Source organism: Streptomyces swartbergensis (genome assembly GCF_002148965.1).
In the GTDB taxonomy this organism is placed as follows: Bacteria; Actinomycetota; Actinomycetes; order Streptomycetales; family Streptomycetaceae; genus Streptomyces; species Streptomyces swartbergensis.
This window is the reverse complement of the sequence record NZ_NGFN01000009.1, coordinates 1-57,671: the sequence shown is the minus strand read 5'-3', so window position 1 is coordinate 57,671 and position 57,671 is coordinate 1. Positions and strand designations below refer to the sequence as shown.

The 57,671-nt window shown below is 68.8% G+C and carries 42 protein-coding genes and 6 pseudogenes (1 of these 48 running past the window's edge); 23 read left to right on the top strand and 25 right to left on the bottom strand.

Annotated features, from left to right (window positions below; translation table 11 throughout):
- From CA983_RS03230 to CA983_RS03210, 5 genes and pseudogenes are all read left to right on the top strand, one after another.
- On the top strand, nt 1-699 hold the 3' portion of the coding sequence (locus tag CA983_RS03230) for a GDSL-type esterase/lipase family protein (RefSeq protein WP_086599342.1). Its footprint begins 381 nt before the window's first position; the window shows 699 of its 1,080 coding nt (coding positions 382-1,080); its start codon lies off the left edge, out of view; it ends in the stop codon at nt 697-699.
- Nucleotides 700-729: 30 nt separating this feature from the next.
- Complete coding sequence (locus CA983_RS03225; RefSeq protein ID WP_086599341.1) at nt 730-1,782, top strand: glycoside hydrolase family 5 protein; 1,053 nt, start codon at nt 730-732, stop codon at nt 1,780-1,782.
- 101 nt (nt 1,783-1,883) lie between these two features.
- Nucleotides 1,884-3,251, top strand: coding sequence for a poly(ethylene terephthalate) hydrolase family protein (locus CA983_RS03220; RefSeq protein ID WP_086599340.1), 1,368 nt, complete (start codon nt 1,884-1,886; stop codon nt 3,249-3,251).
- Nucleotides 3,252-3,815: 564 nt separating this feature from the next.
- Nucleotides 3,816-4,130 carry a hypothetical protein gene (locus CA983_RS46110; RefSeq protein WP_158101825.1) on the top strand — a complete coding sequence of 105 codons (315 nt, stop codon included), beginning with the start codon at nt 3,816-3,818 and terminating at the stop codon, nt 4,128-4,130.
- A 533-nt stretch (nt 4,131-4,663) separates the two neighbouring features.
- Nucleotides 4,664-5,269 (top strand): annotated as a pseudogene (locus CA983_RS03210) (transposase family protein); the annotation flags it as partial.
- A gap of 43 nt (nt 5,270-5,312) precedes the next feature.
- Here the strand turns inward: CA983_RS03210 and CA983_RS03205 are convergent.
- Nucleotides 5,313-6,518: an IS256 family transposase gene (locus CA983_RS03205; RefSeq protein WP_244206610.1), complete on the bottom strand. Its 1,206-nt coding sequence runs from the start codon at nt 6,516-6,518 to the stop codon at nt 5,313-5,315.
- A gap of 209 nt (nt 6,519-6,727) precedes the next feature.
- Nucleotides 6,728-7,165, bottom strand: a complete 438-nt coding sequence (locus CA983_RS03200; protein ID WP_208636870.1) for a winged helix-turn-helix transcriptional regulator — start codon at nt 7,163-7,165, stop codon at nt 6,728-6,730.
- A gap of 140 nt (nt 7,166-7,305) precedes the next feature.
- Here CA983_RS03200 and CA983_RS03195 point away from each other — a divergent pair, with 140 nt between their 5' ends.
- The 4 genes and pseudogenes from CA983_RS03195 to CA983_RS03180 all read left to right on the top strand — a co-directional run bounded on the left by CA983_RS03195 (nt 7,306) and on the right by CA983_RS03180 (nt 11,471).
- Nucleotides 7,306-8,178 (top strand): aldo/keto reductase family oxidoreductase, encoded by an 873-nt coding sequence (locus CA983_RS03195; RefSeq protein WP_086599338.1) that lies wholly within the window; start codon nt 7,306-7,308, stop codon nt 8,176-8,178.
- 285 nt (nt 8,179-8,463) lie between these two features.
- Nucleotides 8,464-9,707, top strand: a pseudogene (locus tag CA983_RS03190) (ISL3 family transposase).
- 31 nt (nt 9,708-9,738) lie between these two features.
- On the top strand, nt 9,739-11,055 hold the full coding sequence (locus CA983_RS03185) for a hypothetical protein (protein WP_086599337.1): 1,317 nt from the start codon (nt 9,739-9,741) through the stop codon (nt 11,053-11,055).
- Entirely contained in the window at nt 11,052-11,471 is a 420-nt protein-coding gene (locus tag CA983_RS03180; RefSeq protein ID WP_086599336.1) for a hypothetical protein, read from the top strand. The genes CA983_RS03185 and CA983_RS03180 overlap by 4 nt, the downstream gene beginning before the upstream one ends.
- A gap of 225 nt (nt 11,472-11,696) precedes the next feature.
- Here the strand turns inward: CA983_RS03180 and CA983_RS47570 are convergent.
- From CA983_RS47570 to CA983_RS03165, 3 genes and pseudogenes are all read right to left on the bottom strand, one after another.
- Nucleotides 11,697-11,850 (bottom strand): annotated as a pseudogene (locus CA983_RS47570) (cation transporter); the annotation flags it as partial.
- 8 nt (nt 11,851-11,858) lie between these two features.
- Nucleotides 11,859-12,731, bottom strand: a complete 873-nt coding sequence (locus tag CA983_RS03170) for a class I SAM-dependent methyltransferase (protein ID WP_086599335.1) — start codon at nt 12,729-12,731, stop codon at nt 11,859-11,861.
- A gap of 127 nt (nt 12,732-12,858) precedes the next feature.
- Nucleotides 12,859-13,446 (bottom strand): helix-turn-helix domain-containing protein, encoded by a 588-nt coding sequence (locus CA983_RS03165; RefSeq protein ID WP_425276410.1) that lies wholly within the window; start codon nt 13,444-13,446, stop codon nt 12,859-12,861.
- A gap of 94 nt (nt 13,447-13,540) precedes the next feature.
- Between CA983_RS03165 and CA983_RS03160 the strand changes: the two genes are divergently transcribed.
- From CA983_RS03160 to CA983_RS45725, 5 genes and pseudogenes are all read left to right on the top strand, one after another.
- Nucleotides 13,541-14,554, top strand: coding sequence for an NAD(P)/FAD-dependent oxidoreductase (locus CA983_RS03160; protein WP_086599334.1), 1,014 nt, complete (start codon nt 13,541-13,543; stop codon nt 14,552-14,554).
- Between the two features lie 137 nt (nt 14,555-14,691).
- Nucleotides 14,692-16,284 carry an MFS transporter gene (locus tag CA983_RS03155; RefSeq protein WP_086599333.1) on the top strand — a complete coding sequence of 531 codons (1,593 nt, stop codon included), beginning with the start codon at nt 14,692-14,694 and terminating at the stop codon, nt 16,282-16,284.
- A gap of 61 nt (nt 16,285-16,345) precedes the next feature.
- Nucleotides 16,346-16,495 (top strand): annotated as a pseudogene (locus CA983_RS47565) (flavoprotein); the annotation flags it as partial.
- Nucleotides 16,496-17,272 carry an SPDY domain-containing protein gene (locus CA983_RS03150; protein WP_341866635.1) on the top strand — a complete coding sequence of 259 codons (777 nt, stop codon included), beginning with the start codon at nt 16,496-16,498 and terminating at the stop codon, nt 17,270-17,272.
- A gap of 781 nt (nt 17,273-18,053) precedes the next feature.
- Nucleotides 18,054-19,283: a hypothetical protein gene (locus CA983_RS45725; protein WP_143645442.1), complete on the top strand. Its 1,230-nt coding sequence runs from the start codon at nt 18,054-18,056 to the stop codon at nt 19,281-19,283.
- Nucleotides 19,284-19,361: 78 nt separating this feature from the next.
- Here CA983_RS45725 and CA983_RS03135 read toward each other — a convergent pair whose 3' ends face one another.
- The 10 genes from CA983_RS03135 to iolG all read right to left on the bottom strand — a co-directional run bounded on the left by CA983_RS03135 (nt 19,362) and on the right by iolG (nt 32,810).
- Entirely contained in the window at nt 19,362-21,674 is a 2,313-nt protein-coding gene (locus CA983_RS03135; RefSeq protein ID WP_086599330.1) for a hypothetical protein, read from the bottom strand.
- Between the two features lie 385 nt (nt 21,675-22,059).
- Complete coding sequence (locus tag CA983_RS03130) at nt 22,060-22,992, bottom strand: alpha/beta hydrolase (RefSeq protein WP_244206605.1); 933 nt, start codon at nt 22,990-22,992, stop codon at nt 22,060-22,062.
- Nucleotides 22,989-23,963 (bottom strand): aldo/keto reductase, encoded by a 975-nt coding sequence (locus CA983_RS03125; RefSeq protein WP_086599329.1) that lies wholly within the window; start codon nt 23,961-23,963, stop codon nt 22,989-22,991. Before CA983_RS03125 ends, CA983_RS03130 begins: the two co-directional genes overlap by 4 nt.
- Nucleotides 23,964-24,000: 37 nt before the next feature.
- Nucleotides 24,001-26,274 (bottom strand): cytochrome P450/oxidoreductase, encoded by a 2,274-nt coding sequence (locus tag CA983_RS49795; RefSeq protein ID WP_107500190.1) that lies wholly within the window; start codon nt 26,272-26,274, stop codon nt 24,001-24,003.
- A gap of 47 nt (nt 26,275-26,321) precedes the next feature.
- Nucleotides 26,322-26,678 carry a universal stress protein gene (locus CA983_RS03115; RefSeq protein ID WP_086599327.1) on the bottom strand — a complete coding sequence of 119 codons (357 nt, stop codon included), beginning with the start codon at nt 26,676-26,678 and terminating at the stop codon, nt 26,322-26,324.
- 153 nt (nt 26,679-26,831) lie between these two features.
- Nucleotides 26,832-28,262: a sugar porter family MFS transporter gene (locus tag CA983_RS03110; protein WP_086599326.1), complete on the bottom strand. Its 1,431-nt coding sequence runs from the start codon at nt 28,260-28,262 to the stop codon at nt 26,832-26,834.
- A gap of 335 nt (nt 28,263-28,597) precedes the next feature.
- Nucleotides 28,598-29,524 carry a sugar phosphate isomerase/epimerase family protein gene (locus tag CA983_RS03105; RefSeq protein WP_086599325.1) on the bottom strand — a complete coding sequence of 309 codons (927 nt, stop codon included), beginning with the start codon at nt 29,522-29,524 and terminating at the stop codon, nt 28,598-28,600.
- A 4-nt stretch (nt 29,525-29,528) separates the two neighbouring features.
- The gene (locus tag CA983_RS03100) at nt 29,529-30,722 is read right to left on the bottom strand and encodes a Gfo/Idh/MocA family protein (protein ID WP_086599324.1); all 1,194 of its coding nucleotides are present in this window, start codon (nt 30,720-30,722) and stop codon (nt 29,529-29,531) included.
- Nucleotides 30,723-30,741: 19 nt separating this feature from the next.
- The gene (locus CA983_RS03095) at nt 30,742-31,800 is read right to left on the bottom strand and encodes a Gfo/Idh/MocA family protein (RefSeq protein WP_208636869.1); all 1,059 of its coding nucleotides are present in this window, start codon (nt 31,798-31,800) and stop codon (nt 30,742-30,744) included.
- On the bottom strand, nt 31,797-32,810 hold the full coding sequence (gene iolG / locus CA983_RS03090) for an inositol 2-dehydrogenase (protein ID WP_086599323.1): 1,014 nt from the start codon (nt 32,808-32,810) through the stop codon (nt 31,797-31,799). The genes CA983_RS03095 and iolG overlap by 4 nt, the downstream gene beginning before the upstream one ends.
- Nucleotides 32,811-33,041: 231 nt before the next feature.
- Here iolG and CA983_RS03085 point away from each other — a divergent pair, with 231 nt between their 5' ends.
- Together CA983_RS03085 and CA983_RS03080 are read left to right on the top strand one after the other, a co-directional pair.
- Complete coding sequence (locus CA983_RS03085; protein WP_244206602.1) at nt 33,042-34,013, top strand: LacI family DNA-binding transcriptional regulator; 972 nt, start codon at nt 33,042-33,044, stop codon at nt 34,011-34,013.
- 383 nt (nt 34,014-34,396) lie between these two features.
- Nucleotides 34,397-34,825, top strand: a pseudogene (locus CA983_RS03080) (tyrosine-type recombinase/integrase); the annotation flags it as partial.
- A gap of 99 nt (nt 34,826-34,924) precedes the next feature.
- On the opposite strand, the pseudogene CA983_RS03075 reads toward CA983_RS03080, so the two are convergent.
- From CA983_RS03075 to CA983_RS03060, 4 genes and pseudogenes are all read right to left on the bottom strand, one after another.
- Nucleotides 34,925-35,780: pseudogene (locus CA983_RS03075) on the bottom strand (sugar phosphate isomerase/epimerase family protein).
- A 120-nt stretch (nt 35,781-35,900) separates the two neighbouring features.
- The gene (gene budC, locus CA983_RS03070; RefSeq protein WP_208636868.1) at nt 35,901-36,701 is read right to left on the bottom strand and encodes a meso-2,3-butanediol dehydrogenase; all 801 of its coding nucleotides are present in this window, start codon (nt 36,699-36,701) and stop codon (nt 35,901-35,903) included.
- Nucleotides 36,698-37,720 (bottom strand): sugar phosphate isomerase/epimerase family protein, encoded by a 1,023-nt coding sequence (locus CA983_RS03065; protein WP_086599321.1) that lies wholly within the window; start codon nt 37,718-37,720, stop codon nt 36,698-36,700. The genes budC and CA983_RS03065 overlap by 4 nt, the downstream gene beginning before the upstream one ends.
- A gap of 76 nt (nt 37,721-37,796) precedes the next feature.
- The gene (locus CA983_RS03060) at nt 37,797-38,978 is read right to left on the bottom strand and encodes a Gfo/Idh/MocA family protein (RefSeq protein WP_086599320.1); all 1,182 of its coding nucleotides are present in this window, start codon (nt 38,976-38,978) and stop codon (nt 37,797-37,799) included.
- A 186-nt stretch (nt 38,979-39,164) separates the two neighbouring features.
- Here CA983_RS03060 and CA983_RS03055 point away from each other — a divergent pair, with 186 nt between their 5' ends.
- The 4 genes from CA983_RS03055 to CA983_RS03040 all read left to right on the top strand — a co-directional run bounded on the left by CA983_RS03055 (nt 39,165) and on the right by CA983_RS03040 (nt 43,694).
- Nucleotides 39,165-40,202, top strand: a complete 1,038-nt coding sequence (locus CA983_RS03055) for a LacI family DNA-binding transcriptional regulator (RefSeq protein ID WP_086599319.1) — start codon at nt 39,165-39,167, stop codon at nt 40,200-40,202.
- 446 nt (nt 40,203-40,648) lie between these two features.
- Nucleotides 40,649-41,734: a sugar ABC transporter substrate-binding protein gene (locus tag CA983_RS03050; protein WP_086599318.1), complete on the top strand. Its 1,086-nt coding sequence runs from the start codon at nt 40,649-40,651 to the stop codon at nt 41,732-41,734.
- Nucleotides 41,735-41,829: 95 nt separating this feature from the next.
- Nucleotides 41,830-42,894 carry an ABC transporter permease gene (locus CA983_RS03045; RefSeq protein ID WP_086599317.1) on the top strand — a complete coding sequence of 355 codons (1,065 nt, stop codon included), beginning with the start codon at nt 41,830-41,832 and terminating at the stop codon, nt 42,892-42,894.
- A gap of 2 nt (nt 42,895-42,896) precedes the next feature.
- Nucleotides 42,897-43,694, top strand: a complete 798-nt coding sequence (locus tag CA983_RS03040) for an ATP-binding cassette domain-containing protein (RefSeq protein WP_086599316.1) — start codon at nt 42,897-42,899, stop codon at nt 43,692-43,694.
- A 467-nt stretch (nt 43,695-44,161) separates the two neighbouring features.
- Here the strand turns inward: CA983_RS03040 and CA983_RS03035 are convergent, their stop codons facing one another.
- Genes CA983_RS03035 through iolC form a run of 6 tightly spaced genes read right to left on the bottom strand, consistent with a single transcriptional unit; the run spans nt 44,162 to nt 51,325 of the window.
- Nucleotides 44,162-45,178 carry a Gfo/Idh/MocA family protein gene (locus CA983_RS03035; RefSeq protein WP_086599315.1) on the bottom strand — a complete coding sequence of 339 codons (1,017 nt, stop codon included), beginning with the start codon at nt 45,176-45,178 and terminating at the stop codon, nt 44,162-44,164.
- A 48-nt stretch (nt 45,179-45,226) separates the two neighbouring features.
- The gene (locus CA983_RS03030; protein ID WP_086599314.1) at nt 45,227-46,723 is read right to left on the bottom strand and encodes a CoA-acylating methylmalonate-semialdehyde dehydrogenase; all 1,497 of its coding nucleotides are present in this window, start codon (nt 46,721-46,723) and stop codon (nt 45,227-45,229) included.
- A gap of 13 nt (nt 46,724-46,736) precedes the next feature.
- Nucleotides 46,737-48,620: a 3D-(3,5/4)-trihydroxycyclohexane-1,2-dione acylhydrolase (decyclizing) gene (gene iolD / locus CA983_RS03025; RefSeq protein WP_086599313.1), complete on the bottom strand. Its 1,884-nt coding sequence runs from the start codon at nt 48,618-48,620 to the stop codon at nt 46,737-46,739.
- Nucleotides 48,617-49,498 carry a 5-deoxy-glucuronate isomerase gene (gene iolB / locus CA983_RS03020; RefSeq protein ID WP_086599312.1) on the bottom strand — a complete coding sequence of 294 codons (882 nt, stop codon included), beginning with the start codon at nt 49,496-49,498 and terminating at the stop codon, nt 48,617-48,619. The genes iolD and iolB overlap by 4 nt, the downstream gene beginning before the upstream one ends.
- The gene (locus CA983_RS03015) at nt 49,495-50,367 is read right to left on the bottom strand and encodes a Cgl0159 family (beta/alpha)8-fold protein (RefSeq protein ID WP_086599311.1); all 873 of its coding nucleotides are present in this window, start codon (nt 50,365-50,367) and stop codon (nt 49,495-49,497) included. Before CA983_RS03015 ends, iolB begins: the two co-directional genes overlap by 4 nt.
- The gene (gene iolC, locus CA983_RS03010) at nt 50,357-51,325 is read right to left on the bottom strand and encodes a 5-dehydro-2-deoxygluconokinase (protein WP_086599310.1); all 969 of its coding nucleotides are present in this window, start codon (nt 51,323-51,325) and stop codon (nt 50,357-50,359) included. Before iolC ends, CA983_RS03015 begins: the two co-directional genes overlap by 11 nt.
- Before the next feature lie 445 nt (nt 51,326-51,770).
- Here iolC and CA983_RS03005 point away from each other — a divergent pair, with 445 nt between their 5' ends.
- From CA983_RS03005 to CA983_RS02990, 3 genes are all read left to right on the top strand, one after another.
- Nucleotides 51,771-52,793: a pPIWI_RE_Y domain-containing protein gene (locus CA983_RS03005; RefSeq protein WP_143645440.1), complete on the top strand. Its 1,023-nt coding sequence runs from the start codon at nt 51,771-51,773 to the stop codon at nt 52,791-52,793.
- A 1,845-nt stretch (nt 52,794-54,638) separates the two neighbouring features.
- A complete protein-coding gene (locus CA983_RS02995) occupies nt 54,639-55,823 on the top strand; it encodes an ROK family transcriptional regulator (protein WP_158101824.1) in 1,185 nt (394 codons plus the stop codon).
- Nucleotides 55,824-55,924: 101 nt separating this feature from the next.
- Nucleotides 55,925-57,658 carry a glycoside hydrolase family 13 protein gene (locus CA983_RS02990; protein ID WP_086599306.1) on the top strand — a complete coding sequence of 578 codons (1,734 nt, stop codon included), beginning with the start codon at nt 55,925-55,927 and terminating at the stop codon, nt 57,656-57,658.
- Nucleotides 57,659-57,671 lie beyond the last annotated feature (13 nt).

The following is a 57,671-nucleotide window of genomic DNA, read 5'->3' as shown; positions in this document are numbered from 1 at the left end:
TGGAGCAGCATCTCCCCCGACACCATCCTCGCCGCATACACCAAGCTGGTGCGGCAGATGCGGGCGTCGAATCCGGACACGAAGATCCTCGTCGCCCAGCTGATACCGATGAACCCGTCCGGCTGCACCGGCTGCGCCCAGCGCGCGGTCGCCCTCAACGCACGCATCCCCGAGTGGGCCCGGGCAACCAGTACGAGCCGCTCCCCGGTGACCGTCGTCGACCAGTGGACCGGATTCAACACCGCCACCGACACCTACGACGGCGTGCACCCCTCCGCCCCCGGCAACGAGAAGATCGCCGCCCGCTGGTACCCCGCCCTCACCGCCGCCCTCGACAAAGGCGTACCGGGCGGGCCGGGCACCCCGGGCGGCGACTCCGCCTGCACCGCCTCCTTCCGGGCCGTCTCCTCCTGGCAGAGCGGTTACCAGGGCGAGGTGACCGTGACCAACGCGTCCACGTCCTTCGTCAACGGTTGGACCGCGACCGTGGTACCGGCCGCGGGCGCCCGCCTCACCCAGGTCTGGAACGGCAGCCTCGGCACGACCGCCGGCGGCAGGACCACCGTCGGCAACGCGTCCTGGAACGGCACGCTCGCACCGGGCGCCGGCACCACGTTCGGCTTCACCGCCGACACACCGGCGACGGCCGGCAGCCCCTCGGCCACCGTCCGTTGCACGGCACGAGCCGCCCTCTCCTGAACACTCCGTCTCCGTCGAATGGGAGCACCCATGAAATCCCCCACCCGCGCCGCGCCACGCATGGCCGCGGTCATGGCCGCCCTCCTTGGCCTGCTCGTCCCCCTGCTCGGTCTCGGTACACCGGCGCACGCCGCGCCCACCGGCTTCCGCGTCCAGAACGGCCGACTGCTGGAAGCGAACGGGAACGACTTCGTCATGCGCGGCGTCAACCACGCCCACACCTGGTATCCGACCCGGATCAGCTCCATCGCCAACATCAAGGCCAAGCGCGCCAACACCGTCCGCGTCGTCCTCGCCAACGGTGACCGCTGGACCCGCAACGACACCGCCGACGTGGCGAACGTCGTCTCCCAGTGCAAACGCAACCGGCTCATCTGCGTCCTGGAGGTCCACGACACCACGGGCTACGGCGACCAGAGCGGAGCGACCACCCTCTCCCGCGCCGCCGACTACTGGATCAGCATCAAGAGCGCCCTGGCCGGCCAGGAGAGCTACGTCATCGTCAACATCGGCAACGAGCCGTACGGCAACAACAACGCCTCGAGGTGGACCGCCGACACCAAGGGAGCCATCCAGAAGCTGCGCAACGCCGGGCTCAACCACACCCTCATGGTGGACGCCCCCAACTGGGGCCAGGACTGGTCCTTCACCATGCGGGACAACGCCGCGTCGGTCTTCGCCGCCGACCGGGACCGCAACACCGTCTTCTCGGTGCACATGTACGGCGTCTACAACACGGCCGCGAAGGTCAACGACTACCTGAACCGCTTCGTCGCCGCGAAACTCCCCATCGTCGTAGGGGAGTTCGGCTTCAACCACTCCGACGGCAACCCCGACGAGGACGCCATCATGGCCGCGGCCCAGCGTCTCGGCATCGGCTACCTCGGCTGGTCCTGGAGCGGCAACAGCAGCGATGTGCAGTACCTGGACCTGGTGACCGGCTTCGACCCCAACCGGCTCACCAGCTGGGGCCAGCGCCTCTTCAACGGCGCGAACGGCATCGCCGCCACCTCCAAGGAAGCCAGGGTCTACTCCGGTGCCGCGCGCGGCACTTCCCCGACCGCTGCCCAAGCCGACCGTTGATCCGTCCCGGCAGGCAAGGGCCAGTCATGCGCACGCCGTCCCTTGACTCACCCGCCGATCGCACTCCCCTGGCCACGACCCATGTATGGAGGAACAGGACGATGCACCCCAGCGTCACCGATGTCCCGGTGTCCGAGGACATCCGGGCCACCAGGACAGGACTTCGACGGACCGGCAGAACGGTCAGGTTGCGGGCAGCCGTGGTCGCGGCCGTGACCGGCCTGATCACCGCACTGGTCGCGATCCAGCCCGCGTCGGCCCGGCCGGCGTCCGCCCAGGACAACCCGTACGAGCGGGGCCCCGACCCCACCGTGAGCAGCGTCGCGGCCCAGCGAGGGACGTTCGCCACCGCGGAGGTCACCGTGCCGCCCGGCAACGGCTTCAACGGCGGCAAGATCTATTACCCGACCGACACCAGCAAGGGCACCTGGGGCGCCGTCGCGGCCGTGCCCGGCTACACCGCCAAGTGGGCCGCCGAGGGCGCCTGGATGGGGCCCTGGCTCGCCTCCTTCGGGTTCGTCGTCATCGGCATCGACACCAACAGCCCCAACGACTACGACACCGCCCGCGGCACCCAACTGCTCGCCGCACTGGACTACCTCACCCAGAAGAGCCCGGTGCGCGACCGAGTCGACCCCAACCGGCTGGGAGTGATCGGACACTCCATGGGCGGCGGCGGCGCCATCAGCGCGGCCGAACGGCGACCGTCACTGAAGGCCGCTTTGCCGCTGGCGCCCTTCTCCCCCTCGCAGAACCTGTCCTCCCTCCGGGTCCCGACAATGATCATGGGAGCCCGGGACGACGGCACGGTCACCCCGTCCTACCTCAACGGCCTCTACGCCGGCATGCCCGCCGCCACGCCGAGCGCCTACATCGAACTCACCAGCGGCGGCCACGGCTTCCCCACCTGGGGCAACTCCAACGTGACGCGCCGCACGATCCCCTGGCTCAAGATCTTCCTCGACAACGACACCCGGTACACCCAGCTCCTGTGCCCGTCGCCGGCGGACCGCACCGGCGTCTCCCGGTCCCAGGTCAAGTGCGCGTACGTGCCCGGCGGCGGTACGACCCCGCCCCCGCCAAGCAGCGGCCAGATCGTCGGCGCCGCCTCCGCCCGCTGCCTGGACGTACCCAACTCCTCCCAGACCAACGGCACCCAGCTCCAGCTGTGGGACTGCCTGGACCAAACCAGCCAGAAGTGGGCCCGCACCGACGCCGGGGAACTGCGCGTCTACGGCAACAAGTGCCTGGACGCCGAAGCCTCGGGCACCTCTGCCGGCACCCGGGCCATCATCTGGGACTGTCACGGCGGGCAGAACCAGCGCTGGAACGTCAACGCCAACGGCACCATCACCAGCGCCCGGTCCGGCCTGTGCCTGGACGCGAACAACGCAGGCACCGCCAATGGAACCCAGGCCATCCTGTGGACCTGCAACGGAGGCTCCAACCAGCGGTGGACCCTGCGATAGCGGCAAGCTGAACCCGGTTCACGAAAGAGCCGGACCGAAGTGCCGGGCGACGCTCGGCACTTCGGCCCTTTCGGACGTCTTCTCCTCACCCGCCAGACGCAGTACGGCGAGTTTCTGCTCCCGCTGAGCCGCGCCCAGGCGGTCCCTGGCGGTCCCTGGCGGTGAGGACCTTTCGCCCCGGACCGGAGAACCCGGCGACGGGGGTCGGTCGGTGCCCGCCCTATGACGACGACCAGTTCGTCCGGCGAGGCGAGACCGGCGCTGCCGTTCGTATCTGGTTGCGGCCCGACGACGTAACGGTGACAAGTTGCGACCAGGCCACCCACGCCACGCGCAGTTCCGCACTCGCCGTCCCCGGCCGGGGCCGAAGACCACCGTGAGCGCCCCGGGCTGCCCGGGCCATATCGCCGGTGGCACTCGGTGTCGAGTCGATTCCGAACGCCAGGAGCACCTGTCGACAGCAGACCTTCCGGAGTGGGAGCCGGTACCGGTGAACATTGACGGTGCCCCCGCCAAGGGCCGCTTCGCGGAAGTGGATTCCCTCAGCGAGGGCACCGTCGGTGTGTGCACGACGTGACCGTCGAGGTCGAGCGTCAGCCGGTTCGCACCAGCTCGAAGTCGTCGACGTTCACCGAGTTGCCCGGATTCGCGTCGGAGGACACGCCGACCTGGACCGACCCGTTGGTCACGGTGATGCCGGAATTGCTGACCTTCGTCCAGTTGCCGATCGACTGGTTGATCGCACGGTCCATTTCACCCGCGCCGAAGTTCTTGGCGAAGATGTTCGCCGACTTCTACCCTCCGCCGCTTTTCACCCAGGCCGACAATGTGTACGTCCCGTTCGGCACAGTGATGTTCTGGTACATGCTCGCCTTGTAAGCGGAGGAATAGGACTGCGAAATCGCCCAGCGTCCGGTGTGTGTCCGCCCAGCTGGTTGCTGTTCGGATCGCTGCTGACATTCGACGAGTTCGTCCAGCCGGCCAGCTTCTGCTGGGCAACCCGGTCGGCCTCGACGCTTGGGTTCAGGACGTAGTTGTTGCCGCTTCCGACGGACCACGTGCCTGCGGCGGCATCCACGTTCCAGTGGTTCCCAGCAGGAGCAGTCAGCGAGATGCTTTCACCAGTAATCACTTCCAGGGTCTGCCGCAGAGCGCAGCACCGGTGATCGAGTTCATCCAGAGCGGGTCGACAAGAAGACACCCCGTACATGTACTTCCGTATGCATCCGACACCTGAATGTCCACTACAGGCCGGCGTCGGACCACACCTAACGCCCGGAATACCCGGATCTTCCGCATGGACAGCAGACAGGGACGACAATACGCGGGCCCGAATTCGACCCGGATTCGACCCGAGCAGTTTGTTTAAGGGTTGTCCCGTAACTGCTGGTCACGGGTGAGATGATCTTGCCGTGTCTGGTGTGATCACGGCGTCGGAGCCCTCCTGGACAGCCCCGTTCACCGGGCTGAGCCCGCGCCAGTTCGGCAAGCTGATCACTGCTCTGCGGCGTGAGGGTGCGGACCCGGTGCGCAAGGGCCGTCCCTGGAGCCTGCCGCTGGAGGACCGCGTGCTCCTGGTCGCCGCTTACTGGCGGACGAACCTGACCTTGCGCCAACTGGCCCCGCTGTTCGGGGTGTCCAAGTCGGCCGCCGATCGCATCATCGACCACCTCGGGCCTGCGCTCGCGCTCCAGCAGCGCAAGCGGTTCCGCAAGGACACCGTGCTGATCGTGGTCGGCACCCTGGTCCCCACCGGCGACCACACCATCGCCGAGCAGTCCAAGAACTACCGCTACTCCACCAACCACCAGGTCGTGATCGACGCCGACACCCGGCTCGTCGTCGCGATCGGCCGACCAGTCGCCGGCAACCGCAACGACTGCAAGGCGTGGGAGCTGTCCGGCGCGAAAGACGCCGTCGGTAAGACCACGGTCATCGCAGATGGCGGCTACCGGGGTACCGACCTGGTCATCCCGCACCGCCGCGAGAAAGGCCACAGCGAACTCCCGGACTGGAGGAGGGGGTGTGTCAATTTAACGGCTGATCTTGGTTGTTGAGTGGTCAGTTGTTGCTCGGGGTCAGGCGGCCTTCGAAGGCGATCTGGAACGCGTTCAGGGGTGCTTTCCAGCGCATGGTCCACCTCTTGCGGCCCTTCCCGGTCGGGTCCAGGCTCATCAGCGCCATGTAGACGCACTTGAGGGCGGCGGCCTCGTTGGGGAAGTGTCCGCGGGCGCGGACGGCCTTGCGTATGCGGGCGTTCACGCTCTCGATCGCGTTTGTGCTGCAGATGACCTTGCGGATCTCGACGTCGAAGGAGAGGAAGGGCACGAACTCGGCCCAGGCGTCCGACCACAGCTTCACGATCGCCGGATACTTCCGTCCCCAGGACTCCTGGAACTCCAGGAACCGCTCCGTCGCCGCGTCCTCGCTGGGCGCGGTATAGACGGGCTTGAGGGCCTTGGCGACCTTGTCCCAGTCCTGGCGGGCTGCGTAACGGAACGAATTTCGCAGCAGGTGAACCACGCACGTTTGGACGATCGTGCGAGGCCAGACGGTCTCCACGGCCTCGGGCAGGCCCTTGAGCCCGTCGCAGACCAGCATCAGCACATCGTCCAGGCCACGGTTCTTCAGCTCGGTGAACACGTGCAGCCAGTACTTCGCGCCCTCGCCGCCGTCGCCGGCCCAGATCCCGAGGATGTCGCGGGTGCCGTCCACGGTCACCGCCATCACCACGTAAATGGGACGGTTCGCCACCTGCCCATCGCGGATCTTCACGTTGATGGCGTCCACGAACAGCACCGGGTAGACGCGATCGAGGGGGCGGTTCTGCCATTCGGCCATGCCCTCCATGACCTTGTCCGTGATGGTGGAGATGGTCTGCTTGGACACCTCGGCGCCGTATACCTCGGCCAGGTGCGCGGAGATCTCCCCGTGCGTGAGGCCCTTCGCCGACAGGGACAGCACCATCTCGTCCACCCCGGTCAGGCGCCGCTGCCGCTTCTTGACGAGCTGCGGCTCGAAGGTGCCGGCGGTGTCCCGGGGTACCTTCACCCCGACCGGCCTGACGTCGGTCAGCACGGTCTTCGCACGCGTGCCGTTACGGCTGTTGCCGTTGTTCTTCCCTGCCGGGTCGTACTTCTCATAGCCGACGTGGTCAGTGATCTCGCCCTCCAGGGCAGACTCCAGCACCCGCTTGGTCAGCTGCTGCAACAGCCCGCCCTCGCCGGTCAGCTGGAGTCCCTCGCTACGGGCCCGGTCCACGAGCATCGCGATCAACTGCTCGTCCGTCGTCGCATTCGACGGCGTCGCAGCGTCGTTCAGTTCAACGGGCTCGGACCCCACGGCGGTCTCGGTCATCTGGCGTCTCCTTGATCATCAGATCCGCCGTTGATTAGACACTCCCCTTCATGGACCGAATCGGGCTCTTCGCAGTTGAGGGTGTGAGCTCCGCGAATATAGAGCTGTTGGACGTTCGATCAGGACGTGTGAGCGTCGCAGTTCTCGCGGTTTGCGAGGACCTCGGCCATGTGTGTCTGCGCCCAGTTTCTGAGCCCGCGCGTCATGTGGTGGAGCGAGACGCCGAGGTCGGTCAGCTCGTAGGAGACGGTGACGGGGACGGTTGGCGTCACGGTGCGGGTGAGTAGACCATCGTGTTCCAGCGACCGTAGCGTCTGGGTCAGCATCTTCTGGCTGACCCCGGCCAGAAGGCGAGCAATCTCGGAGTAACGCATCGCCTTCGGAGCGTCTGCGTGTGCTGCACAGGGGGGTTCAGGGTTGTGGTCACCGCCCAGCGCACACAGGATCAGGACGACCCACTTGTCCGAGATTCGGTCGAGCAGTTGCTGGCTGGGGCATTCTGCGAGGAAGGCGTTGTACTCCACCTTGGCCTGAGCCCTCTTCTGGGCCGCCTTCATCGTCGTCACTGATCGCACCTCTCACCGATGGGTGGGTTACGCACTCCAAAGTGCCTACTTCCTGACAGGAAGTTTCTCTCCAATGCTGATGCAGGGAGGCAGCAGGCGCCACCCTCAAGTGCACGACGAAAGGCAACTCGATGAGCACACGCTCCCTCTCTCTTCCCGGCGGCACCTGGACTCTGGGTGACCTGACCGTCACCCGGTTCGGCTACGGTGCCATGCAACTGGCCGGCCCGTGGGTGATGGGGCCGCCGGCCGATCGCGAGGGTGCCCTAGCCGTTCTGCGTGAAGCGGTCGACCTCGGTGTCGCCCACATCGACACCAGCGACGCCTACGGCCCGCGGGTCACCAACGAGTTGATCCGCGAGGCACTGCACCCCTATCCCGAGTCGCTGCACATCGTGACCAAGGTGGGCGCGACCCGCGACGAACAGGGTGGCTGGCCCACGGCCCGGCGACCCGAAGATCTGCGCCGCCAGGTCCACGACAACCTCAAGTCCCTCCGGCTCGACGTACTCGACCTGGTCAACCTCCGACTCGGCAACGCCGAAGGTCCCCAGCCCGGCTCGCTCGCCGAGTCGTTCGAGACGCTCGTCGAACTCCAGCAGCAGGGCCTGATCCGCCACCTCGGGGTCAGCAACGCCACCGAGGAGCAGGTCACCGAGGCGCAGAGCATCGCGCCGATCGTGTGCGTGCAGAATATGTACAACCTCGCCCACCGCCACGACGACAAGCTCATCGACCGGCTCGCCACCGACGGCGTCGCGTACGTGCCCTTCTTCCCCCTCGGGGGCTTTACCCCGCTTCAGTCCTCGGCGCTCTCGGCGGTCGCCGCTCGATTGGTGACGACACCGATGTCCGTCGCACTGGCCTGGCTGCTGCAGCGATCACCGAACATCCTGCTCATCCCCGGCACGTCATCGACGGCGCACCTGCGCGAGAACATCGCCGGCGCGGGACGCTCCCTCTCTCATGAGGATTTGACCGAGCTGGACGACATCGGCCGCTGAGTGCCCAGAGCTGAATGGCTCACAGGCCACCACCGGAGCCACCGTTCAAGTCTCGGCCCCGGACACTTTCGTGCGACCGGGGCCGAAGCAGGACGATTCGCCCTCACCTGGTTGACTTCAGATCATCAACCGTCAGGAACTTGTGTACACCGTCGGTGGCAGCTCACCCCGCGTCGGTGGCCGGGTAGGCGTCGAGGTCTCCCGAGGGGTTCCTACACCAAGCCCATCCGGAAGACCTCGACGTTGCACGACGCTACCCCTGAGGCCGGCTTCGCCCGCGCCGACATGACTACGTTCTGCCGCCTTGACGAGCTCGGGCTCGAAGTCACCGGCCAGCAACTCACCCCGTATCGTGCGGTTCTGGCGTGCCGGGTCGTCGAGTCCGATCAGTGGTGCCACCGCTGCGGTTGCGAAGGCACACCGCGTGACACCGTGACCCGGCGGCTGGTGCACGAGCCACTCGGCTGGCGGCCCACGATCCTTCACGTCACGATCCGACGCTACCGCTGCATCGACTGTGCGCACGTGTGGCGGCAAGACACCACCAAGCCGGCTGAGCCGCGGGCGAAGCTCTCGCGCCGCGGGCTGCGATGGGCGCTTGAAGCCATCGTCTGCCAGCACCTCACTGTCGCCCGTGTCGCCGAAGGGCTCGGAGTCGCCTGGAACAACGCCAACGACGCCGTCCTGGCCGAGGGAAAGCGCGTCCTCATCGACGACACCGGCCGGTTCGACGACGTCACCGCTATCAGTGTCGACGAGCACGTGTGGCGACACACCAGGCGTGGCGACAAGTACGTCACCGTGATCATTGACCTGACCGGCAACCGCGACGGCACCGGCCCTGCCCGGCTGCTCGACATGGTCGAAGGCCGCTCCAAGCAGGCTCTCAAGACCTGGCTCGCCGAACGAGAAGAGTCCTGGCGTAATCGCGTCGAGGTCGTCGCGATGGACGGTTTCACCGGGTTCAAGACCGCAGCCAACGAGGAATTGCCCGACGCGGTCGCGGTCATGGACCCTTTCCACGTCGTGCGTCTGGCTGGCGACGCACTCGACCGATGCCGCCGACGTGTCCAGCTGGCCATCCACGGGCACCGCGGACGCAAGAGCTACCCGCTCTATACCGCACGGCGAACCCTCCACACCGGCGCTGACCTGCTCACCGACAAGCAGAAGGACCGACTGACGGCGCTGTTTGGGGGGTCTACCAGCGGATGATCGCCGCCTACCGAGAACCCGATCGGAGTAAGGGCCGAGAGCTGATGGTGAAGTTGATCGAGTCGGTCAGCCAGGGCGTCCCGAGCGCGTTGAGCGAGATCATCACGCTCGGCCGGACACTGAAGAAGCGAGCCACCGACGTGCTGGCCTACTTCGAACGCCCCGGCACGTCCAACGGGCCGACCGAGGCCATCAACGGACGGCTCGAACACCTCCGCGGCTCCGCCCTCGGATTCCGCAACCTCACCAACTACATCGCCAGATCCCTGCTGGAAACCGGCGGCTTCAGGCCACGCCTACACCCTGGATTGTGAAGAGCCCCGAATCGACGCCGGCCAACTACCGATGGCGACCACACAGTGGCTGGGCAGAACCACTATCGCGGGCGTGTATATCGCCGCGCTTACCGGCGCCTCCCTCAACCAGGTCTACAACGCCACCCGTGATCACGGCTGGCGGCAGGGCGCCCTGGACAGGCCCGGCCGGTGCCCGCTCCGTGTCCCGGCCACCGGCAAACTCGATGGCACCCCCTGGAGGGAGGCCGTCGACTACACCGAAGCAGGCTTCGTGATGCGCCAGTTGGGCACGGCGTGCTTCATCGTCATCGCCTATCTGACCGGGATGCGTCCCGGCGAGGCGGCCGGGCTGCGCAGCGGCTGCTGCCCCGACCCTGAGCCGGACAGCGCAGGGCGGAAAGGGCGGCACTTGATCACAAGCACCGTGTACAAGACCGCCCGCGACGAAGACGGCAACCACCGCTCCGAGGGCGAAGTCCGCGATGTTCCCTGGGTGGCCATCGCCCCCGTCGTGAACGCCATCCGTGTCCTGGAACGCATGGTCCCCGAAGGCCAGCTGCTATTCGACCACCACGCCCACGACCTGCGCGGCACCCGGACCGGCACCGGATCCCTCACCGTGCACACCCTGGGCATCCGGGTGGAGGACTTCATCACCTGGGCCAACCATGAGGCAGCCGCCCGCGGGCTGGCCGGTGAGTTCATCCCGCCGGATCCGCACGGGAAGATCGGTACCGAACGGTTCCGCAGGAGCCTGGCCTGGCACATCGCCCGCCGTCCCGGGGGCCTGGTCGCGCTCGCGATTCAGTACGGCCATCTGCGGACTTCCGTATCGGCCGGATACGCCGCGCGCAGCCGGGACGGCATCCACGACCTCCTCGCCGTCGAGACGGCCCGCGCCACCATCGACACCGTCGCCGACCTGAATGCCGCTCTCGAGGACGGCCTCCACATCTCCGGGCCCGCCGCCCGCCGGGCCATCAAGGCCGCCGCCACCGCGCCCCAGTACACCGGCACCGTCATCACCGCCCGGCAGGCCCGACAGATCCTCGCCAACCCCCACCTGGCCATCTACGACAATCCCCACACGCTGCTGATGTGCGTCTACAAGCGCGACAAGGCCCTGTGCCACCGCGGCCTCAAGGACACCCCCAGCCTCGACCAGTGCGTCCCCGCCTGGGCGAACATCGCCCGCACCGACCAGCACGCCGCCGGCCTCCGTCTCCGCGCCACCGCGCTTGACCAGCAGGCAGGCCATGTCCCCGGCCCGCTGGGCGAGCGACTGCGCGACAACGCCACCCGGCTGCGCGACCTCGCCGACGCCCACCACCGCACCCGCGCCACCCTGCAGGACGGCACCGCATGAGCCCCGCGCCCGACGAACGCCGTATCCGCGCGGCCATAGGCCGCATCCTGCAGGGGACCCTGCAGCACTCCAACGGCGCGCTGACGATCGTCGCCCTGGCCCAGGAAGCCGGCGCACCTCGCAACGCGCTCACCCAGCGCCACCTGGATCTCAAGAATGACTTCTACGCGCAGGTCAGGGCGCGCGGACAGATGCCGGGATCCGAGATCCGCCTGCGCCAGCAGATCGTCAAACTGAAGGAGCTCCGCGCCAAGGACGCCATCGAGCTGGCCCAGCTGCGGACCGACGTCGAGCACCTCGTCCGCGCTGTCAACCAACTGACCGCGCACAACCGACAGCTGCTCCACGCGCTGTCCCAGCCCAACCTCCCGGTCCGGGCGCTGCCGACCCAGCCGCACCTGGGCCGAAGCCACTGAGTCGCCGCCCGATGTCCGGTGCAGATGGAGGCTTCGTCGCAACGTGCGGCTGACCAGCGGAAAGCGTGTCTTCACCGCACACGTCGAGCTTGTGAAGATCTACCTTGCAGTTCCTGCGAACGTACCCGGCCAGCGGCTGTTCCGCGCCTGACCACCGGATCTGCGGGTAGTCCCGATGGAAGGGCCGTGGACGGCGGAGGTCATCCGTGGCTGGGTGGCTCGTCACGCGGCGAGGGCGAAGAACGACGTCGCGATGATCCGCAGTGTGGTTCTTCTCCCGTGCCTCTCGGACGGCGTGCTCGGCCGCAGAGAACTGCCAGGCGACCGCGGCGGCAGAGGAGACCTCTATGACGGAATCCAGGCCGAAGCCGATCAGGGAGTTCGGGGTCAGGTGCGGCGGGCGGCCCAGACGGTGCGCTCGGTGCGTACCGTCAGGTCGTCGCGGCGCAGGAGGCTGTGCGGGCTGCTGGTGTCGAGGAGCTGGTCGAGCGCGGCGAGATCCTCGGGGGAGAGTCTTTCGGTGATGACGCTGCGGATGCGCTGCAGGACGCCGAGGGCGTAGCGGCCGATCGCTTCGCTGCGCGAGCCTTCGATGTTCACGGCGATGGTGCGTTCGCCCTCGACTGTGAAGCCGGCGGCGGTCAGCATCGGGCCCCAGTCGGCGCCGCGGTGGGGCATGTGCTCGGCTTGGAGGCGGTCGGCTGCGGCGTGAACGCGCTCTTCCAGGCCGGGCCGGTTCTTGGGGGCGTTTTCGGGCAGGAAGCGGGGGTGGCCGGCCAGTTCGACGACGGCGAACAGGCCGCCGGGGGCGAGCGCGTCGTGCACGGTGCGCAGTGCGCGGTCGGGGTGGTCCATGTGGTGCATCGAGGCCGACGCCCATACCAGGTCCGGTGAGCCGAGGTCGGGCCAGGCGGCTTCATCGAGGTCGGCCTGCACCGTGCGCACGCGCTCCTGGACGCTGCGGGTGCACGCCTTGGTGCGCAGGCGCTGAAGGTGTTCGGCGGACGCGTCGACGGCGGTGACGTGTGCGTCGGGGAAGCGGTCGAGGAGGGCGAAGGTGCCTGCGCCCGTGCCACAGCCCAGGTCCACGATGTGGTGTGGGCCGGTATGCAGCGGCAGCCATGCGGTGATGGAGGCGGTGTGCTCGGCGAGGACCTCGGCGTCCAGGTCGAGGATCTCCACTTGGTCGTCGGTTCCGTGTTCATGGTGGTGATCGTGCGAAGCGCCGTGGTGGGGGGTGTGCGGGTGTGCTTGGTTCATGCTCTCGACACTAAGACTCTATGCGTGTGCGGCACGAGTTCTTCCGGTTTACGCAAGACGATGGCCGGGGGTGCTGCCCGACGGGCAAGAGGTCGCCACTACGCAGGCCGTCGCGCAGCCCGCGCCGTCATTCGGGAGCGCCCTGAGCGTCGTCGCCGTCGCGCTGGTGGCCGCGGCGGGCGTCGCGGTCGAAGATGCCGAGGATCTCGCAGGGCCCGCTTTCGGCGCCGATGGCGTGCGGCATCATCGTGGGGAACTCGGCCGCCTGGTTGGTCTCAAGGCGGAAGCGGCGGTGGCCGAGCATGAGGATCGCCGTGCCGGACAGGACGACGAGCCATTCGTGCCCTGGGTGGGCGCGCATGCGCGCCGGGTTCTCGGGGGGTGGTTCGGTCATGCGCTGGCGCACCACGCTCATCCCGGGGTCGGCCTTGATGGTCCAGCGCATCTGGCTGTGGGTGCTGTCGATCGTCGGGCTGGTGACGATGTCGTCGGTGGCGGTCTCCACGAGTTGATCCAGCGTGGTGTCCAGGGCGCGGGCGAGAGTGACCAGCTGATCCAGTGCGAGGCGGCGCTGGCCGTTCTCGATGCGGCTCAGCGAGGACTGGCTGAGGTGGGCGCGGGTGGCCAACTCCTCCAGGGACCAGCCCTGCGCTACCCGCAAGGCTCGGATGCGTTTGCGTACGAGGCTGTCCAGATCTCCATCTTCTTGCGTCATGCGCAACATCATATGCCTTCAGGGCAAGTCCGCTTAGCTTCGTGTGCGGACGGTCCGAGGCGATGGGGCCGCGCATGAGGAAAGGCAGGAGGCCATGGCTGTGACGACTTCTCCGTATGTGAGCGACGTACTGCCCAGTGGAACCGTCGACGCGGTGGTGATCGGTGGCGGTGCTGCGGGGCTGAACGGTGCGCTGATGCTCGCCCGCTCCCGCCGCTCGGTCGTCGTGATCGACAGCGGCACCCCGCGCAATGCGCCGGCAGAGGCCGTGCACGGCTTCATCGTCCTGGACGGCACCCCGCCCCGCGAGATCCTTCGGCAGGGCCGGGAGCAGGTGCGCCAGTACGGAGGGCGCGTCGTCTTCGGTGAGGTGGCCTCGGCCGAGCCCGTCGTCCCGTCGGCTGACGGGGATCTGCGGTTCACCGTCACCCTGGCCGACGGCCGGAGCGTGACCGCGCGCCGGGTCCTGGTGGCCACCGGCCTGCAGGACGTTCTGCCCGAGATCCCCGGCCTCACCGAGCACTGGGGACACAGTGTGGTGCACTGCCCGTACTGCCACGGCTGGGAAGTGCGCGACGAGCCCATCGGCATCCTCGCCACCGGCCCGGCCTCCATCGGCCACGCACTCCTGTTCCGCCAGCTGACCGAGGACCTGACCTACTTCACCCACGGCACTTCTCTGGATGAGGACACCCGCGCACGCTTCGCCGCCCGCAGCATCCACATCGTCGACACCCCGGTGCAGGAGATCGTCAACAACGAGGACGGCACCCTCGCCGGGGTGCGCCTGACCGACGGCCAGGTCGTGGCCCGCCGCGTCCTCGCGGTCGCCACCCGGATGGAGGCCCGCACCGAGGGCCTGGACGGTCTGAAGCTGCCGATGCAGGACCTGCCCGACAACATGGGCCGCGGCTTCGCCTCCGGCATGGCCGGCACCACCGAGGCGCCGGGCGTGTGGGTGGCCGGCAACGCCACCGACCTCTCCGCCCAGGTCGGCGCCTCCGCCGCAGCCGGCGCCCTGGCCGGTGCCCACATCAACGGCCTGCTGGCCACCGCGGATACCGACGCGGCCCTCGCCGCAGCCCAGGGCGAGCCCCCCGCCCCCTGACGTCCCGGCACGGCATCGGCCCACCGCTCGACCGCACCCGGCGACGCGCGCGGCGGGCCCAAGCCCCGCCTCCCCCTTCACTCGGCGACCGGCCCTGCTCCGGCGCTGACTCGGCATGCCCATTTTGAGAGGAATCCATGAGTACGAACCAGCCCATACAGGCCGCGCAGGCCAGTGGCGGGGGTGTTCCCGACGAGCGTCAGCTGCGCACGATCCTGATCACCGTCTCCATCGCCCTGATGGCGGTCATCGCCTCGGTGACCGGGCTGAACGTCGCGCAGACCCACATGGCCGTGGAATTCGGCGCCTCCCAGAGCACGGTCCTGTGGATCATCAACATCTACACCCTCGCCCTGGCCGCGCTGCTGCTGCCACTCGGCGCCCTGGGCGACCGCCTGGGCCGCAAGCCCATGCTCATCGCCGGACTGGGCGTCTTCGGCATCGCCACCGTCACCGCGGGCCTGGCTCCGACGGCGGAGGTGATGCTCGCCGCCCGCGTGGCCAGCGGTATCGGCGCCGCAATGATCATGCCGATCACACTTGCCGTCATCACCTCCACCTTCCCCGAAGAGCAGCGCGGCAAGGCGATCGGCGTGTGGACCGGTGTCGCCGGAGGCGGCGGCATCCTGGGCATGTTCCTCTCCGCCCTCCTCGTCGACGTCGCCGACTGGCGCTGGCTGTTCACCCTGCCAGCGGTCCTGGTCCTCGTGGCCCTGGCGATGACGCTGAAGTCGGTTCCCAACTCCCGCGAAACCTCGGCCCACCGATTCGACACCATCGGCGCCCTGGTCTCCGCGATCGCCGTGACCGGCCTCATCTTCGTCCTGCAGGAAGGCCCCGAACACGGATGGACCGCCCCCCAGACGCTGATCAGCCTCGCCGTCGGCCTCATCACCGCCATCGGCTTCGTGACCTGGGAACTGCACCGCCGCGAAGCCTCCCTGCTGGACGTGCGGCTGTTCCGCAAGCGCAGCCTGGCCAGCGGCTCGATCACGCTGCTGGTGGTCTTCGGCGTCCAGGCGGGCATCGGCGTGGTCCTCTTCCCGTTCTTCCAGGCCGTACTCGGCTGGTCGGGCCTGCTGTCCACGGTGGCGATGATGCCCATGGCCGTCATGATGATGATGGCCTCCGGCCTGGCCCCCAAGCTCGCCGCAGGTATCGGCGCTCGCTCGACCATGGTGGTGGGCATTGCGCTGGCCGGCATCGGCATGGCTCTCATGGCCTTGTTCGTCTCCGTCGGCGGAGGCTACCTGTCCGTCCTGCCCGGCCTGCTCGCCATGGGCATCGGCATGGGCCTGTCGATGACCCCGTCCACGGAGGCCATCACCGCCTCCCTGCCGCGTGAGAAGCAGGGCGTCGCCTCCGCCCTCAACGACGTCACCCGCGAGTTCGGCACCGCACTCGGCGTCGCCCTGCTCGGCGCGCTCGTGTCCGCCGGCTACCGCAACGCCATAGACGCCAGGCTGCACGGCATCCCCCAGGGCGCCGCGGACACCGCCCGGGAAGGCGTCGCCAACGCCGTTGAGGTGGCGGACAGCACCGGCCCGCACGCACAGGACCTGCTCCACGCAGCCCAGCAGTCCTTCGTCGACGGCTGGCAGCAGGCCATGTGGGCAGGCGCCGCCATCATGGGCGTCTTGTTCGTCTACATCGCCTTCCGTGGCCCCAAGAACACGCCCTCCGCGGTTGCGGACGAGTGCGAACCCGCTGAGGCCGTCGCCGCCGGCTGACCGCACAAGAGCCGGGCGCACAGCAAGCAGACCGCTCCGCGGACACCGCCTTCGCCAGCCGCTCGCCGGGGACCAGGAAGCCGCTGAACGCATCGAGCTGCCCCTGCCCGAGACCGGAAGTGTGCCCCGGCGCCGGCCTCTTCGACGCCCCCAGGCCGAGGCGTCGGACGGCGATTGCTGCGGCTCCCCAGCAGCCCTCCAGATCGGCGTAGTGCCTGACTGCAGTAGCAACCCTCGGCATGAGCGAGGCCATGACCGGAAGCGGGGCCGGTCGCGGCCTCGCTCATGCTGCGTGCACCATCTGACCCGCCCCTGGCCAGAGGTTCCATGCGTATGGGTTCAACACGCTGTACTTGACAGGGAACGCACCTGGACCGACGACACCACCCACGCGATCCACGAATCACAGACTCTGCGCATCGAACGCGTCCACGAAACCGATCCGCGTGAGGCCGCCTGGACCGTGGCCGCATACGAGACACCCGTCTCGGACCGGATGTGGCACCTCACCGCGACCGGCACTACCCCCGCCTCCGTGCTCCAGGCCCTGCTGCACCACCTCGCCGAAGGCGACGCATGGGACACCGCCATCGGCAGCCCCGTCGACGAGAAGACCGTCACCGCCGCCACCAAACCCCTCACCGACGCCGGATGGAAGCACACCATAGACGGACGCTGGATCCGCTGGACAACCCCGTCCGAGGACGTTGGTATCCAGTTCGATGCCTTCGCCGCCCAGACGCCGAGCAGCACGCTCGCCACCTGGACCATCTGGGCCGGCCCCAGCATCGACCACCCCACCTGGACCGTCACGGCATCCCCCTACACCCCCAGCGTGCTGCTGACCGACCTCGCCGAGAACCTCGCCCACGGCACCGGGCCTCGGACGTACACCCCCGTGGAGGTGAAGCGCCCCGCGCACCTCACCACCGCCCCCACAGGACCGCGCCCCAGAGCAACAACAGCACACTCGAGCCGACCCCGCTGACGGAGTTTGACCCGTGCCCAGCCCTCGGTSACCGCGCAGTTGGCCGGGCATCGGTCATCGAACACCGACGGGCAGGGGATCGGGCTTCGGGAGCGAGACTATGGTGAGACCGGTGGCGGCGCGACGGCGTCCCCGCAGGATGATCGGAGGCAGGAGTTGACAGGTGGCAGACGCTGACCGGCTGCCGTTGCCGCTCAGACCGGACGCGCGGCTCTGGATGACCGTCTCGCCGCAGCGGAGGGTTCTCGGTGTGGTACACAACATCACATCAGCCACCCGGCTCCTGGAACTTCTTGCGGTCTTCGACGGCGACGAGCGGATTCAGGTTGTCTTCTCCTGCACAGACTCCTCCGCCCTGGACGGAGGCGTATCCGATTTCTTGCTCCGCCGGGGAGTGCTGACGATTCCTTGGCGGGTCGCCGTCGCGGAGAACTTCGACCCGGCTCTCGCTACAAATCGAGGCGGAGACTTGCACAAGCTTCGATTTCCACTGATAGGCGCACCCCACGGGGCAGGATATAATAAACACTTGAGCCGGGAGCCGGGAGCCGGGAGCCGGGAGCCGGGAGCCGGGAGCCGGGAGCCGGGAGCCGGGAGCCGGGAGCCGGGAGCCGGGAGCCGGGAGCCGGGAGCCGGGAGCCGGGAGCCGGGAGCCTTCGGACTCACGGAGGAGTGGCTCCTGCACGATGGGCACGTTGTCCCGTCAGCGATCGTACTGTCCCACAAGGAGCAGCTCGATCGGCTTGCAGTCAGCTGTCCGCAGGCGTTGCCCAAGGCTGTTGTGGCCGGCGACCCGTGCATCGACCAACTGCGCGTCAGTCTTCCCTTCCGTGAGAGCTACCTGCAGGCGTTCGGGCTGTTGCCGGGTCAGCGGCTCGTGGTCGTGTCCTCGACCTGGGGAGCCGGTTCGGTGCTCGGCTCACCGCGCGCCGACGTTCTCCGTCGATTTTTGGCCGAGCTTTCCGCTGAAGAATTCCGTGTCATCGCGGCCGTCCACCCGAATATTTGGCATGGCCATGGCTCGTGGCAGCTACACAGGTGGCTGGCTCCCTTTCTGGACTCCGGGCTTCTCCTGCCGGTTCCGGAAAGCGACACATGGAAGGCAGCTCTCTGTGCGGCTGATTTTCTTCTGGGAGACCACGGTTCCTTGACCATGTACGGAATTGCATTGGGTATCCCCTGCATTCTCGGTGCCTTTGACGAATCGAAGGTGGCACCAGGGTCCCCCATGGCCAGGCTCGGCCGGCTACTGCCCCGCCTGGCCGCCGATCGCCCCGTGCAGCGTCAGCTTGCCGCCCTGCACGGGCAGCGCGACGATCCGGAACTCCAGGCGGTCGGGGAGACGGTCACGTCGGAACCGGGCCGCTCCACCGAGTTGCTGCGCCGGCTGTTCTATACCTGGCTGCGGCTGGAGGAACCCGGCCATCCCGCGTGCGTGTCCGCGATACCCGTACCGTCCCAGCCTTCCGGCCCGGGTGCCTGCCGCGTTCCTCATGAGGCGCCCATGTTCGTCACCGTTTCCGTGACGGACGACAGCGCTGGGGAAGCCGACGGTGAAGTGACCGTCCGCCGCTACCCTGCGGCGCGGCAGCACGGCCATGGCCCACACATCGCCTCGGCTCATCTGGCCGCCGACCGCGACGATCCGGACCGGCGGTGGCCGCGTACCGCCGACGTGCTGCTGGTTCCGCGCGGGCGCACGGCGGCCCGTCCGGAGGACGACCCGTGGTGCGCCTATGCCGCGGAATCCTCCGGCTGCGGGCTGCTCGCCGCGGAAACCGAGGAGGGCGGGTGCCTGGCGCTGCTCCCGGACGGCGGTCGCGTGCGGGTGAGCTGGCGAGAGCGTCCCGCCTGGGCAGCGTTCCCCCTGGCAGCGTCGGCGGTCTACGCGTGGACGGTGCGAGAGCACACGGTGGGGACGGCCCGTGCCCGCCCGACACGATCGGAGCGGATCGTCGTGCGCGCCGGCGACCTGCCCGACCCGGGGCTGCTCGACCTGGCCTACGTCTGAGCCCACCTTGGCGGCGCCCTGTTCGTGGCCGGCTCCTACGCCTGCTCTCCTCCCTCCCGCTCCAGGCGGTGCCGCGCCTCACCCTCGTGAATGCTGCCTTCTTCCGCGAAGAGCGCGCGGGCGGACGTCCAGTCCTCGACGGCCAACGCCCGCTGCCCCAACCGCAGGCGGACGTCTCCGCGCAGCAGGAGGGCCTGCGCGGCGTAGTAGGCCGAGCCCACGCCGGTCATGCCGTCCACCGCCAGGTCCAGCGCCTCGACGGCTTCGCGCAGTCGCCCGCAAGCGCCGCGGTTCTCGGCAAGACGCAGCCGGGCCTTGGCCATGTTGAAACGGTCCGGTCCGTCCGGAAGACCCTCGAACTCCTCTACCGCGGAGAAGTTCACCTTCCGCGGCGTCGTGGCGCCCGAACGCCGTGTACGTACTGCCCAGGTGCAGAGCGAGGAGAGCCTCGCCACGGGGGTGGTCGATCCCCTCAAGCGCCGCTTGGGCACGGCTGAACAGATCGATCGCGTGCCCGGGGCGCTTGAGTTTGCGTTGGAGCAGTCCCAGCCCTTCCAGAACGCTGGACTCCGTGCGACGTTCACCCTCGCTCCGGCCGGGCACACCGGGGTTCACCAGGCTCAGCGCCTGTTCGAAGTGCTCCCGGGCCAGCCGCGAATCGCCCTCCTCCACGTTCCAGCGTTCAAGGTGCGCGAAGCCCAGCTCATAGGACGCACGGGCCACCGCCATCGTGTCACCGGTCTCCAGCGCCGAGGCGAGGCCGAGCTCGGCCGCCTCGATCCACTGGGTGTCGCGCCCGGTACGGAGGCAGAAAGTCCGGATGGCCTGACTCAGCCGCCACGCCTCCGGATGAAGCCCCGCCTCGGCGGCCAGACGCACCGCGGCGAAGATACCCGCCTCGCGTCGAGCCAGCTCACGCAGAGCTTCGGTCTGTCGGCGCTCGTCGGCTGCCGTGTCCGCCGGGAAGGTGTTCATGGGACTGTAGAGCCAGCGCATCGACAGCGTCTGCTCACCCCGCTCTGTGATCCGCAGGAAGTGATGGGTGATCCGCCGCCGCACCGCCTCGCGTTCACTTTCCGTCTCGTCGCGCTCCGCGACGGTCGACGCGTGGTCGTGGACGAGGATGTGCATCCGGTACGTGTCGAGAGCCTGGCGCTCGACCAGACCGCCCGAAATCAAGGCGCTCAGCGCGGTGCGCGCCTGCGACGGCTCCCAGTCCGGTACGAGCGCGAACACGGTGTCCAGCTGGAAATCCTCACACATCAGCATCCCCAGGCGGCGATAGAGCTGCGCCGTCCGCACGGCCATGCGCCCGTAGGCCAGTTCGAGGGCTTCCGGCAGGGGATTCGGATCGTCCACGTCGAGCAGCTCCTGTCGTGCGGCGCGGTCGGCGAGCCGGGCACCGACGTCCTCCACAACGCCGGGGACGGGCGCCTTCAGATGTCCGGCGATCAGCCGCAGCGCCAGCGGCAGACCGCCCAGGTGCCGGACAATCGGTACGAGCTTGGCCGAATCCTCGGTGGTACGGCTCACCTTGACCAGCAGCTCCAGAGCGTGCTCGTCCCGCAGCGCCGGAACCGGGAGCGGAAGGAACTCCAGGAAGGTCGTCAGGTCGTGCGGTGCCTCCTGCCCCGTCATGAGGACCACGCCGTACGGCTGGTCGGTCAGCAGGTCACGCACCTGACGGGTCGTCGTGACATTCTCCAGCAGGAAGACCGCTGACCGGTCACGCAGTTCGTGACGCACCCGCCGTGCCTTGGCCGGGACGTCGGCCGGACGCTCGTCCCTCGGCACGTCGAGCTCGTCCAGCCAGTGCTCCAGCACCACCGCCGGGTCGACTATCCGCCCACCCTGCATCCCAAGGTCGGCCTGGAGGCACGCCCCGACGAGGACGTCCCGGTGCGAGTGGATCCACTGTCGCGCCGTGCTGCGCTTCCCCACCCCTCGTACACCGTTGAGGAACACGGACGTCACGACCCCGGCCGCCTGGCAGGCGCGCCAGTGGCTGTCCATCTCCCGGAACAGTGCGGTGTGGTTGACGTAGTGGAGAAGAGCCGAGGATGCCTCGGCGGGTGTCGCCCTCGTCAGAGCCTCTCCGACGAGTTCGCGCACCTCCCGCACGGTGTCGGGACGTTCAGCGAACAGTTCCAGCACACGACTCGACCACTCGTCCGTGATTTCGGTCACCGTGTCCTCGTCGCCGGCCTCTCCCGCCTCCACCGCCTGGCGACGAGCTTGCTCCAGCTCGTCGTCAACCGCCGCCTCCTCGGCTCCGTCACGGACGAACAGCGCCACCAATCGGCCCTTGCCCCAGGTCCAGGCGTCCTGCACGGCGTTGCCCACCAGGCTGCGGATCACGATGCTCCCGAGAGCGACGATCTCCGGGTCCACTGCACTCCCCACGAACGATCTGAAACTTGGTCACTTCACCGTAGGGATCACACGTGCGCGTCCGCAGGCGTTCGAACCAACCTGGCACGTGCAGATTCACGCACAACTTCCTAGCCGGAGCTATCGGACCGTCAGAGCGCGGACCTGCGGCGGCGCGGATCCGCGACACCAGCGCTTGACGTCACGGAGCCCGGCCCTTCTGGCCCGCGCGAGCTGTTCCCTGGCATGTCGCACGGCCCGTTTGTGGTCTCTTACGGGGCTCGGCAGGCGCTAGCTCGCCATGCGGCAAGTGCCCCCGGAGCCTCGCGTCGCTCACCGGAGTACGGGCAGCCATGTGGGGCGCAGGGCATCCAAGAGCTGAGGGCTCTCCACCCGCCGAGGGGATTCAAGCCCAGAGGTCGCGCAGTGCGCCGCCTACTTCGCCCAGCATTCGATGACAGACGTCAAGGACGCCGCCGATCCAGAGAAAGCCGTGTATGGAGTCCTCATAGTGGAGGGCGACCGTGGGCACCCCGGCTGCCACGAGTCGTTCGGCATACAGCAGCCCCTCGTCCCGGAGGATGTCGAACCCGGCGGTCACGATCACGGCGGGTGGCAGGCCCTCCAGCGAAGGCGCCCGCAACGGGCTGACCCAGGGGCTCACACGCACCGATTCGTCGGGGGCGTACTGCTGCCATGACCAGCGCATGTCCTCGGTGGTGAGGCCGAATCCCTCGGCGTAATCCTTCGCCGATACTGTCTCCAGATCCGGGTCGAGGGCCGGGTAGATGAGGACCTGTGCCGCCGGCACCTGCTCGCCGAGGTCACGTGCCTTCAGGCACACGGCGGCAGCCAGGTTGCCGCCTGCGCTGTCGCCGGCGACGCCGATCCGGGCGGGGTCGATGCCGAGTTCACGTGCGTGCTCGATGGTCCAGGTGTAGCCGGCGTGGCAGTCCTCGAGTGGGACCGGGAACGGATGCTCGGGAGCCTTCTGGTAGTTCACGGCTACCACGACGCATCCGGTTTCCGCCGCGAGTGCCCGGTGGGGCCGGTCGGAGAGGTGAATGTTCCCGACGATCCAGCAACCGCCGTGGAACACCACCAGGGCCGGGAACGGGCCTTCGCCCGGTGGCGTGTAGATGCGCACCGGGATCTCGGCGGTACGAGAGGGGATGATGCGGTCCTCGACCTTGGCCAGGGCCGGTGGCACGCCCATGTAGGGCAGCCACCCCCATGTGGCGGCCCGCGACTCCTGAACGGTTGCTTCCCGCATGGGGCGATCGCCCGCGGCGGCCCGTTCGGCGAGCACGGTCTGTGTCTGCGCGTCGAGTTCGCTCACTGGTAGAAGTTCCTCGGCCAGCCATGTGCCGCGAGAGCCTCGAGGAGTTCCTCGGGGAACGGGGCACCATCGGAGTAGGCGACGTTCATGTCGACCTCGGCGGGAGTCAGCATGCCCGGGATCACGGTGGACACCTCGGGCCCGGCCAGCGTGTAACGCAGTGCGGCCTCCGCGAGGGTGGGGAAGTACGGCGCGCACAGAGCCTTGAGTTCCTGGACCCTGCGCAGGGTCTGGCCGAACCGCTCGCCGCGGAACAGCCATGCTGGCACCGAGTCCTCGGGCCAGGTGGCGTACGTGTCCTCGGTCCAGTGGCCGATCAGCGAGCCGGAGTCGAACGGGACACGCGCGATGAACGCGGATCCGCTCTCGGCGCCGGCCGGGAAGAGCGCCTGGCGGGGACGCTGCTCGAAGATGTTGAACACGACCTGCAGGGAATCGACCAGGCCGAACCTGGCCAGGTCGACCCCGTCCTCGGGCCGGTAGTCGCGGATGGAGACACCGATCTTGTCGATCTTGCCTTCCTGCCGCAGGGCGTTGAGCACTTCGAGCCAGTCGAGGCTGGTGATGCCGTCGCGGATCCAGGCGTGCAGCTGGAACAGGTCCAGGCGCTCCACACCGAGGCGCCCCAGCGCCTGCTCGACGCTCTGGCGGAGATACCACTCGGGGTAGCGTCCGGCCATCTGCGGGTCGTCCTCGGCCGGGTCCGGCCACCGGATCGGCTGGACCTTGGTGGCGACGTACACCTTGTCGCCGTTCCAGCGCCGCAGTGCCTCGCCGATCACTTCCTCGCTATGGCCGTCGCCGTAGAGCTCGGCAGTGTCCACGAAGTTCACACCACGCTCGAACGCGTGGAGCAGGGTGGCGATGGAGGCCTCGTCGTCGACCTTGCCCCACTGTCCGCCGAGTTGCCAGCCGCCGAAGGCGATTTCGCTGACCTTCCAGCCGGTACGGCCGAAGTTCCGGTACTTCATCGTGCTCCTTTCCGTGTGGTGTTTGCGTGGTGCGCTGTCAGAGGTCCAGGACCAGGCGCTTGGTGCAGGAGCGGGAGACGCAGATCATCATGCGGTCACCCGCCTCCCGGGCCGCGCTGTCCAACACCGAGTCGCGGTGGTCCGGTTCGCCTTCCAGAACGGTCGTCTCGCAGGTGCCGCACGTGCCTTCCTGGCAGGACGAGAGGACCCCGATCCCGGCCTCCTCCACGGCGGCGAGGATGGACCTGTCCGGGGACACGCTCAGGGTGAGGTCGCTCTGGGCGAGGTGGACTTCGAAGGCCTCGTTCAGGACCGGTTCGGACAGCGGCTTGGCCACGAACCGTTCGACGTGCAGTGCCTCTCGTGGCCAGGCCGCGCACTTCTGCTCGACAGCGGCCAGCAGCGGCTCGGGCCCGCAGCAGTAGACCTTGGTGTCCGGCTGCGGCACGCCGAGCAGGCCGTCGAGGTCGATGAACCCCTTCTCGTCCTGCGGCCAGACGGTGACGCGGTCGCCGTAGCCCGCGAGTTCGTCGAGGAAGGCCATCGACACGCGCTGCCGACCGCCGTAGACGAGCTGCCAGCCCGCGCCCGCGGCCTCGGCGGCGCGGAGCATGGCCAGGATCGGGGTGATGCCGATGCCGCCCGCGATGAACAGGTAGCGCTCCGCCTCGACCAGCGGGAAGTTGTTGCGCGGTCCGCGGATCCGGACCGTGTCGCCTTCCTTGAGCTGATCGTGGACATGGAGGGAGCCGCCGCTGCCGTTCGGGTCGCGCAGGACCCCGAGCCGGAAGGTGTGGCGGTCCGCGGGGTCGCCGCACAGCGAGTACTGCCGGGTGGCGGCGCTGCCCAGAATCAGGTCGACGTGTGCCCCGGGTTCCCAGGCCGGCAGCGGCTGTCCGTCCGCTGCATGGAGGGTCAGGGCGACGACGCCGTCGGCGGCCGTCTCCTTGGCGCCGACGCGTACGTCGGTCTCGAACTCGCGGGTGTCCAACGTCAGTTGGGTCGTACGCTGACGGGTCCGCTCGATATGGACCTCGGGCACCAGCTCGGTCCGGGCGGCCTGCTCCTGCCCGGCGGTGAGGAACTGCACCGGCAGCGAGGCGAAGCCGCGCACCATCTGCTTGGCCCAGCGCTGCGGGGTTCCGACGACACGCAGCTCTGCCCCGTCCAGGCAGGCGATGAGCTCCTCCACGGCGATCCGGGCGGTCATCCGTGCGATCGGGGCGCCCATGCAGGAGTGGATGCCCTCGCCGAAGGTGAGGATCTTGTTGCCCGCGTCGAAGGTGCGCAGCAGGTCGAAGGTGTCCGGGTCGGGATAGACACGCTCGTCCCGGCTGGCCGAACCCATCAGGACCATCACCCGGGAATCCGCGGGTATGGCGATCCCGTGGAGCGTGATGTCGGCCGTGGTCTGGCGGCACAGGTTCTTGGCCGGGCCGTCGTAGCGCAGGGTCTCCTCGACGAAGTTCTGGACGAGGTCCGGATGGTCGTGCAGGTGGCCCTGGAGACCCGGGAACTTGTCCAGTACGGCGATGCAGTTGGTGAGCAGGGCCGCGGGCGCGTCGATCGACGCCGACAGGACGAGGTGGGCGAGCCCGATCTGTTCTTGCTCGTCGAGGGTGCCGTCGGCGACGGCGAGCAGGACCTGGGTGATGACGTCGGGTGTGTCGCCCGGTGCTCCGGCCTCGATGTCGAGTCTGCGCCGGCGCACGAACTCGGCGAGGTGTTCCTCCGTCTCGTGGTTGGAGTGGGCGGCGTCCTCGGGGACACCGAACCGGCCGACGGTGCGGGCCATCGAGCGCAGCAGGTGCTCCTGCCAGAACGGGCTGTCCGACTGCGGCATGCCCATGAGCCGCATGGAGGCACCGATGACCAGGGGCAGGGCGACGTCCGTCGCGAAGTCCCCGCCGCCGCGCTCGCGGAGCCCGGCCAGCAGTTCACGGGCGAGGCCGCGGATGTGAGCCTCCATGGCGAGGATCTCGCGGGCCGCGAACGACGGGCGGACCACGTTGCGCAGCACCGTGTGGTGCGGCTGGTCCTGGGCGATCAGGTTGCCCGCGCCGTAGGAGGCGTGGGTGCCGTCCATGTCGTTGCCCAGCGCGTTGACCATCTGCTCGTGGTTGCGCAGACACGCCTTGACGTCCTCGTACCGCGACACCACCCACAGGTCGCGGCGCGCGTTGTAGTACACCGGCGCGTGGTCGCGCAACTGTCGGTACACCTCGTAGGGATGGTCGTAGGCCGCGTAGGAGAGCGGGTCGTAGAAGACGTGCAGACCTTCCCTCACGGGATTCAAAGAGGTGGATGTCATCGGGTCTCACATTCAGTGGAGCGGGCCGGTCGGGATGCGGGCGAGGTTCATTCGTCGACTTTGACGGCGAGAACGGGGACGGGGCTCCGGAGCAGAAGTCGCTGGCTGACGCTGCCGAGAATCGCCTTGCCGACGGGGGTGCGCCGCCTGACTCCGATGACGAGCCGGATTGCGCCGCGGTGGGTGATCTCGTCGAGTACGGCGTCGACGGGGTCGCGATCGTCTTTGCCTTTGCGGTCGACGACGGTGAGCTTGACGTCAGTGTCGACGGAGGCCGTGTCGAGTGGCCGAAGGCCGAGATTGCAGACGACCAAGTCGGTGCCGAGTTGCTGCGCTTCGGTGGCGGCGGCCGACAGTGCGCGAGCGCCTTCGATGCTGTCGGGGACCGCGACGATGATGGTCATGAGTCTCCTCCGTTTGGTCTGGGGACTTCGGTTTTCGCGCTGCGCGGTTGACCTGAGGGTTACGGAGCGGAAAGCGCGGCGGACGGCGGGCTGACGTGCCTCCCCGGGCGAACCGGTCGAGGGTGGTGCCGGCCCGCCGGGCACGCGGGTGGATCAGCGGAAGTCGCCCTGCATGAACGACTCCTCGAGTTCCTCCAGCGAGCGTCCGCTGGTGTTCGGCAGCGTCTTCCAGGTGAGGAAGGAGAAGATGGCGCCGAGCACGAAGAACGTCCCGTAGGTTCCGGTGATACCGCCGATGGAGACCAGCGTCGGGAAGGACTGCGCCACCAGCGCGTTCGCCAGCCACAGCACGAGCACGCTGACTCCCATCCCGAAGCCGCGCATCCGCAGCGGGAAGAGCTCGGAGAGGCAGACCCAGACAGGGACGTTCAGGGTGATCTGAATGACCAGGACGAGCAACGCGACCAAGGCGAGGATCGTGGAGGCCCGGAACTTGCCGTCCGGAAGCAGAGCGGAGGCGAGCACGATGAGCCCGTGGCAGAGCGTGGTTCCGACCAGGCCCGTGATGATGATCTTGCGCCGTGGGATGCGGTCGATCAGGACGAACAGGCAGATCGATCCGCCGATCACGGCCATGACACCCAGTGAGACGTTGGCGATCGGTGCCGCGTTGTCGCTGAAGCCGGCGATCTGGAGCAGCTCGGTGCCGTAGTACATCACCGAGTTGATCCCGGTGAACTGCTGTGCGACGGCGATGATGACGGCGGCGAGCATGATGCGGCGGACCCACGGGATGGCGAGATCGGTGATCCCTCCCGTCTGCGCCTCCACCTCTTCCTCGGCGAGGTGCTCGACCTCTGCCATCTCCGCGCGAGCGCGGTCCTTGGTGCGCACCTGCATCAGCACAGCGAGTGCCTCGTCGTGGCGGCCCTTCGAGATCAGCCAACGCGGAGTCTCCGGCATCCGCAGCATGCCCAGGAACAGCGCGATGGCCGGGAGTGCGCAGACCGCCAGCATGTACCGCCACACGCCCTCGTGGTGCCCCCAGAGGCCGGCGATCACGGCGTTGAACACGAAGGCCAGCATCTGGCCGACGACGATGGCGAGCTCGTTGCGGCCGCCCAACGTCCCTCGTCGCTCGGTCGGCGCCAACTCGGAGAGGTACACCGGGACCGCGACGGACGCCCCGCCCACGGCGAAGCCGAGAACCAGCCGCGCCGGGATCATGATGCCGAGGGTCGGGGCGAAGACGGTTCCGAGGGTGCCGACCAGGAAGATGGTGGCGAGGATCGTCAGGGTCTTCTTCCGGCCCAGGCTGTCGCTCATCCGGCCGACGACGAGCGATCCGATGGCGGCACCGATGAGCAGAGAGCTGACGACCAGGCCCTCGGTGACGCTGTTGAGTGCGAGGTCTTGCTTCATCGGCTCCAGGGCACCGTTGAGAACACCCGTGTCGTAACCGAAGAGAAGGCCGCCGAAGGTGGCGACGACGGCCACCACGTCCATGCGCCTCTGATGTGGCCCGGGTCGCAGTGGCGGCAAAGTGACGCCGCTCTTCGAGGCTTTCGATGTGCTGTGGGGCATAGCGACTCCTATCTGCCCGTGAGCGTCAGTCGACGATGACGTCGCGCGACGGTCCCCGGAGAAACCCGGTGGCGTACCGTCCTTCCGCGTCCCGCGCGGGTCAGGCGCGCCGCGTCGGCTTCCCGCGCCGGCTCTCCATGGCGACAGGGCATGCCGGCCTTTGCCAGGGCGGACTTAGATCGATCTAAATCGCGTGCGGGCTCCATGATCTGCCGTCTGGATCGCGGCGTCAAGAACTTTGTTTAGATTGATCTAAGTCGCCGTGAGGCGCCTCCGCAGCAGCCGAGGCACGGACGCGGACACGGACCCGGACGCGCCCCAGAAGAGCGCACCGGTCAGGGCAGGAGCGGCTTGATGAACCGGGCGGCGTCGGTGACGCCCTCGACCGCGTCCTGGACGGGATCCTCGTTCTCGATGCTGACGACGTCGTCGTAGCCGACCTCGGCCAACGCGTCGATGAAGGGGGCCCAGAACTCGGTGCCGTGCCCGTGGCCGACGGTGCGGAAGGTCCAGGCCCGCTCCTCGGGGGTGCTGTAGGGCCGGTTGTCGAGGACGCCGGCCAGTGCCAGCTGGTCGGTGCGGTACTCGACGTCCTTGAGGTGGACGTGATGGACCGCATCTCCGAGCGTGCGCACTACCGCGGCCGGGTCCATCCGCTGCCAGAACATGTGGCTGGGATCGACGTTGGCGCCGATGATCGGGCCGACCGCCTCGCGCAGCCGCAGCAGCGTGGGCACGTTGTAGACCATGTGCAGCGGGTGCAGTTCAAGCGCGATCTGCTCGACGCCGTGGTCGGCGGCGAAGGGAGCGAACTTCTGCCAGAAGGCGATGGTCTCGTCCCACTGGCGGTGGAGCAGTTCGATGTTCTCCGGCGGCCAGGGATAGAAGATCCAGTTGGTCAGCTGGGCGTCGGGGGACTCGCCCGGGTTGCCGGTCATCGTCACGATCTTCCTGACGCCGAGTTGTTCGGCGAGCCGTACCGCCGCCTTCATGATCTCGACGTGGCGTGCGCCGACCTTCGGGTGCATCGGCCAGGCCGAGCAGTTCATCGCGCCCATGCGCAGGCCCCGGGAGGCGAGCGCGTCGGCGAACTTCCCGCGTTCTGCGGCGTCGTTGACGAGGGTGAAGACGTCCATGTGCGGGGCGCTGGACTGTCCGCCCGCGGCTATCTCGACGGCGGTGCCGCCGAGGCGGACGGTGAGGTCGAGGGCCTCCTCGAGGGTGAGGTCGGGCACCGAGTCGGTGTAGAGGCACAGGTCCATGGGGTCAGCTCCCGTCGGTGGGCAGATCGGTGGAAGAGGAGTCGGCAGCGAGTCCGAACAGGCCGCTGGCGCGGACGCTCGATGCGGCGGGCACGTCGAGTTCGGCCAGTCCGATCACGCCGCGGCGGTGTACGGGTCCGTCGACGGGCAGCGGGATGCCGACGCTCTCGCCGAGGGCGGCGGAGGTGTAGGCGGCGACGGTGGCCTCCAGCGTGTGCAGGGCGGCACGTCCCGGGGCGACGGGTGCCCGCCCCGTGGTGACGGCGTCGGCGAAGTCGGCGACCGTGGCCTGCAGCGCGGTCGCGACCAGGGGCACCAGTTCCTGTCCCGGGGGCAGATCGAGGATCTCGGTGCCGGCTTCGGTGGTCAGGCTCAGCGACTCGAACGGGGCCCAGGGGATGGTGCCCTCGTCGCGGTAGCGCAGCACGATGCGCCCCTTGCTGCCGTTGATCCGGATGCCTCCAGGGCCGAATCCCCAGCCGATGTTGACCAGCGCGGCGCGGCAGGAGCTTTCGAGGCGGCACAGGGCCAGGCCCTCGACCGCGTCACCCGGGGTCGCGGCGTCGACGTATGCCGATACCCGCTCCACTGGTTCGCCGAGGAGATGTTCGCCGAGGTAGACCCCATGGAGCATGTCCATCAGCACGCCGCCCCCGGCCGCGGCGGGGTCGTGGCGCCACTGCGGGCGGTAGCCGGCGGCGCCGGGCGAGTCGACGACACCGAGCATGTCGACGGTGACGGTGCGGACCTCTCCGATCGCGCCGTCGTCGATCAGCGTGCGGGCGGCGACGATCTCGGGGAAGAAGAGGTAGTTGTGGACGACGCCGAGCACAACCTGGGCCTGCTCCGCGGCCTTGACCATGGCCGCGGCGTCGGCGGGGGCGGCGGCCAGCGGCTTCTCGCACAGGATGTGCTTGCCCGCGGCTGCCGCGGCGACCGCGAGGTCACGGTGCAGGTGCTGCGGGGTGCACACGTCGACGACGTCGACGTCGTCGCGGGCGATGAGCGCGAGCGCGTCGCTGTGGACCTGGTCGGGGCTCAGGCCCGTGGTGCTCCGGCCGAGTTCGAGCCGTTCGGGGGTAGGGTCGGCGAGGGCGGTGATGGTGAAGCGGTCCGGCTCCGCCTGGTAGGCGGGTACGTGGAAGTTCAGCGCGACGTTGCCGCATCCGACGATGCCGACGCGCAGGGGTGCGGTCATGAAGGGGCTCCTTGAGGGCCTACGGGAGACTCGGGCGGTGGGCGGCGACGGAGGCCGGCGGTTCGACGGGGCGGCCGAGGGCGGCGGCCTGTCGGACGGCGTCCAAGACGGCGGCCTGGTCGACGGCGTCGGCGCGGCCGAACGCCGGCGGCGTGCCGTGCGCGATAGCGTGCGAGGCGGCCTCGAACTCGATCCGGTAGGCATCGGTGTTGTCCGGATCGTGGGCGGAGGTCAGCCCGTAAACCCCGTCGGGGTCGGCGGGCAGACGGCGCGTGCTGCCCTCCCGCTCCAGCTCGATGTATCCGCGGCGGCACAGCCACGGATCCGGGACGGTGATCTTGCCCTCGGTTCCGATGACCTCCAGTTCGTCGCGTCTGGGGAAGTCCAGCGCGACGTCGAACTGGGCCAGCACGCCGTCGGCCATCTCCAGCGTCGCGGCCAGCCGCAGGTCCGCGCCCTCCGCGCCCTCGGCCCGGTCGAGGACGCGCGCGGCGTGCACGCGCTCGGGATGCCCAGCCAGCATCCGGATCGCGCTCACGCAGTAGCAGCCCAGGTCCAGCGAGGCGCCGCCACCGAGGGCGGCTGTACGCCGGATGTCGCCGGGCGGGACGGACACCGTCAACGCGGCACGGACGTGCGCCAGGCGGCCGATCGCGCCGTCGGCGACGAGCTTGCGGACGAGCTGGGTCTGCGGGTGGTGCCGGTACATCAGGCCCTCGATGCACAGCCGCCCGGCGGCCTCGGCGACGTCGAAGCAGCGCGCCGCGTCGGCGGCGTGGAGGACGAACGGCTTCTCGCACAGCACGTGCTTGCCGGCCTCGAGGGCCTTGATCGTCCACTCGGTGTGCATCGAGATGGGCAGCGGGACGTATACGGCGTCGATGTCGGCGCAGGCGAGCAGCTCGTCGTAGGAGCCGAAGCTCACCGCCGCTTGGATGTCGTCGGCGTAGCGCCGGGCGCGTTCGGCGTCGCGTCCGCCGACGGCGACCAGTTCCGCGTGCGGCGAGGACTTCAGAGCGGCGGCCACCACCCGCCCGATCCCCGCGGTCGACAGCATGCCCCAGCGGACCGCCGTCATCGCTGCCCCTCGGCCGCCGCCGGGTCCAGCTTTACGACGCGTCCGGTGCGCAGGCTCTCCTCCGCCGCGTCGGCGAGCACAAGAGCGGCACGACCGTCGTCGAAGCCGGGCTCGGGCGCCGTCCCGTTCCCGATCGCCTCGATGAAGTGATCGAGTTCGGCGCGGTAGGCGGGCGTGTAGCGGTCGAGGAAGAAGTCCAGGTACGTCGACGCGCCCTCGGTGCCCTGCACCCCGTACGCACGGACACCGTCGGGGCGCAGGTTGTCCACGGACAACATGCCGAGCGAACCGAAGGCCTCCAGCCGCTGGTCGTAACCGAAAGTGCAGCGCCGGCTGTTGGTGATGTGGCACAGCGTGCCGTCCGCGCCGCGCAACGTCACCACCGCGCCGTCGATGTCGCCGAGCTCCGCGATGTAGTCGGCGACCAGGTTGCTGCCCATCGCCGAGACCTCGACGACCTCGCTGAGGAAGAAGCGCGCCATGTCGAAGTCGTGGATGGTCATGTCTCGGAACAGACCGCCGGACGTCGCGATGTACTCCGCCGGGGACGGGGCGGGATCCCGGCTGACGATGATCAGCTGCTCCAGCCGCCCGACCTCGCCGGCCGCGACGCGCTCGCGTACCGCCCGGAACGAGGGGTCGAAGCGCCGGTTGAATCCGACCATGACCCGGGAGGCCGAGCTGCCGATGGCCGCCCGGCAGTCGTCGACCTGCTTCAGATCGAGATCGATCGGCTTCTCGCACATCACGGCCTTGCCGGCCGTAACCGCGCGGGTGAGGAGGTCGACGTGGGTAGGGGTCGGCGAGGCGATGACCACCGCGTCGACATTCGGGTCGCCGAGCACCGCGTCCACATCGGAGCCGGGGGTGCCGCCGAACCGCTCGGCGACCTCCCGCGCGGCGGCCTCGACGGCATCGCAGACCCGGACGAGTTCGGCCTTCGGGTGCAGCGCGATGGACTCGGCGTGCACCCGCCCGATGCGCCCGCATCCGATGAGCGCGATGTGCATGAGCACTCCTTTTAGATCGATCTAAACATCATGTAGGTCGAATGATGTGGGGCACACATCTCCGCGTCAAGCATGAACGTAGATCGATCTATAATGCCGACGAGACGGTCCAGCCTGAAGCCCTGCCGCAGTCGAGGTCCCGGAGGTCGTATGTCCACCCCGAAGGCGTCCCGTACCTCTGGCGCAAAGGGCGACCCATCGGCGGCAGGCGCGGGGCGACGGCCCACCCTGATGGACGTCGCACGCCGTGCGGGCGTGTCGCGGGCGACGGCCTCGCTGGTCATACGAGATGCGCCCGGCCCGAGCAGCGAAACCCGCGAGCGCGTACGCCAGGCCGCCGACGAGCTCGGCTACCGCCCCGATCAGACCGCGCAACTGCTCCGGCGCCGCAACAGCCGCCTGATCGGCGTCATGTTCAGCGCCCAGGAACCCTTCCACGCCGATCTCATCGAGAACATCTACGCCGCCACCGAAGAGATCGGCTACGACGTGGTGCTCAGCGCCGTGGCCCCGAGCCGGGGCGAGCGCCGCGCCGTCGAGGCACTCATCACCTCCCGCTGCGAAGCGGTGATCCTGATCGGCGCACGCGAGGCGTACACCACCGACTTCGGCAGCCGGCTCCCAGTGGTGGAGATCGGCCGCCCGCCGAACGGGACAGTGTTCGACGCGGTACACACCGCCGACGACGAAGGCGCCGGCCTCGCGGTGGACCACCTCGTCTCACTGGGACATCGCGACATCGTCCACGTCGACGGCGGCGAACGGCCCGGTGCCGCCGAGCGGAGGGCGGGCTATCTGGACGCGATGCGCCGCCACGGACTGCACGACCGGGCACGCGTGCTGCCCGGCGACTACACCGAGCTGTCCGGCTCCGAGGCGGCACGCACCCTGCTCGACGGCGGCGAACTGCCCACGGCCGTCGTGGCGGGCACCGACCAGTGCGCCATCGGACTGCTCATCGAGCTTCGCCAAGCCGGAGTCGACGTCCCTGGTCAGATCTCCATCGTGGGATACGACGACATCCGGTCCGCACGCCTTGCCCACATCGACCTCACCACCGTGCGCCAGGACGCGCAGCAACTGGCCCGGCTCGCCGTCCAGGCCGCCGTCGAACGGCTCGAGGGTGGCCTGGACGGCGAGACCCGGGAGTTCAGCCTCGTCCCGCAGTTGGTGGTCCGCGGATCGACCGGGCCGGTGCGCTGACGGACGTGGCCGGGACATCCTGGCAGCTCCGCCAGCGGCTCGCAGGCAACTGCGCAGCAGAGGTCGTAGCTGCAGGCGGCGTCGAAGCACACGTTCGACAGGGGGCGGCGCGTTGTCGGCGTTCCCAGGGCTGACGAGGACCCTCGGCTGACTCGGGTGCAGCGGCGGTGGCGCTGCAGCGCCGAGAGGCGGCCGGGGCGTAGCCCTTTCGCGCTCGGTGCATGCTGCGGTTCGGCAGAGCCGTGCGCCTTGATACTCGTTCTGGCCTGTAGAGCGGGGGAGAGCTGAAACTCGAAAGTTCCGTAGTTCTGTGGAGGTAAGGAAGCAGCTGTTTTCGCGTGCCGGCAGGAGGCATTGACCATCATCGGGAGCTCACAAGCACAGATACCAAGTCCCGTGCGGGCAAGCGCACCGTGTACCTGCCTGACTTCCTGCTCCCGGAACTGCGTCGCCACCTCCAGTGGTTCGCCGAGAAGGAACGGGACGGCCTGATCTTCGTCGGAGAGAAGGGAGCCCCCTACCGCCGGTCGACCTTCAGCCGCAAGTGGCGCAAGGCCCGGACGAAGGTCGGCATGCCGGACAACTTCCGCTTCTACGACCTCCGCCACACCGGCAACACCCTCGCCGCCGACACCGGCGCCAAGCTGAAGGACCTCATGGTCCGCGCCGGCCAGTCCTCGGAGCGCGCCCAGCTGATCTACCAGCACTCAACGGCGAAGCACCAGCGCAAACTGGCTCGAGGCATTGATGCCGAGGTCCGGGAGCAGCTGGGCGGGACGGCCGCCGGCCTGCGCCGCCCCCGGCTGGCGTGACGGCGTCTTCGACCGCGGGCCCGGCCGAACACCCTTTCTAGCCGGGCCGGGACGGGCCACGTCAGCGTCCTCCGCCGACGCCTCCTGCCTCTCGTGAGGTCACTTCCAAGTGGTCAGGTATTCGCTGATCTTTTCCCGCATGAACAAGGATGACTCCTTGGCCTTCTCCTCCCAGGCGAACACACAGGCGGTGAGGGTGCCGTCGAAGCCGCTCTCCCCCAGTGCGCGGAAGAGCTCGTCGAAGTCGACCTCGCCCTCACCCATGTTCAGATGCTGGTGGATGCGGGCCGGGGTGCCGGGCGGATTGAGGATGTAGCGGTTTCCGGACGACGCCGTGTGGTCGAAGCCGTCGGCCAGGTGAACGTGGGTGAGGAGGTCGCCCGCGTACTCGATGATGCCGGGGGCGTCGTTGCCGATGTGGAAGGTGTGCGGGGCGCAGTAGAGGAACGACACGTTGGGGTGGTTGATGCCGCGGATGAAGTTGATCGCGTCGTAGCCGTTCTCGATGAAGTCGTCGGGGTGCGGCTCCAGTGCGAGGTGGATGCCCTCGCGTTCGAACAGCGGCAGCAGTTCGTCCATCGACTTCCAGAACTGGGCCTCGCTGCGGTCGGCGTCCTCCGGGCGGCCGTTGAACTCGGAGATCATGCTGGTGACGCCGAGCTCCGCGGCGATCTGGATGGCGCGCTTCCAGTACCGTACGGCGGCCTGGCGGGCGTCCTCGTCCGGGCCGGACCAGCGGAACAGCGGCAGGACGGAGGAGATGCCGACCCCTGCGGCATCCAGGGACTTGCGGAACTTCGCCAAGGTGGCGTCGTCGACGCGGGGTGGCGGAAGAACGGGATGAAGTCCTCGCGCGACGACAGCTCGATCACTCGTAACCCAACTCGGCTACCACAGCAGGCAGTTCGAGCAGCGGGATGTTGCGGATCATGTATGGGTCGAGGGCAATCTTCACGGTGCTTCTTCTTGGCGTTTGCCGATCTCGGGCGGCTCGATCGAGGGGTGCCGGAGACCGATCCCCTTTCCCCGGGGGTCTCGGGTGCCGTTGCCGACGTCGCGGCTTCGGCGCTTTCTTCTACGTAGAGGTGGACGTCGCTTCCATGGGACGAGGTGTTCCACTGGAGGCACTGGTGCCGCCTTCGACGGGGATCACGGCCCCCGTGATGTATCCGGCATCCGGGCCGGCGAGGAACAGCACGGCACGCGCGATGTCCTCCGGCTGGGCGACTCGGTCGAGTGCGACTCGGTCGAGGAGCCGCCTGGCGAACTCAGCGTCTTCGAGGCGTTCGTGAGTGAGCCGGGACATGGTGAAGGCAGGTGCGATGGCGTTCACCCGCACTCCGTCGGCGCCGAGGTCGAGGGCCAGGCTCTGCACGAGGGCGTTGACCGCCGCCTTGGTGGCGTTGTACGCGAACTGACCCCAGTCGCCAGGCAGGCCGGCGATGGAGGAGATCGCCACGACGTTGCCGCGCGTGGCACGCAGCAAGGGCACGGTCAGCCGGGCGAGGCCGATGACCGAGGCCAGGTTCACCGACCGCAGGCGCTCCCATGCGGCGTCGTCGAAGGTGTCGATGCGGCTGGGCTCGCTGGTACCGGCGTTGGCGACGACGACGTCGAGGCGGCCGAAGCGCTCGGTGATCGCAGCCACTGCTCGCTGCAGGGCGTCGGTGTCCGTCACATCGGCGGCCAGTATCAGGACGCGCTCGGCGTCGAAGCCGGCCACCGTCTCCCGCAGCGGCTCCTCCCGGCGGCCGAGGACCGCCACGCTCGCTCCCTGTTCCAGGAACGCGCGTGCGATCGCTCGGCCGATGCCGGTGCCGGCCCCTGTGACGAGGACGACTTGGCGCTCATAGGGGTAGCTGGCCCAGGCGATCACGACCGCAGAGTTTCCAGTGACTCCTGCAGTGCCGCGTCGGCTGCCTTGAGCACCTCGGCGGCCACGGCGACGCCCTCGACACGGCCGAGTTCGGTGTCCTCGTGCTCGATGTTGACGAGCATGTCCGGGTCGACCTCGTGGAGGGCGCGCAGGAACTCGGTCCAGTAGACGACGTCGTGTCCCTTGCCGAGGGCGACGAAGTCCCAGGCGGACGCCTTGGGCCACTCGTTGGCCCACTCGTCGCCGCCGAGGTTGGTGCGCGGCTCGTCGGGCGACAGACGCCGGAAGCTGTTGTCGAGCACGCCGTTGAGGGCGGCGTGCTCGCGGTTGACCCGGACGTCCTTGGCAGCGGCGTGGAAGACGAGTTCGCCGAGGTGGCGTACGACCGCGACGGGGTCCATCTGCTGCCAGAACAGGTGCGAGGCGTCCAGCTCGACGCCGACGTGGGTCGCGCCGGTGAGGTCGATGAGCTTGTGAACGTCGGCGGAGTTGAACACGACGTTCTGCGGGTGCAGTTCGAGGGCGACCTTGACGTCGTGATCGCGGGCGAGCCGGTCGGTCTCGCGCCAGAAGTCCGCGACGATCTTCCACTGGTGGTCCAGCACGTCCAGGGCCGCGGAGTTCCACGCGTTGACGATCCAGTTCGGACGGGACGCGCCCGGCTCGCCGCCGGGCAGGCCGGACATGGTCACGACACGGTGCTGTCCGAGCCGCTCGGCCAGCCGGATGGAGCGGCGGATGTCCTCGGCGTGCTTCTCGCCGATGGCGGGGTTGGGGTGCAGCGGGTTGCCGTTGGCGTTCAGGCCGGCGATGGAGACGCCGGTCCCCTCGAAGAGGCCGAGGAAGTCGTCGCGGGCGGTGTCGCTGACGAGGATGTCGTCGAAGGTCGGCACATGCACGGCCGGCAGGAAACCGCCGGTGTTGATCTCAATGCCGGTCAGACCGAGATCAGCGACGACTTTGATGGCTTCGGGCAGCGGCCGGTCGTGCAGGATCGCGTTGTAGAGGCCCAGCTTCATCTTGATTCCTCAGTCTTTCTCGGGGTGACGGTGGGGGCGCCCCTGCGGGGGCACACCCTGTGGTGTGGGCCTCGGTTCACTGAACAGTGACGGCCTTGCCGCCGGCGTCGGCGGAGGCGACGATCGCGTCGATGACACGCAGGTTGTGCAGCCCGTCGGCGAGGGTGGGGCAGGGTGGCAGCCGGTCCAGGCCGGCGATCTGCTCCAGGAAGGCCCGGGCCTGCCAGACGAAGAACTCGTGCTGGCCGTGGCCCACGCTCGGGAAGTCCATCGGGAGGCCCCCCGCGACGTAGGGGTGGCCGGGGCCGACCACCACCCGCCGGTAACCGTTCACGGGGTCGGAGGCGGCCGAGTCGGCGATGGTGAACTCCGCCGGACGCGACAGTTCGAAGGTCGCCGCGCCGCCCTTCGTGAACACCTCAAAACCAAGGGAGTTGGCCAGTCCGCGGGCGATGCGCGATACGGAGAAGGTGCCGACGGCTCCGGAGGCGAACGTCGCGGTGAAGGTGGCGATGTCGTCGTTCTCGACGGGCGCGCGGTCCTCGCTCACCTGAACGTCCGCCGAGTGGCCCACCGCGGTGCCCAGCGGCACCGGCCGCGTCGGCACCTGGGTGGACAGCACGGCGCCCTGCACGCTCTGCACCGGACCGCAGAAGTACTCGCCGAGATCGATGAGGTGGCTGCCGATGTCGGACAGCGCGCCCGAGCCGGGGCCACCGAGGTAGCGCCAGCTGATGGGGGCGTCCGGGTTGTGTCCGTAGTCGCACCAGTAGTGCCCGTTGAAGTGCTGTACCGGCCCGAGTGAGCCCTCCCGCGCCTGCTGCCGGATCGCGTTGATCGCGGGGGAGCGGCGGAAGGTGAAGCCGGTGGCCGCCACCAGGCCAGTACCCTCGGCCGCAGCCACCATGGCCTGCGCGTCGGCCACGGACGGCGCCAGCGGCTTCTCGCACAGCACGTGCTTGCCCGCCGCCAGCAGGGCCTCGACGATCTCCCGGTGCAGATGGTTGGCGACCACGACGCTGACCGCGTCGATGTCGTCGGCCTCGACGATCGCACGCCAGTCGGTCTCGGCGCGCTCGAAGCCGTAACGGCGGGCGGCGTCCCGGGCGAAGGGCTCGTGAGCATCGGCTACGGCGACCAGGCGCACCTCGGGAAGCCCGGCGCCGTACAGGGACGTGGCCTGTCGGTAGCCGTTGAGGTGGGCTCTGCCCGCCATTCCGGCCCCGATGACCGCCACCCCGATCGGCCTTGCGCTCATGACGTTTCCTCTCCGGCGCGCCGCGGCGCCGTGACTAGGGGGATGTGGGGCCGAGAGTCATGGGGTCTCCTGGTTCGTCCCGGGGCAGTCGGCCAAGACCTCGATTAAAGCGCTTTAAGTGCTGGTACTATCAGCGGCGTCACAGGCAGATGTCAAGGGTGTTGCCGCAAATCCCCGGGAGGCCGTGTGAACGAGTTCGATTCCGCTGCCACCGCGGGTGGCAACGGAGCGACTCCGCGTCCCCGGCTGGAGGATGTCGCCGCGCGCGTCGGCCTTTCCACCGCGTCGGTGTCGCTGGTGCTGCGGGGCGTGCCCGGCCCCAGCGAGCGCACCCGGCAGCGCGTCCTGAAGGCCGCCGCCGACCTCGGCTACCGCCCGGACCGCACCGCCAGTGCCCTGGCCAGCAAGCGCAGCCGGCTGCTCGGCGTGATGATCGACATCCACAGCGCCTTCCAGGCCGAACTGGTCGAGCATCTGCATACGGCCGCCGAGGAGGTCGGCTACGACCTCGTCCTGAGCACCCAGACCCGAACCCGCGACGAGAGCACCGCTGTCGAGACCCTCCTGGCCTTCCGCTGCGAGGCGCTGATCCTGATCGGTCCGGTGGCCCCCGCTTCCGTCCTCGCCGACCTCGACCGCCAGGCCCCCGTCGTCTCGCTGGGTCGCCGGATCAGCGGAGCCGGCCTCGACGTCGTGCGCAGCGCCGACGACGACGGGCTCAGCCAGGTGATCGACCATCTGGTGAGCCTCGGGCACCGCGCCATCGCCTACGTCGACGGCGGCAAGGGCGTCATCGCCACCGACCGGCGCCGCGGCTACCGCAGCGCCATGCGCCGCCACGGTCTCGACGAGCAGATCAGCATCCTCCACGGGGACCTCACCGAGGAAGCCGGCGACAAGGTCGGCCGACAGCTGCTCGACGACGACGACCTGCCGACCGCCGTCGTGACCTTCAACGACCGCAGTGCCATCGGCCTGCTCACCGCCCTGCGGCGAGCCGGGGTCGACGTGCCCGGCGATGTCTCCGTCGTGGGCTATGACGACGACACCCTGTCCCGGCTGGCCTGCTTCGACCTGACCACGGTCAGCCAGGAGGCCGAGGAGCTGGCCCGCCAGGCCGTCCTGGCCGTCGTCGAACGCCTCGATCAGGGCCGTACCGCGTCCCGCGAGATCGTCCTCGCTCCCTCCCTCGTCGTTCGCGGAACCACCGCCCCGCCACGCTGATCCTGCCGAACCGCTCCACGCCGGGGGTTCGAGGTGCGCCTCGCCCGGCGGCGTCGTGCAGTCGCACCGACGGGAATTACGTGGCCGGTGCGGCTTTCATGGGCGGATAACGGAACGGTGTGCATTTCGTGAGCACCGTCTTGACACCTTTCGGAAACACAAGCATGCTCTGGCCACCGCTTAGATCGATTTAAAAGATCGCGAAGCCGTTATCCAACACTGAGTCCGGCGTTGCCGTCATCGGTGTCGGGACACCCCCCCGTGAAGAGCCGTTCCACTCATCGCCGACACCGCTGCGCCCCCTCCGAGCGGAACCTGGTTTCTCGACAGTGCCGGGCTTCCCCACCCATTCGTGGGGCCCCGGTTCGCACACACCACCACATCCGAGACCCGCCCGGCCCCGCTCACGCACCCGCCCGGCAGCACACGAAGGAGCACCCCAGCACATGGAACGCACACAGACCCGGCGGCCGACCGATCGTCGTCTCTCCAGAAGGGGCCTGACCGCGCTGAGCCTGCTCGCCCTGACGGCCACCGCGCTGACCGGGTGCGCCAGCGGCAAGGCCACCGGCGGCGACACGGGCCAGGCGACCGCCTCGTCCGGCGGCGGTACGACCACGGCGAAGACCGGCAAGGTGTCCATCGTCGTCATCGGCGGCAAGTCCGACGACCCGTTCTTCTCCACGGTCAAGCGCGGCGTCGAGGACGCGACGAAGCTGGTCAAGGCCGGCGGCGGAACGGTCACCTATCTCGGCCCGGCCAACTACGACAACCTCGGCCCGGACGTCGCCAAGCTGACGCAGACCGCCATCTCGCAGAACCCGACGGCGATCCTGGTCCCGGACTGGGTGCCCGAGAACCAGGACTCCGCGATCAAGCAGGCCATCGCCAAGGGCATCACGGTCTTCATCTACAACTCCGGCGGCATCGAGGCGGCCAACAAGGTCGGCGCCGTGAAGTACATCGGCTCGGACGACTACCAGGCGGGCAAGGCGGGCGGCGTCAAGTTCGCCGAAGAGGGCGCCAAGAACATCCTGTGCGTCAACACCGTGCCCGGCGCGGCCAACTCGGAAGCCCGTTGCAAGGGCATCAAGGACGGCGCCACCAGCAAGGGCTCCTCGTCCAAGCAACTCCCGCTGCCCTCCTCGAACTTCGGCAACCCGTCCGCCGTCACGCAGGCGATCAAGGGCGCGCTGCTTCAGGACAGCAGCATCGACGCCGTGGTGACGATCGGTGTCGGGGACGCGGACAGCGCCGCCTCCGCGATCAAGCAGGCGAACGTCGGCAGCAAGGTGAAGCTGGGCACCTTCGACCTCTCGCAGAGCCAGCTCGATCGGATCAAGGCCGGCACCCAACTGTTCGCCATCGACCAGCAGCCGTACTTGCAGGGCTTCTACGTCGTGTCGATGGCCAACCAGTACCTGTCCTACGGCGTTCTCCCGCCGCAGAACCCGATCCTGACCGGCCCGCTGCTGGTCACCAAGGACAACGTCGACAAGGCGATCGCAGGCGCCAAGGCAGGCGTGCGCTGACCCACCTCCCGGCGCCGGGCCTCTCCCCGGGCCCGGCGCCTTCTCCCCGAACCTGCCTCGCGGCACCATCAGATTCACGAAGGTGATTCACTCCGATGACAACCTCACTTCCTGACACGACGGCGGAGAAAGAGACCACCGCCGCCCCACCGAAGCAGTCCGAGAGCGTACTGGGGCAGTTGCGGCACCGTCCCGAGGCGGGCGCGCTCATCGGCACGATCACCGTCTTCGTCTTCTTCGCGATCTTCGGCGGCGACAAGTTCCTGGCCCCCGCGGGCGCCGCGAGCTGGCTGAACATCGCTGCCGAGCTCGGCATCATCGCCATCCCGGTCGGGCTGCTGATGATCGCCGGCGAGCTGGACGTGTCCGTCGGCTCGGTGCTGGCGGGCAGCTCGATGACGCTGGCCATCGTCTCCGGCCACTGGGGTGCGCCGATGATCGTCGGCATCCTGCTGGCGCTCGGCCTCGGCCTGCTGACCGGCCTCGTCAACGGCGTCCTCGTCACCCGCACCAACGTCCCCTCCCTGGTCATCACGCTGGCCACCCTCTCCGGCATGGCCGGCCTCACCCTCGGCCTGTCCCGTATCACCACCGGCACCACCAGCGTCCCGGTCAGCCCGGACCCGCTCTCCAAGTCGCTGTTCGGCACGCTCATCGCCGGCCAGTTCGAGGTCGCGATCTTCTGGTGGCTGGGCATCGCGGTCGTGGTCACCGTGCTGCTGCAGATGATGAAGTACGGCAACTGGATCTTCGCGATCGGCGGTGACAAGGAGAGCGCCCGCGCCACCGGCATCCCCGTCGACCGGGTGAAGATCGCCCTCTACATGGCGAGCGGGTTCGGCGCCGCCCTCGTGGGCGTGATCCAGACCATCCTCTACAACGGCGCCCAGGTCGCCAACGGCCAGTCCTTCGTCTTCAACTCCATCATCGCGGTGGTCGTCGGCGGTGTGCTGCTGACCGGTGGTTACGGCTCCGTCTTCGGCGTCGTGCTGGGCACGTTGACGTTTGCCATCGTCAACCAGGGCATCTACTACACCGGTTGGAACTCCGACTGGGCCAGCCTGATCCTCGGCATCCTCATCCTGGCTGCGGTGCTGATGAACAACACGTTCCGCCGACTCGCCCTCTCCTACAAGCCCCGCACCGCGAAGAAGGCATGACCATGACCACACCCCTTCTGCGCCTGACCGACGTCAACAAGTCGTTCCTCGGAACTCACGCGCTGCAGGACATCTCCCTGGAGGTGGACGCCGGAAAGGTGCTGTGCCTGCTGGGTGACAACGGCGCCGGCAAGTCCACTCTCATCAAGATCCTCTCCGGGTTCCACAAGCCGACCTCCGGCACCATCGAGATCAACGGCGAGCCGGTCGAATTCGACAGCCCTCGCGACGCCAGCACCCGGGGCATCGCCACCGTGCACCAGTTCGGCGGCACCTTCCCGCTGATGGGCGTCGGCCGCTGCTTCTTCGTCGGCGCCGAACCCACCAAGGGCTTCGGTCCGTTCAAGCTGTTCGACAAGAAGCTTGCCGGTGAGATCGCGGTCCGGGAGATGCAGTCGCTGGGCATCACCCGTGTCACCGACGGCAACCGGCTGGTCGGCAGCCTCTCCGGTGGCGAGCGGCAGGCCCTGGCCATCGCCCGCGCGGTCTACTTCGGCGCCAACGTCCTCATCCTCGACGAGCCCACCGCCGCGCTCGGTGTCAAGGAAGCCGCGCACGTCCTGCGGATCGTCATGCAGGCGCGTGCCAAGGGCGTCGCGGTCATCCTCGTCACCCACAACGTGCGCCACGCCATGATGGTCGGCGACCACTTCGCCGTTCTCATCCGCGGCCAGAAGGCCGACGACTTCCGCAAGGGAGAACGTACGCGTGAAGAGATCACCGATCTGATGGCCGGCGGTGAGGCCATGGCCCACCTTGAGGCCGAACTGGCCCAGCTCCAGGCGGACGCCGACGTCTGAGCGCGTGAGGCGCGGTAGTGGATCGTGCCTCACGCTGCGTCTTCCTTGAACCGGCAAGCTGCGAGCTGCTCAGGGCTGAACCGCCCTGAGCGGCTCGTTTGCGTGCGTGCACATAGATGCGGCGCCAGGGCCCAGGAGCCGCAGGCGACGTTCGGCGTCGTCGAGTCCACAGGCAAGCCGGCGCAGGGCACCAGCGGCGTTCCGAGGACGGGTAGTGGACAGGCGGGAGGGGAAGAACCCCTGTCGGCCGGCCCTGACTGCCGATGCAGGAAGACCGTGAGCTGGCCACCCCCACACCTTGCGGGACCGGGCGGAAAGTGGCCCACGGAGGATGCCCGTCGCCCCGATCACCTGGCAAAGGGCGGGCCGCCCGCAAAAGGCGTCGGCCGTCCGCTCTCAGGAGCGGACGGCCGATCGGGTGGCGCTTTGTCAGACGTGCAGGACGCCGGAGCCGAGGGGGGCGGCCCTCACTCGGTGCCGCCGTAGAAGGCGGGCCTGGGCTTCATGTCCGTGGTGACGATGCGGCCCGTCTTCCGTGCCTCGACCGTCGCGTTGGAGATGACGGTCGCGGCGTAGCCGTCCCAGGCGGACGGACCGCTGGGCTCGTTGCCGACGGCGACTTCGGCGATCCACTCGCGGAACTCGGTGTCGAAGGCGTCCACGAAGCGGCCCACCCAGTCCGTGAGCACGGCCGTGTTGTGCTGACCGGCGGTGCGCACGCCCACCGCGGCCGGGTCGGGCAGCCGCACGAGGCCCTCCTCGCCTACGGTCTCGCACTGGATGTCGTAGCCGTACTGGCAGTTGACGAAGACCTCCAGGTCGATGCGGACACCCTTGGCGGTCTCGAAGAGCATGATCTGCGGGTCCTTGAGGTGCGCGAACCGTTTGCTCGTGGAGCGCGGCACAACCACCTGGGCGGAGACGATCTCGTCGTCGAGGAGCCAGCGCAGTACGTCGATCTCGTGGACCGCCGAGTCGAGCGCGGCCATGTCGGTGTGGTACGACTCGGGCACGGTCGGGTTGCGGTGGGCACAGTGCACCACGAGCGGCTCGCCGATACGGCCGGAGTCGATGACCTGCTTCATCTGGCGGTACCCGGCGTCGTAGCGGCGCATGAAGCCGACCTGGACCAGGCGGCGGCCGTGGGCACGCTCGGCCTCGACGATGCGCAGACAGTCCTCCGCGGTCGTCGCGAGGGGTTTCTCGCAGAAGACCGGCTTGGCGGCGGCTATCGCGTTCAGTACGTGCTCGGCGTGGGTGGGGCCCCACGAGGTGACGAGCACCGCGTCGACGTCGTCCGCCGCGACCACGGCAGCGCCGTCGGGCAGGACACGGGCGCCGGCCCTCGCCGCCGCCTCCTCGGCGCGGGTGGGGTCGATGTCGGTGACTGCGGTGACCTGGGCGCCGGTCACGGTCTCGGTGAGCCTGCGGATGTGTTCCTGACCGATCCAGCCGGCCCCGATCACTCCTACGCGTACGGTCATGGGGGTTTCCTGATCCTCGGAAGTGCGGGGGCGGGATGACGTCGGTCGTCAGCTGGAGGTGGGGAAGTTGAACCCGGCTGTGACCTGCTGCTTGGGCTGCGGCCAGCGGCTGGTGACGACCTTGGGCCGGGTGTAGAAGCGGATGCCCTCGGGGCCATGGATCGGGGAATCGCCGATGAGGGAGTCCTTCCAGCCGCCGAAGGAGTAGTACGACATCGGGACGGGCACGGGGACGTTGATGCCGATCATGCCGATCTTGATCTTGCGCTGGAAGCGGCGGGCGGCTTCGCCGGAGGCGGTGAACAGGGCGGTGCCGTTGCCGTAGGGGTTGGCGTTGATGAGGTCGATGGCCTGGTCGAGGGACTCGGCGCGGACGATCGCGAGGACCGGGCCGAACAGCTCCTCCTTGTAGGCGTCCATCTCGGTGGTGACGTGGTCGAGGAGGGAGGGGCCGGTGAAGAAGCCCTCCTCGTGGCCGTCGATCTTCAGGCCGCGGCCGTCGACGACCACTGTCGCGCCCTGCGTGGCGGCAGTGCCGACGGCGTTCTCGACGCGCTCCTGGGCGGCCTTGGTGACCAAGGGACCCATCTCGGTGCCGGGCACATCGCCGGGGCCGACCTGCACATCGTTTGCCTTGCGGGTGAGGATCTCGACCAGGGCGTCGGCCGCGTCACCGACGGCGACGGCCACCGACACGGCCATGCAACGCTCACCGGCGGAGCCGTAGGCGCCGGCAGTGATGTGGTTGGCGGCGAACTCCAGGTCGGCGTCGGGCAGGACGACGGCGTGGTTCTTGGCGCCGCCCAGGGCCTGGACCCGCTTGCCGTGCGAAGTCGCCTGCTCGTGCACGTACTTGGCGATGGGGGTGGAGCCGACGAAGGAGACGGCTTCGACGCCGGGGTGGGTCAGGATGGCGTCGACCGCGTCCTTGCCGCCGTGGACGACGTTGAAGACGCCGTCGGGCAGACCGGCCTTCTTGTACAGCTCGGCGACGAAATTGGCGGCGGAGGGGTCCCGCTCGGAGGGCTTGAGGATGAAGGTGTTGCCGGTGGCGATCGCGACCGGGTGCATCCACAGCGGCACCATCGCCGGGAAGTTGAACGGCGTGATGCCAGCCACCACACCGAGCGGCTGGCGGAAGTCGTGCACGTCCACGCCACGCGAGACCTGGTCGGAGAAGCTGCCCTTGAGGACATCGCCGAGGCCGCAGACGTATTCGACGACCTCGCGGCCGCGGGTGATCTCACCGCGGGCGTCGTCGACGGTCTTGCCGTGCTCGGCGGAGATGATCCGGCCCAGCTCCTCCTCGTGCTCCACGAGCAACTGGCGGAAGGCGAACATCACCTGGACGCGCTGGGAGAGCGAAGAGTCCTGCCACGTCTCGAAGGCGGCACTCGCTGCCTGGACGGCGGCGTCGATGTCCGTGCTGCCGCCGAGGACGACACGGGCCTGCTCAGCGCCGGTGGCCGGGTTGAACACGGGCTGGGTGGCGGTGGCGGCGCCCTGAGTGGGAGAGCCGTTGATCCAGTGCGGGATGGTGGTCATGGGAGGCACGTCCTTACAGGTAGTGGCGCTGGGCCTGCTTGTGGGCGGCGTAGGTCTCATACGCCGTGCGGGTGGTGTCGAGGGCAGAGGTCTGGCTGACGGGGACGTCCCACCAGCCGTGGCCGGGCGGGTTGGGTCCGTAGAGGTCGGTCTCGACGTGCACGACGATGGTGCGGGTGGCCGCCTTCGCCTTGTCCATCGCGGAGCGGAATGCCTCGACGGAGGTGGCGTGCAGGACGTCCGCGCCGAGCGAGGAGGCGTTGGCCGCGAGGTCGACGGGCAGGACGTCGCCGTCGAGCTGGCCGGAACCACCGTCCCGGTAGCGGTACTTGGTGCCGAAGCGCTGTGAGCCGAGCGACTCCGACAGCGAGCCGATCGACGCGAACCCGTGGTTCTGGACCAGGACGATGATCACCTTCAGGCCCTCGGAGACCATGGTCACGATCTCCTGCGCCATCATCAGATACGAGCCGTCACCGACCAGGACGACGACCTCGCGCGAGGGATCGGCCATCTTGGCGCCGACACCGGCGGCGACCTCGTAGCCCATGCAGGAGTACGCGTACTCCACGTGGTATGCCTTCGGGTCTCGGGCCCGCCACAACTGCTGCAGGTCACCCGGCATGGATCCGGCCGCGTTGATGACCACGGCACGGTCGTCCAGGACGTCGTTCAGCGCGCCGAGGATCTGGGTCTGGGCGGGCAGGTCACCGGTGTTGCGTTCCGGGGCGAAGCAGGTCTCCTCGATCTCCCGTGTACGGGCGATCAGTTCACGGGTACGACGGCGGTAGGACTCGGCCACCTCCCAGCCGTCGAGCGCGCCGACGAGGGCCTGGATACCGAGCCGGGCGTCGGCGACCAGGGGCTCCGCCGAGTGCTTGACGGCGTCCAGGCGGGCGACGTTGAGGTTGACGAAGGTGACGTCCGGGTTGCCGAACACGGTGTGGCTGGCGGTCGTGAAGTCCGAGTACCGGGTGCCGACACCGAGAACCACATCGGCCTCGCGAGCCAGCTCGTTCGCCGCGTAGGAGCCCGTCGAGCCGATGCCTCCCACCGCGTAGGGGTGGTCCCACGGCACCGCGCCCTTGCCGGCATGCGTGTCGGCGACCGGGATCCCTGTGGCCTCGGCGAAGGCCCGCAGCACGGTCTCGGCCCCGGAGTACACGGCACCGCCGCCGGCCACGATCAGCGGCTTCTTCGCAGTGCGCAGCAACGCCACCGCCCGCTCGACGGCGGCGGGCTCCGGCACCGGGCGGCCCACATGCCACACCCGGCGCCGGAAGAAGGAGAGCGGCCAGTCGTACGCCTCGGCCTGCACGTCCTGCGGCAGGGCGAGGGTGACCGCACCGGTCTCGACCGGGTCGGTCAGCACCCGCATCGCCGCGAGTGCGGCGGGGACGAGTTGTTCGGGGCGCTGGATGCGGTCGAAGTACTTGGAGACGGCGCGGAAGGCGTCGTTGACGGTGACGTCCCCACCCCGTGTGTCCTCCAGTTGCTGGAGCACCGGGTCGGCGGCGCGGGTGGCGAACATGTCCGAGGGCAGCAGCAGGACCGGGATCCGGTTGGTGGTGGCCAGCGCCGCACCGGTGATCATGTTGGTGGAGCCGGGGCCGGTGGAGGCGGTGCAGGCAAAGGCCGCCAGCCGGTCGCGCATCTTGGCGTAGGCGACCGAGGCGTGGACCATGCCCTGCTCGTTGCGGGCCAGGTAGTAGGGCAGGTCGGCCTCGCCGGTGGTGGCGGCCTGGAGGAGGGCCTGGCCGATGCCGGCGACGTTGCCGTGGCCGAAGATGCCCCACACGCCGGGGATCAGCCGCTGCTCCTGGCCGTCGCGCTCGCTGTACTGGGCGGCCAGGAATCGGACCAGGGCTTGGGCGGTGGTCAGTCGGACGGTGTTCATCGGTCGTTGAGTCCTTCGAAGGGGAGCCGGTCGTCGACGTCCTGGGCGTCCCAGGTGGTGCGCACCCACCCGTGTGCCGGGTCGTCGCAGATCAGCCAGGCGCGGTCCTTCCCGGCACCGGCCATGACGTTGAGGTAGTACAGGTCGTAGCCCGGCGCGGCGATCGACGGACCGTGCCAGCCGTGCGGGATCAGCACCGTGTCGCCGGAGCGGATCTCGGCGAGGACGTCGATGGGGCGCTCGGGAGTGCCGTAGACCCGCTGATAGCCGAAGCCGTTGCCGTCGCCGGAGACCTCGAAGTAGTAGATCTCCTCCAGCTCCGACTCCTGGCCCGGGCGGGCTTCGTCGTGCTTGTGCGGCGGATACGACGACCAGTTCCCGCCGGGCGTCAGTACTTCACACACCAGCAGTTGCTCGGCCTCGAAGGTGCCGGGCAGGCAGTAGTTGTTGACCTGGCGCGAGCACGCCCCGGCGCCGCGGAGCTCCACCGGGACGTCCTCCTTGCGCCCGTACCGAGCCGGTTGACCTCCCCGCTCGGTACGGGCGGAGGGCAGCGCGAACCTTCCCCCGTGCGCGCTGCTGATCAGGGCTTCCGACTCGCGAGGGAGGTACGCGAAGTCGGTGGCGGAGGCGAACACGCCTGTCCGGCCGGCTAGTTCGAAGACCGTGCCGTCCGTGGTGACGGTGCACGAGCCCGTCAGCGGCAGGACCAGGAACTCGGAGTCTCCGGTGGACAGGGCGTGTGCCTCACCGGGCTTCAGGGTCAGGATCCTGAGCCCGGAGTATCCCCAGCCCGCCGATTCCGGCGTGACCAGGAGGTCATAGGGGCCGTCGCCCGAAGTCCCCTTGGGAAGGTGGTACTTGCTCGTCCCGCTCACAGCAAGCTCACCGCCTTGTCCACCGCGCCGGCCACATCACCGTTGGACGGGTAGAGCAGGGAGCGGCCGACGACCAGGCCCTGCGCGGTGGGCTGCTTGAGCGCCTTGCCCCACGACGCGAACGCCGCATCCGCGTCCTTCACCTCACCGCCCAGCAGCAGCGCCGGCAGCGTCGAGGAGGCCAGGACGCGCTCCATGTCCTCGACGACGGGCAGCTTCAGCCAGGTGTAGGCGGTGCGCCGGCCGAGCCCGGAGGCGATGGTGATCGACTTGATGACGGCGTCGGTCGACAGGTCGTTGCGGATCTTGCCGTCCTGCCACACGGACAGGAACGGTTCGACCATCGCGATCAACTGCCGGTCGTTGAGCTCGTTCACGGCCTGGGCCGTGTTCTCCAGGACGGAGGGGGTGGCCGGGTCGCCCAGGGCGATGCGGGTGAGCATCTTGCCGCCGTCGAAGTCCATCTGGGCGATCGTCTCGGCGTCATAGCCGGTGAACCGGTCGTCGATCTCGAACACGGACCCTGCCAGCCCCGCCCGGTTCATCGAGCCGAACACGCTCTTGCCGTCCAGGACGCCGAGCAGCAGCAGGTCCTCCAGGATGTCCGCGGTGGCCAGGACACCCGTCACACCCGGCCGCTCCAGGGCGATGCACATGCGGTCCAGGAGTTCGAAACGGTCGGCCATGGCGTTGGGATCGCCGCCGACACCGTTGGCGCCGCGGGCCGGGTGATCGGCGGCGATGATCATCGCCTTGCCGTGCTCGCCCAGCAGCGAGGTCGCCTTCACACGGCGGGCGGCGGCCGCCTCGACGGCACCGGGGTTCTTCACCCGGTCGTCCACGATCCGGCTCAGCTTCTCAGACGGCACGGGGCACCTCGTCCAGCTTGGCGTTGACTTCGGTCTCGGTCGGCATCGCCTCCGAGCAGGCCAGTCGGCCGGCCACGATGGCCCCGGCGGCATTGGCAAAGGACACCGTGCGCCGGGTGTCCCAGCCGGACAGCAGCCCGTGGCACAAGGCGCCGCCGAAGGCGTCACCGGCACCCAGGCCGTTCACGACGTCCACGCTCACGGGCGGGATCTCCGTGGCCGTGCCGTCCCGATCCATGGCCAGGACGCCTTTGGGGCCCTGCTTGACCACGGCCAGCTCCACACCAGCCGCGAGGAGCGCCTTCGCGGCGGCGTACGGCTCGCGCTCACCGGTGGCGACCTCGCACTCGTCGATGTTTCCGACCGCGACGGTCGTGTGCCTCAGCGCTTCCCTGTAGTACGACCGCGCCTCGGCGGGGTCGGCCGAGGCTGTGCTCTTCCAAAACATCGGCCGCCAGTCCAGGTCGAACACCGTCGTCCCCGCCTTGGCCCGGTGCTGCAGACCGGCAAGCGTCGCCGAGCGGCTCGGCTCCTCGCTCAGCCCGGTCCCGGTCATCCAGAAAACGGAAGCCTCGCGCACCGCTGCCAGGTCCAGTTCGTCGGGCTGGATGTCCAGGTCAGGAGCCTTGGGAAGGCGGTAGAAGTACAGCGGGAAGTCATCCGGCGGGAAGATCTCGCAGAACGTCACTGGAGTCGGCGCGATGTCCGAGGTCCCCACGAAACGCGAGTCCACGCCGTAGCCGTCCAGCGCCTTGCGGACGAAGTCCCCGAACGGGTCCCGGCCGGTCTTCGTGATCACCGCGGCCGAACGGCCGTACCGAGCCGCTGCCACCGCAACGTTCGTGGGGCTGCCACCCAGGTACTTGCCGAACGAGGTGACGTCCGCCAGCCCCACACCCGTCTGGAGCGGATACACGTCCACTCCCACACGGCCAATGGTCAGCACTTCGAATGACATCAGGCTGGCTCCCCTTCGCTCCGGAGCCCCGTCGTGGAGGCCGGCGCAGATGGCGACGGATGGATTTAGAGCGCTTTAAAACTGGCTCTAAGTCCAGAACCATGCCGCCAGGCAAATGTCATGTCAATAGGTTGCTGCAGCGAGGTTTCACCCACCCGCCGACTCGGGCACCGCAGGACTTCTCGACCAGCCCGTCGACTCCCCAGTAGACCGCCGCTCAAATCGCCATTTGCATATGCGTTTGAGCGGCGTTCACCTTGCACGTGACCGGCGTCACTTGAAATGGATCTCACCATTTGAGACGCTTCGGCCTCGCGGTGCCCGACTCCACCCCTTGCGGGCATCTCGACGCGTGTTCGATCTCCACTCAACGCAACCCCGGCACCGAGCATCGCCTACCCTCTGCTATCTTTCAGTTGCACTTGGTGATCATTGAGGGGTTCTCTTGGCCGCCCAAGCAACGCTGCCGGGGGATCCGGCACGGCTGTCACGTTTGGAGCAGGTGTCTCCTGACCTGGCCGACGACTACATGACGATCGAACTGCTGGCAGCGGGTCTGGCGGGGATTCAGGCCAACCAGCAGAAGGCGCTGTGGAGCTCCGCTCAGCCTTCCAGCGACGCCATGGGTTTTCCCCCGGCATGGAAGGCCGGTGTAACACGCCTGCTTTGGCGGGCGTTGGAGGACGGCTGCCGCGAGGTGCGCTCGCATGCGGATGTCTTCCGCTTGTGCCGCGTGCCTCTCGGGCAATGGCCACTTGCTCTGTGGGTCGCTCAGAGCGACTCCGGACTCCTTCTGATCGAGAGCGGTCGACCGTCGGCCTTTGCCGAACAAGCCGCGCGGCTCCTGCTGTCCAAGGACCCCGAAGCGGAGCTGGTCGAGAACCGGTGCTACGAGCTGATGATCACCGTGGCCGACCGTAACGGGGAAACCGAACAGGAGGTCCAGAACAACTACGTTCAGCTCCGGGGCTTTCTGACGAAGCACGCGGTCGCCTCCGACATCGACCTTTTGGGTCTACTACGGGCCTTCCCCGCCAAGGACGCCAACGGGCAGCCGTGGGTGAAGCACTGGTTCAGTCAGTGCTACCGGGCTCAGCCGGCCAGCGGCGCCGTCGTACTCAGCTTCTGCGACGGCTGCGAGAACCCGGTCTCCGGTCAGCGTGGCTGTGGCACGCCGGGCTGCAGGGGCGGTCCGGTTGCCCGAACTGTGGACATCATGTCCGAATACTTCGTGCAGAACAGGGCCGTTCGGCGCCGCCGAGGACCGCGAGGGTGCCGCGCAGGGGCGGCGCGTCGCCGGGGGCGGAAGGTGGCGGCTCCTTCGCTGCTGGTGACCCAGCTCATCTCCAGCGTGTCGATGAACCGTTCGTCCGCGGCGTCCTGGAAGCCGTCTGTCTCCTCGCCGGTGAAGGATGAGGTCTTGTGGAGCACGATGCGGGCGGGCGCGGTGTGGTGTTCGCGCCGGTAGGCGTCCAGTGCCTGGAGCAGGAGGGCGTGCGCGTCGGCGCGCGCCAGGTGGTGGCTGGCGGTCGGTGCGGCTGATCCGTGCCGGTCCTCCGCGCACGATCACTCCGTCCCCGCGTTCGTTGAAGACCTGGGCGACCGAGGTGTTCAGGGCGTTTCCGTCGTCGCTGCGGTAGAACGCGATGCCGACGTAGCAGGTGGTGAGATCGGTGGGGCTGCGCAGGAGGCGCCAGGGGACGCCGCCGGCCTTGTAGTAGAGGGCGACGTGGAGGTTCCAGGCGCGGCTGGCCTCGTCCTGTCGGCTGTGGCCCTCGGGCGGGCGGGTAGCTTCGTCCCAGGTGCTGCGCCGGATGATCTGGATGGGCTGGCGCAGGTTCAGCAGCCGGGCTTTGAGCAGGTCGTGGAAGTTGGCGAACTGGCCCAGCGGCGGATCGTCAGGGGCGTTCTCCGAAGGATCACCGGATGCGTCCGGATGACCGGATGACCGGCCGACCGTCTCGACGAGTTGCTCAGGTCTGGCGACGAGGAGGACATCGACCCGGTTCTCGTCGGCCAGTGCCCTGATCTCTTCCGCGTAGACGCTCACGGCCGTGGTCAGAGCAGCCGGGCCGTCGGCGGTTTCAATGGCGCGGAGGTCCCGGCTACTGATCGCGCGTGTGTTCCGGTCGCTGAAGACCAGGGTGGTGTGCAGACCGCGGTCGGTGTCACATCCGGGGAATTCCGGGAACAGATGCGGGTACTGCTCGTCCTTGGCCGCGATCGGCTCCCGGCAGCGCTCCAGCCACCGGCGCAACCCCTCGAGTTGGTCCGCCGGGCCGACCAGGCCGACACGGATTGCTCGGGGAGCATCAGCCGCGCCAAGATCGGCGGGACCGTAGTTCGTGATGCCGAACCTCGGATCGATGTGCCGGGCCGCGCCGCCGAATTCCAGCTCGGGTTCATCAAGGATCACGGAGTACATCACTGGCCTCGCCTCGCGCTGTTCGTTCCTCCCCGACGGGACGTCCGTCGCCCTGCGGACCTGGCCTTGTTTCCGGGGCTTCTTCGTCGGGGAGCGCCGGCGTCGCCATCACTGTCCCCGTCCTGGAGCAGACTGAGAAGATCCTGGGTGTCCGCGTCCGCAGCGGCTAGCACGGTGTCCAGGCTTTCCTGTCCCCCGGCGGACGGGCCCTGGTCGTCCGCCGGTGCGGCGCCGGACGGAGCCGGCCCCCACCACCGGTCGTCGATTCCCCGGTCCACAGTCATGGTGGCGAGTTCGCCGAACTGTACGGGCCGTGGCTCGGTGAACAGATCGGCGTCCTGGAGGTAGTTGGCCCACACACGGGTCCCCCCCCGGACCGCTGGGTGCCGGTCCAGGCGTTTAATCCCCGCGAGCAGCCGGTCCGCGTACGGGTGCTCGGTGTGACCGTCGGTAGTGAAGCGTACTGCTGGGCCGCCTGTGCCACCTGATCGAGGACGGTCAGCCCATCATCCCCAGCCACCGAATGCATGAGGAGCGCTGTGGCCAAGCGCAGCGGAAGGCGTGCGACACGGGATGGCTGGATGACCGGATCCAACCAGCCGATTTTCTTCATCTAGTCAACGAAATGGGCCGGATCTGTCGCCACTTGACCCATCAGCGGGCCCCAACCCAGCCCTGACGAGCGCACCGTAACGGCGCGAGCCCACGTCACGGTTGCGTAAACCCGGTTTTTTCTTTCTTGACGCACGAAAAAACACGGGACACACTCCCGTCATCCGCAGGTAACCGGTCGAGCCGCACCGACCCTGCTCACGACGGATGGAGCCACTTCATGGTGCGACGTCGCAACCGACTGACGTCACCGCACTCACGCTGGAGGCACCAGGGATGAGCCCCGCCCCGATTCCCTTCTCGGACCTCGTCAGTGAGCAGACCCGCGCGGAGATCTTCGCCACCGTGCTCACCGTCGGCCCGCTCTCGCGCACCCAGCTCGCCCAGCGGCTGGGCCTGGTGCCCTCCAGCGTCACGCGCATGCTGCCCCCGCTGCTGGAGCACGACTACCTGCGCGAGACGGACGCCGTGCCGCAGGGGCGGGGCCGGCCGCAGAAGCTGCTGCACGTCAACCCCGACAAGCACGTCGTGGTGGGCATGAAGATCGGGCCCGGGCAGGTGTCCGGTGTGGTCACCGACATGGCGGCCAATGTGCTGGCCAGGGCCGAGCAGCCGATCGCCGACTGCCGCCCCGAGACCGCGCTGTCCGCCGCCGCGGCCCTGACCTCGGGCCTGCTGGAAGAGGCCCCGCAGGCGGCGGACCGGGTCCTGGGGGTCGGGGTGGGAGTCAGCGGTCACGTCGATCCCGCCGCCGGTGTCTGCCGTTACTCCGCCCTGCTGGGCTGGACGAAGGTTGACGTCGCGGGGCCCCTGGCGGCGGCGACGGGCCTCATGGTCACCGTCAACAACGACGTCAACACCCTGGTTGTCGCCGAGCGTTGGTTCGGTGCGGGCCGGGACGTGGACTCCTTCGCCGTCGTCACCGTCGGGCCCGGCATCGGCTGCGGTCTGCAGCTGGGCGGCAGCCTGTATGCGGGCACCAGCGGCATGGCGGGCGAACTCGGCCACCTGCCGCTGGACCCCGCCGGCCCGATGTGCAGCTGCGGACGCCGGGGCTGCCTGGAAGCGCTGGCCGGCGACCGTGCCGTACTGCGGCACATCCAGGACGGCGGCATCACCGACTGCACCACCATCGCGGACGCCATCGCCCTCGCCCGCGGCGAGCACTCCGCCGCCCGCACCGTGGCCCGCGCCGCCTTCGCCGAGGTCGGCGCCGCGCTCGGACGGGGCCTGGCGGGGCTGTGCAACCTGCTCAACCTGCAGAAGATCATCATCGCTGGGGAAGGGGCCGTGGCCCACGACCTGTTCGGCCCGGCCATGCAGCAGGCGCTCGATGCGCACGCGTTCTCCGACGCGGCGCGCGACTGCCAGATCCACATCGACCCCGTCACCCACGACCTGTGGGCGCGGGGCGCGGCCTGCCTCGTCATTCGCGAGGCCGTCGGCGCCGCCATCTCCTGACGACCGCCCGACTGGTCATCACCCGGCTGACAGCCACTCGACCGACCACCACCCGGCCATCCCCGCTCCCGCTCGCCCTCCCCCCGACACGAGGTTCAACCGTGCCCCTGAACACGCCCGCCGACACCGCCGCCTGGTGGAAGGACGCGGTGGTCTACCAGATCTACCCGCGCTCCTTCGCCGACTCGAACGCGGACGGCATCGGCGACCTGCAGGGGATCACCGGGCGTCTGGACTACCTCGCCCAGCTCGGCGTGGACGTGCTGTGGCTGTCGCCGGTCTACCCCTCCCCCCACGACGACAACGGCTACGACATCAGCGACTTCCAGGGCATCGACCCGCTGTTCGGGACGCTGGCCGACTTCGACCGGCTGCTGGCGGGGGTCCACGAGCGCGGCATGAAGCTGGTCATGGACCTGGTCGTGAACCACACCTCCGACGAGCACGCCTGGTTCACCGCCTCCCGCGACGGCGGCCCGGACGGCCCGCGGCGCGACTGGTACATCTGGCGTCCGGCGCGCGAGGGCATGCAGCCGGGCACGCCGGGTGCGGAGCCGAACAACTGGGGGTCGTGGTTCTCCGGCCCGGCCTGGACGTTCGACGAGGCGAGCGGCGAGTACTACCTGCACACCTTCTCCCGCAAGCAGCCCGACCTGAACTGGGACAACCCCGAGGTACGGCAGGCCGTGCACGCCATGATGCGCTGGTGGCTGGAGCGGGGTGTGGACGGCTTCCGCATGGACGTCATCAACCTCATCTCCAAGGACCCGGCCCTGCCCGACGGGATCGTGCCCGACGGCGGCCGCTACGGCGACGGCACGCCCTTCTACGTCTGCGGGCCACGCATCCACGAGTACCTCGCCGAAATGCACCGCGAGGTGTTCGCCGGCCACCCGCGCAGGCTCCTGACCGTCGGCGAGATGCCCGGCGTCACCATCGACGAGGCCAAGCTCTTCACCGACCCGGCGCGGCGCGAGCTGGACATGGTCTTCCAGTTCGAGCACGTCGCCCTGGACCACGGGCCCAGCAAGTTCGACGCCCGCCCGCTGAAGCTCACCGACCTCAAGGCCAGCCTCGGCCGCTGGCAGATGGGCCTGGCCGAGAGCGGCTGGAACAGCCTGTACTGGAACAACCACGACCAGCCGCGGATCGTCTCCCGCTTCGGCGACGACAGCGACCCCGTCCTGCGCACGCGCTCGGCGACCATGCTGGCCACCGTCCTCCACTTGCACCGCGGCACCCCGTACGTCTACCAGGGCGAGGAACTGGGCATGGCCAACGCCCCGTTCGCGTCGATAGACGACTTCCGCGACATCGAGTCGCTCAACCACTACCGCGAACAGCGCGCCCTCGGCGTGCACGAGGACCGGATCCTGGCCGGGCTGCGCTCCCGCGGCCGCGACAACGCCCGTACGCCGATGCAGTGGGACACCACCGACCACGCCGGGTTCACCGCCGGCCGGCCCTGGATCGCGGTCAACCCCGACCACACCCGCGTCAACGCCGAGGCGCAGCTCGCCGACCCCGACTCCGTCTTCCACCACTACCGGCGTCTGATCGCCCTGCGCCACACCGAACCCGCCCTCGTCGACGGCGACTTCCGGATGCTGCTCCCCGACGACGAGCAGGTCTACGCCTTCACCCGCTCCACCGCCACCACCGAACTCCTCGTCCTGGCCAACTTCACGGGCCTCCCCGTCCCCGTCACCGTCCCCGACGGCTGGCAGAACTCCGAACTCCTCATCGCCAACGYCGCCGCGACCGACCCACTGGCCACCCACCACACCCTGCAGCCGTGGGAGGCACGCGTCCACCGCCGTACCACCGCCACCTGACCACCGTAAGCCC

Excerpts from the sequence above, each read along its gene's own strand:
- CA983_RS03225 (WP_086599341.1), top strand. The coding sequence starts at position 730 with ATGAAATCCCCCACCCGCGCCGCGCCACGCATGGCCGCGGTCATGGCC.
- CA983_RS03220 (WP_086599340.1), top strand. The coding sequence starts at position 1,884 with ATGCACCCCAGCGTCACCGATGTCCCGGTGTCCGAGGACATCCGGGCC.
- CA983_RS03205 (WP_244206610.1), bottom strand. The coding sequence starts at position 6,518 with ATGCTCGTGGACCGGGCCCGTAGCGAGGGACTCCAGCTGACCGGCGAG.
- CA983_RS03200 (WP_208636870.1), bottom strand. The coding sequence starts at position 7,165 with ATGAAGGCGGCCCAGAAGAGGGCTCAGGCCAAGGTGGAGTACAACGCC.
- CA983_RS03195 (WP_086599338.1), top strand. The coding sequence starts at position 7,306 with ATGAGCACACGCTCCCTCTCTCTTCCCGGCGGCACCTGGACTCTGGGT.
- CA983_RS03185 (WP_086599337.1), top strand. The coding sequence starts at position 9,739 with ATGGCGACCACACAGTGGCTGGGCAGAACCACTATCGCGGGCGTGTAT.
- CA983_RS03180 (WP_086599336.1), top strand. The coding sequence starts at position 11,052 with ATGAGCCCCGCGCCCGACGAACGCCGTATCCGCGCGGCCATAGGCCGC.
- CA983_RS03170 (WP_086599335.1), bottom strand. The coding sequence starts at position 12,731 with ATGAACCAAGCACACCCGCACACCCCCCACCACGGCGCTTCGCACGAT.
- CA983_RS03165 (WP_425276410.1), bottom strand. The coding sequence starts at position 13,446 with ATGACGCAAGAAGATGGAGATCTGGACAGCCTCGTACGCAAACGCATC.
- CA983_RS03160 (WP_086599334.1), top strand. The coding sequence starts at position 13,541 with ATGGCTGTGACGACTTCTCCGTATGTGAGCGACGTACTGCCCAGTGGA.
- CA983_RS03155 (WP_086599333.1), top strand. The coding sequence starts at position 14,692 with ATGAGTACGAACCAGCCCATACAGGCCGCGCAGGCCAGTGGCGGGGGT.
- CA983_RS03125 (WP_086599329.1), bottom strand. The coding sequence starts at position 23,963 with ATGAAGTACCGGAACTTCGGCCGTACCGGCTGGAAGGTCAGCGAAATC.
- CA983_RS49795 (WP_107500190.1), bottom strand. The coding sequence starts at position 26,274 with ATGACATCCACCTCTTTGAATCCCGTGAGGGAAGGTCTGCACGTCTTC.
- CA983_RS03115 (WP_086599327.1), bottom strand. The coding sequence starts at position 26,678 with ATGACCATCATCGTCGCGGTCCCCGACAGCATCGAAGGCGCTCGCGCA.
- CA983_RS03110 (WP_086599326.1), bottom strand. The coding sequence starts at position 28,262 with ATGCCCCACAGCACATCGAAAGCCTCGAAGAGCGGCGTCACTTTGCCG.
- CA983_RS03105 (WP_086599325.1), bottom strand. The coding sequence starts at position 29,524 with ATGGACCTGTGCCTCTACACCGACTCGGTGCCCGACCTCACCCTCGAG.
- CA983_RS03100 (WP_086599324.1), bottom strand. The coding sequence starts at position 30,722 with ATGACCGCACCCCTGCGCGTCGGCATCGTCGGATGCGGCAACGTCGCG.
- CA983_RS03095 (WP_208636869.1), bottom strand. The coding sequence starts at position 31,800 with ATGACGGCGGTCCGCTGGGGCATGCTGTCGACCGCGGGGATCGGGCGG.
- iolG (WP_086599323.1), bottom strand. The coding sequence starts at position 32,810 with ATGCACATCGCGCTCATCGGATGCGGGCGCATCGGGCGGGTGCACGCC.
- CA983_RS03085 (WP_244206602.1), top strand. The coding sequence starts at position 33,042 with ATGGACGTCGCACGCCGTGCGGGCGTGTCGCGGGCGACGGCCTCGCTG.
- CA983_RS03065 (WP_086599321.1), bottom strand. The coding sequence starts at position 37,720 with ATGAAGCTGGGCCTCTACAACGCGATCCTGCACGACCGGCCGCTGCCC.
- CA983_RS03060 (WP_086599320.1), bottom strand. The coding sequence starts at position 38,978 with ATGAGCGCAAGGCCGATCGGGGTGGCGGTCATCGGGGCCGGAATGGCG.
- CA983_RS03050 (WP_086599318.1), top strand. The coding sequence starts at position 40,649 with ATGGAACGCACACAGACCCGGCGGCCGACCGATCGTCGTCTCTCCAGA.
- CA983_RS03045 (WP_086599317.1), top strand. The coding sequence starts at position 41,830 with ATGACAACCTCACTTCCTGACACGACGGCGGAGAAAGAGACCACCGCC.
- CA983_RS03040 (WP_086599316.1), top strand. The coding sequence starts at position 42,897 with ATGACCACACCCCTTCTGCGCCTGACCGACGTCAACAAGTCGTTCCTC.
- CA983_RS03035 (WP_086599315.1), bottom strand. The coding sequence starts at position 45,178 with ATGACCGTACGCGTAGGAGTGATCGGGGCCGGCTGGATCGGTCAGGAA.
- CA983_RS03030 (WP_086599314.1), bottom strand. The coding sequence starts at position 46,723 with ATGACCACCATCCCGCACTGGATCAACGGCTCTCCCACTCAGGGCGCC.
- iolD (WP_086599313.1), bottom strand. The coding sequence starts at position 48,620 with ATGAACACCGTCCGACTGACCACCGCCCAAGCCCTGGTCCGATTCCTG.
- iolC (WP_086599310.1), bottom strand. The coding sequence starts at position 51,325 with ATGTCATTCGAAGTGCTGACCATTGGCCGTGTGGGAGTGGACGTGTAT.
- CA983_RS02995 (WP_158101824.1), top strand. The coding sequence starts at position 54,639 with ATGAGCCCCGCCCCGATTCCCTTCTCGGACCTCGTCAGTGAGCAGACC.